This is a genomic window from Rossellomorea sp. SC111, assembly GCF_024733565.1.
Taxonomy (GTDB): Bacteria; Bacillota; Bacilli; order Bacillales; family Bacillaceae_B; genus Rossellomorea.
The window spans coordinates 230,685-281,802 of sequence record NZ_JANIOC010000006.1 but is presented as its reverse complement, the minus strand read 5'-3'; the positions used below and the strand labels follow the sequence as shown (position 1 = coordinate 281,802).

General features: G+C 41.9%; 45 protein-coding genes. 5 read left to right on the top strand and 40 right to left on the bottom strand.

Annotated elements, in window-relative coordinates; all coding sequences use genetic code 11:
• Positions 1-113 precede the first annotated feature (113 nt).
• The 7 genes from NQ095_RS10330 to yneA form a co-directional block, all read right to left on the bottom strand.
• The gene (locus NQ095_RS10330; protein WP_258263376.1) at positions 114-1,235 is read right to left on the bottom strand and encodes a CamS family sex pheromone protein; all 1,122 of its coding nucleotides are present in this window, start codon (positions 1,233-1,235) and stop codon (positions 114-116) included.
• A gap of 188 nt (positions 1,236-1,423) precedes the next feature.
• Positions 1,424-1,645 (bottom strand): YneF family protein, encoded by a 222-nt coding sequence (locus NQ095_RS10325; protein ID WP_034759902.1) that lies wholly within the window; start codon positions 1,643-1,645, stop codon positions 1,424-1,426.
• 84 nt (positions 1,646-1,729) lie between these two features.
• Entirely contained in the window at positions 1,730-2,167 is a 438-nt protein-coding gene (sirA, locus tag NQ095_RS10320) for a sporulation inhibitor of replication protein SirA (protein ID WP_258263375.1), read from the bottom strand.
• Positions 2,168-2,420: 253 nt separating this feature from the next.
• A complete protein-coding gene (gene tkt / locus NQ095_RS10315; protein ID WP_258263374.1) occupies positions 2,421-4,424 on the bottom strand; it encodes a transketolase in 2,004 nt (667 codons plus the stop codon).
• Between the two features lie 188 nt (positions 4,425-4,612).
• Entirely contained in the window at positions 4,613-4,846 is a 234-nt protein-coding gene (locus NQ095_RS10310; RefSeq protein WP_258263373.1) for a DUF896 domain-containing protein, read from the bottom strand.
• Positions 4,847-4,952: 106 nt separating this feature from the next.
• The gene (locus NQ095_RS10305) at positions 4,953-5,603 is read right to left on the bottom strand and encodes a YneB family resolvase-like protein (RefSeq protein WP_258263372.1); all 651 of its coding nucleotides are present in this window, start codon (positions 5,601-5,603) and stop codon (positions 4,953-4,955) included.
• 11 nt (positions 5,604-5,614) lie between these two features.
• Complete coding sequence (gene yneA / locus NQ095_RS10300; RefSeq protein WP_483880574.1) at positions 5,615-5,941, bottom strand: cell division suppressor protein YneA; 327 nt, start codon at positions 5,939-5,941, stop codon at positions 5,615-5,617.
• A gap of 153 nt (positions 5,942-6,094) precedes the next feature.
• On the opposite strand from yneA, the gene lexA reads away from it, so the two are divergent.
• Entirely contained in the window at positions 6,095-6,715 is a 621-nt protein-coding gene (gene lexA, locus NQ095_RS10295) for a transcriptional repressor LexA (protein ID WP_258263370.1), read from the top strand.
• Positions 6,716-6,913: 198 nt separating this feature from the next.
• On the opposite strand, the gene glnA is transcribed toward lexA, so the two are convergent.
• The 4 genes from glnA to hflX form a co-directional block, all read right to left on the bottom strand.
• Positions 6,914-8,248 carry a type I glutamate--ammonia ligase gene (gene glnA, locus NQ095_RS10290; RefSeq protein ID WP_258263369.1) on the bottom strand — a complete coding sequence of 445 codons (1,335 nt, stop codon included), beginning with the start codon at positions 8,246-8,248 and terminating at the stop codon, positions 6,914-6,916.
• 37 nt (positions 8,249-8,285) lie between these two features.
• The gene (locus tag NQ095_RS10285) at positions 8,286-8,702 is read right to left on the bottom strand and encodes a MerR family transcriptional regulator (RefSeq protein WP_258263368.1); all 417 of its coding nucleotides are present in this window, start codon (positions 8,700-8,702) and stop codon (positions 8,286-8,288) included.
• Positions 8,703-8,850: 148 nt separating this feature from the next.
• Entirely contained in the window at positions 8,851-10,119 is a 1,269-nt protein-coding gene (locus tag NQ095_RS10280; RefSeq protein ID WP_258263367.1) for a methionine gamma-lyase family protein, read from the bottom strand.
• 17 nt (positions 10,120-10,136) lie between these two features.
• A complete protein-coding gene (hflX, locus tag NQ095_RS10275) occupies positions 10,137-11,390 on the bottom strand; it encodes a GTPase HflX (protein WP_258263366.1) in 1,254 nt (417 codons plus the stop codon).
• Positions 11,391-11,593: 203 nt separating this feature from the next.
• On the opposite strand from hflX, the gene NQ095_RS10270 reads away from it, so the two are divergent.
• The gene (locus NQ095_RS10270) at positions 11,594-12,202 is read left to right on the top strand and encodes a trimeric intracellular cation channel family protein (RefSeq protein ID WP_258263365.1); all 609 of its coding nucleotides are present in this window, start codon (positions 11,594-11,596) and stop codon (positions 12,200-12,202) included.
• A gap of 51 nt (positions 12,203-12,253) precedes the next feature.
• Here the strand turns inward: NQ095_RS10270 and spoVK are convergent, their stop codons facing one another.
• From spoVK to NQ095_RS10235, 7 genes are all read right to left on the bottom strand, one after another.
• Positions 12,254-13,210: a stage V sporulation protein K gene (gene spoVK / locus NQ095_RS10265; RefSeq protein ID WP_258263364.1), complete on the bottom strand. Its 957-nt coding sequence runs from the start codon at positions 13,208-13,210 to the stop codon at positions 12,254-12,256.
• Positions 13,211-13,589: 379 nt separating this feature from the next.
• Positions 13,590-13,823, bottom strand: coding sequence for an RNA chaperone Hfq (gene hfq, locus NQ095_RS10260; RefSeq protein WP_079534150.1), 234 nt, complete (start codon positions 13,821-13,823; stop codon positions 13,590-13,592).
• 27 nt (positions 13,824-13,850) lie between these two features.
• The gene (miaA, locus tag NQ095_RS10255) at positions 13,851-14,810 is read right to left on the bottom strand and encodes a tRNA (adenosine(37)-N6)-dimethylallyltransferase MiaA (protein WP_309137630.1); all 960 of its coding nucleotides are present in this window, start codon (positions 14,808-14,810) and stop codon (positions 13,851-13,853) included.
• A 220-nt stretch (positions 14,811-15,030) separates the two neighbouring features.
• Complete coding sequence (locus NQ095_RS10250; protein WP_375162829.1) at positions 15,031-17,415, bottom strand: penicillin acylase family protein; 2,385 nt, start codon at positions 17,413-17,415, stop codon at positions 15,031-15,033.
• 126 nt (positions 17,416-17,541) lie between these two features.
• Entirely contained in the window at positions 17,542-18,102 is a 561-nt protein-coding gene (locus NQ095_RS10245; protein ID WP_258263363.1) for an MFS transporter, read from the bottom strand.
• Positions 18,099-19,541, bottom strand: a complete 1,443-nt coding sequence (locus NQ095_RS10240) for an FAD-binding oxidoreductase (protein ID WP_258263391.1) — start codon at positions 19,539-19,541, stop codon at positions 18,099-18,101. Before NQ095_RS10240 ends, NQ095_RS10245 begins: the two co-directional genes overlap by 4 nt.
• A gap of 130 nt (positions 19,542-19,671) precedes the next feature.
• Positions 19,672-20,709 (bottom strand): class I SAM-dependent methyltransferase, encoded by a 1,038-nt coding sequence (locus NQ095_RS10235; RefSeq protein WP_258263362.1) that lies wholly within the window; start codon positions 20,707-20,709, stop codon positions 19,672-19,674.
• 186 nt (positions 20,710-20,895) lie between these two features.
• Between NQ095_RS10235 and NQ095_RS10230 the strand changes: the two genes are divergently transcribed.
• Positions 20,896-21,342 carry a DUF4385 domain-containing protein gene (locus NQ095_RS10230; RefSeq protein WP_258263361.1) on the top strand — a complete coding sequence of 149 codons (447 nt, stop codon included), beginning with the start codon at positions 20,896-20,898 and terminating at the stop codon, positions 21,340-21,342.
• Positions 21,343-21,384: 42 nt separating this feature from the next.
• Here the strand turns inward: NQ095_RS10230 and mutL are convergent, their stop codons facing one another.
• The 4 genes from mutL to NQ095_RS10210 form a co-directional block, all read right to left on the bottom strand.
• Entirely contained in the window at positions 21,385-23,256 is a 1,872-nt protein-coding gene (gene mutL, locus NQ095_RS10225) for a DNA mismatch repair endonuclease MutL (protein ID WP_258263360.1), read from the bottom strand.
• A 12-nt stretch (positions 23,257-23,268) separates the two neighbouring features.
• On the bottom strand, positions 23,269-25,890 hold the full coding sequence (gene mutS / locus NQ095_RS10220; protein WP_258263359.1) for a DNA mismatch repair protein MutS: 2,622 nt from the start codon (positions 25,888-25,890) through the stop codon (positions 23,269-23,271).
• Between the two features lie 166 nt (positions 25,891-26,056).
• Entirely contained in the window at positions 26,057-26,659 is a 603-nt protein-coding gene (locus tag NQ095_RS10215) for a DedA family protein (protein WP_258263358.1), read from the bottom strand.
• A 133-nt stretch (positions 26,660-26,792) separates the two neighbouring features.
• Positions 26,793-27,611, bottom strand: coding sequence for a hypothetical protein (locus NQ095_RS10210; protein WP_258263357.1), 819 nt, complete (start codon positions 27,609-27,611; stop codon positions 26,793-26,795).
• Between the two features lie 130 nt (positions 27,612-27,741).
• Here NQ095_RS10210 and NQ095_RS10205 point away from each other — a divergent pair, with 130 nt between their 5' ends.
• Positions 27,742-28,668, top strand: a complete 927-nt coding sequence (locus NQ095_RS10205) for a VanW family protein (RefSeq protein WP_258263356.1) — start codon at positions 27,742-27,744, stop codon at positions 28,666-28,668.
• A 33-nt stretch (positions 28,669-28,701) separates the two neighbouring features.
• Here the strand turns inward: NQ095_RS10205 and NQ095_RS10200 are convergent, their stop codons facing one another.
• From NQ095_RS10200 to miaB, 16 genes are all read right to left on the bottom strand, one after another.
• Positions 28,702-30,057, bottom strand: coding sequence for an aspartate aminotransferase family protein (locus NQ095_RS10200; protein ID WP_258263355.1), 1,356 nt, complete (start codon positions 30,055-30,057; stop codon positions 28,702-28,704).
• Between the two features lie 21 nt (positions 30,058-30,078).
• Positions 30,079-31,545, bottom strand: coding sequence for a CoA-acylating methylmalonate-semialdehyde dehydrogenase (locus NQ095_RS10195; protein ID WP_258263354.1), 1,467 nt, complete (start codon positions 31,543-31,545; stop codon positions 30,079-30,081).
• Positions 31,546-31,690: 145 nt separating this feature from the next.
• Entirely contained in the window at positions 31,691-33,292 is a 1,602-nt protein-coding gene (locus tag NQ095_RS10190; RefSeq protein ID WP_258263353.1) for a PucR family transcriptional regulator, read from the bottom strand.
• Between the two features lie 59 nt (positions 33,293-33,351).
• Positions 33,352-33,546 (bottom strand): hypothetical protein, encoded by a 195-nt coding sequence (locus NQ095_RS10185; RefSeq protein WP_258263352.1) that lies wholly within the window; start codon positions 33,544-33,546, stop codon positions 33,352-33,354.
• 1 nt (position 33,547) lies between these two features.
• The gene (locus NQ095_RS10180) at positions 33,548-33,757 is read right to left on the bottom strand and encodes a hypothetical protein (protein ID WP_060673287.1); all 210 of its coding nucleotides are present in this window, start codon (positions 33,755-33,757) and stop codon (positions 33,548-33,550) included.
• 44 nt (positions 33,758-33,801) lie between these two features.
• Complete coding sequence (locus NQ095_RS10175) at positions 33,802-35,274, bottom strand: NCS1 family transporter (RefSeq protein ID WP_258263390.1); 1,473 nt, start codon at positions 35,272-35,274, stop codon at positions 33,802-33,804.
• Positions 35,275-35,415: 141 nt separating this feature from the next.
• A complete protein-coding gene (hydA, locus tag NQ095_RS10170) occupies positions 35,416-36,843 on the bottom strand; it encodes a dihydropyrimidinase (protein WP_258263351.1) in 1,428 nt (475 codons plus the stop codon).
• A 16-nt stretch (positions 36,844-36,859) separates the two neighbouring features.
• Positions 36,860-38,146 carry an NAD-dependent dihydropyrimidine dehydrogenase subunit PreA gene (preA, locus tag NQ095_RS10165; protein ID WP_258263350.1) on the bottom strand — a complete coding sequence of 429 codons (1,287 nt, stop codon included), beginning with the start codon at positions 38,144-38,146 and terminating at the stop codon, positions 36,860-36,862.
• Between the two features lie 24 nt (positions 38,147-38,170).
• Positions 38,171-39,526: an NAD(P)-dependent oxidoreductase gene (locus tag NQ095_RS10160; RefSeq protein ID WP_258263349.1), complete on the bottom strand. Its 1,356-nt coding sequence runs from the start codon at positions 39,524-39,526 to the stop codon at positions 38,171-38,173.
• 83 nt (positions 39,527-39,609) lie between these two features.
• A complete protein-coding gene (locus NQ095_RS10155) occupies positions 39,610-40,500 on the bottom strand; it encodes a nitrilase-related carbon-nitrogen hydrolase (RefSeq protein ID WP_258263348.1) in 891 nt (296 codons plus the stop codon).
• Between the two features lie 428 nt (positions 40,501-40,928).
• Complete coding sequence (locus NQ095_RS10150) at positions 40,929-42,383, bottom strand: carbon starvation CstA family protein (RefSeq protein ID WP_258263347.1); 1,455 nt, start codon at positions 42,381-42,383, stop codon at positions 40,929-40,931.
• Positions 42,384-42,607: 224 nt separating this feature from the next.
• Positions 42,608-43,126 (bottom strand): ankyrin repeat domain-containing protein, encoded by a 519-nt coding sequence (locus tag NQ095_RS10145; RefSeq protein WP_258263346.1) that lies wholly within the window; start codon positions 43,124-43,126, stop codon positions 42,608-42,610.
• A gap of 100 nt (positions 43,127-43,226) precedes the next feature.
• Positions 43,227-45,395 carry a DNA topoisomerase III gene (locus tag NQ095_RS10140; RefSeq protein WP_258263345.1) on the bottom strand — a complete coding sequence of 723 codons (2,169 nt, stop codon included), beginning with the start codon at positions 45,393-45,395 and terminating at the stop codon, positions 43,227-43,229.
• A 232-nt stretch (positions 45,396-45,627) separates the two neighbouring features.
• Positions 45,628-46,164, bottom strand: a complete 537-nt coding sequence (locus NQ095_RS10135; protein WP_258263344.1) for an outer spore coat protein CotE — start codon at positions 46,162-46,164, stop codon at positions 45,628-45,630.
• 257 nt (positions 46,165-46,421) lie between these two features.
• Positions 46,422-46,853 (bottom strand): YlbF/YmcA family competence regulator, encoded by a 432-nt coding sequence (locus NQ095_RS10130; RefSeq protein ID WP_258263343.1) that lies wholly within the window; start codon positions 46,851-46,853, stop codon positions 46,422-46,424.
• Position 46,854: 1 nt separating this feature from the next.
• The gene (miaB, locus tag NQ095_RS10125; RefSeq protein WP_258263342.1) at positions 46,855-48,420 is read right to left on the bottom strand and encodes a tRNA (N6-isopentenyl adenosine(37)-C2)-methylthiotransferase MiaB; all 1,566 of its coding nucleotides are present in this window, start codon (positions 48,418-48,420) and stop codon (positions 46,855-46,857) included.
• Positions 48,421-48,803: 383 nt separating this feature from the next.
• On the opposite strand from miaB, the gene NQ095_RS10120 reads away from it, so the two are divergent.
• A complete protein-coding gene (locus NQ095_RS10120) occupies positions 48,804-49,379 on the top strand; it encodes a CotY/CotZ family spore coat protein (protein WP_258263341.1) in 576 nt (191 codons plus the stop codon).
• Positions 49,380-49,423: 44 nt separating this feature from the next.
• Here the strand turns inward: NQ095_RS10120 and NQ095_RS10115 are convergent, their stop codons facing one another.
• Together NQ095_RS10115 and NQ095_RS10110 are read right to left on the bottom strand one after the other, a co-directional pair.
• On the bottom strand, positions 49,424-49,810 hold the full coding sequence (locus tag NQ095_RS10115) for a hypothetical protein (RefSeq protein ID WP_258263340.1): 387 nt from the start codon (positions 49,808-49,810) through the stop codon (positions 49,424-49,426).
• Positions 49,811-49,822: 12 nt separating this feature from the next.
• Positions 49,823-51,004 (bottom strand): ParM/StbA family protein, encoded by a 1,182-nt coding sequence (locus NQ095_RS10110; RefSeq protein WP_258263339.1) that lies wholly within the window; start codon positions 51,002-51,004, stop codon positions 49,823-49,825.
• Positions 51,005-51,118: the final 114 nt, after the last annotated feature.

The window sequence follows — 51,118 nt, the reverse complement described above, 5'->3', positions numbered from 1 at the left end:
TTTTTCTTATATGGACATGAAAAAACCCGAATATGGGGCACTTTTTTATCAGTGTCCTATATTCGGGTAGTAGTTCATTTTCATAAGAGAGGCTCTTTTGTATAGAATTATTTTTAATGAATTTGTACAAATGGCTCCTGATCCACTTCTTTTACGATGGTGGCTTTGAGGCCTTTAGGGGTTTTCACATAAAGATAAACCGGTGTATGAGGGAAGTAATCGACGATTTCAGGGCCAATCGCCTGTGCAAACCCTATTAATTCGGTTTCTTTCACCATGCCTGTATGTACATCGATGACCAACTTATTTAGCGTATCCTTTTTATATAATCCTTTACCCACAAATTCAATATCCTGATGAGAGAAATACTTTGACACATAATCTTCAAGATCACGGATTCGGTTGTATAAATCCCTGTCCTTTTCTTCTCCTTCATCGCTCGGGAAGTAATAATATTTGTCGGATACATCATCCCACTTTTTGATTTTCCTATCGTTCTCATCTAAATAGGTTGTGGAGATATAGTTACCTGAAACAACGCTGTTTAAAGGTTGCAGTTTGTAAATCGAAATCATTATAGGTACATTTTTCAATTCTTTGTTTGACCTAACACGACTTACGACGGTATCGGCAACTTCCCTTCCGTATTCTTCCATCATTTTCTTGTTGATGGTGGCTTCGTCAAAATGCATAAGCTTCTTATCATCTTCCACCCTGATATAATCAATGGAATTCATCGCAAGACCTAGGGAAATTCCCTTGATATTCCCTTCTGTGTCGACATAATTCTGCTCATGTATATAAGCAAGGTACATTGGGTTTTTCTTTTCCATCTCCATTTGTTGTTCCCATGACATATCATCTGTAATCTGTAATTCCGGATTAAGGCCAGCCTTATTAGATTTAGACTTCCTCCCTAACCATGAATTTAAATTCTTCAAGTACTGCCCCTCTTGATAGACATATTTTTCAGGGGAAAAATGTTCAGTGGATAATGACATAAGACCTGTCTCGATTTCATCCATATCACTGCGGTTGTTGATTGTCATTGTAATCAGTCCGCGATTCACCGATTTTTTTTCTTTATTAATTTTATAAGTTAAATATTCACGTGCATCACTTGCTGCACTATTTTGAATTTCAAGCGTTTCATCATCTATCACTTCCTGAGGCTTATTGCTGCATCCGGCAATAAGAATCAAAGTAGACAGAGAAACAATCATCCATTTTTTCATATGACTCCCTCCGGACTATATTTTATCATACATTACATTTCAATCTGCCTGATAATCTTTAAGTTTTTATGAATTCACGAAAATAATCCCATTATCCTAACAAATCTATTGAAATCTTCTATGCACTCCCTCACATCAGGATGCCCATACAATAGAAAAAGCACTCATCACCTGAGTGCTTCCATCTATTACTTCATGTTCTTGTTCATTGCATTCATCATTTGATTGATTTTCTTCTGGGATGGTTTTTGCCCCATTTGCATCATCATCATGCGTAACATTTGCTCGTTAATTGGTGGATTTTTCTTAAGATAGCTCATCATATATTTACGAGCAATGAAAAATCCTAGTGCAACTCCGGCAAGTAATGCCAGAACTCCTACTAGAATAAGTAATCCAGTCGTTCCCATATTCTTACTTCCTCCTTCATGTTGTCCTTTTAAAAGTGTACTAAACCCTGAAACATTATACAATATTTTGGTCGAAATTTCATATTAATATATAAACTTTCTTTGTTTTATCGGTTTTAACCAGCCAAAACGCTCATTAATGATATCCATTGCCAATAGCTGGCCCATATTTCTTCGTAAAATTTCAAAAAAGATATATTCAGATTCATCATGTCCCCAGGCATTCAAAGACATCGACTTTTCATTCAAAACGAGAGTCGCACCTGATTCTTCTCTTTCGATTGTCGCAACGGAGTTTACCCAGGCTGCCCCTTCAACCTTCGTGATTTCGTGCTGAAGGAGCCTTTGTGTAGGAAGGTATGGAATCGGTTTCGTAATGTAATCTACTTGTTTCGAGACAATATCGTGAAGATCACCTGTACTCGCTTCCCAATCAGAAAACAATTGATAGAACATTCTTTCACGACCGTAGTAATGCTGAACAAACAACTCTTCAATCCAATAGATTTGATAATTTCGCACCTTTACTCCCTCCTACCTTTCTTTCATATAGTATAAATCAACTAGAAGGGAGTCATTGTCATAAATTGTTGAAAATCTGCACTAGTTTTGTCGAACCTATTCCACCTCTTTTGAATGCTTAGGATGGAACTAAGTATATATACGGTATTTGTTCTATACCCAATCCATTCCACCTTTACTCCTATTGTACTCACCCAAAAGAAAAAGGCCAACTCCTTAGAGAGTGTAAGGAGCTGACCTTTTCCATTCATGATTATTGAAGTAAAGCTTTGATTCTCGATACTACATTTTCAGAAGTGAAGCCATATTCTTCCATGACTTTCGCTCCAGGTGCAGATGCACCATAACCATTGATCGCCAGGATGTCACCTTCATCGCCAACGTAGCGATCCCAGCCCATTGGAGATCCCATTTCGATTGCAAGGCGTTTTTTCACACTCTTAGGCAGAATGGATTCTTTGTACTCTTTTGATTGCTTTTCGAAACGATCCCAAGATGGCATGCTCACAACCGAAACACTGATGCCGTCTTTTTCAAGGGCATTCTGCGCTTCTACCGCAAGATGCACTTCAGAACCAGTTGCAATCAACAGGGCATCAGGCTGTTCTTTCCCTGAAGCTGATACAACATACGCCCCTTTGTTTACCCCATTATAGGCTTTATCAGCCGTACCTTTAAGCGTTGGAAGGTCCTGACGGGATAGTACCAGCATCGTTGGCTGATCTTTAGATTCTAACGATAACTTCCAAGCAGCAGCCACTTCGTTACCGTCACCAGGGCGAATGACCGACAGGTTCGGCATTGCACGAAGGGAAGCAAGCTGTTCTACAGGTTCATGGGTAGGTCCGTCTTCCCCCACAGCGATACTATCATGTGTGAATACATACGTCACAGGTAAGCCCATCAGAGCCGCCAAGCGGATAGCAGGTCTTAAATAGTCACTGAATACAAAGAATGTCCCACCGAATACATGAAGTCCTCCGTGTAGAGCCATACCATTCATGGCACCGCCCATACCGAATTCACGGACTCCGAACCAGATATTACGGCCTTCATAGGATTCAGGTGTGAAATCTTTCTCATCTTTAATCATCGTTTTGTTGGAACCTGCCAAGTCAGCAGAACCACCGATGAATGAAGGAAGATTTTTCGCAATGGCGTTCAACACTTCCCCTGAAGAAGCTCGGCTTGCTAATGCTTTTCCTTCTTCATATACCGGGATATCCTTATCCCATCCTTGCGGGAGTTCACCTTTGATTGCCGCTTCTAATTGAGTGGCTAATTCAGGATGTTCATCTTTGTATTTAATGAATTGGTTGGCCCAATCTTGTTCTTTCTCAGAACCAGCTTGTTGGATTTTTTCCTCGAAGCGGCTGTATACCTCATCAGGAACGTGGAAATCCTGATCGAATGTCCACTTGTAAGCTTCTTTTGTAAGCTTCATTTCATCCTCACCCAGAGGTGCACCATGAACAGCAGATTTACCTGATTTATTCGGAGCCCCATAACCAATGACTGTCTTTACTTCAATCATTGTCGGGCGGGATGTATCCCCTTGAGCTTCTTCAATCGCTTTGGATATTTCGTCAAGATCATTTCCATCTTCTACACGGATATACTGCCAACCGTATGATTGGAATCGTCCTTCAACACTCTCGGAGAAGGATTTATCCAAATCTCCGTCAAGTGAAATATCGTTGGAATCATAAAGAACAACAAGGCGTCCTAATTTTAGATGAGCGGCCAATGATGCAGCTTCGGAGGAAACACCTTCCATCAAATCCCCATCACCACAAATGGAGTATGTAAAGTGATCGACCATATTATATTGGTCTTTGTTGTATGTAGTGGCCAAATGTCTTTCAGCTAATGCCATACCAACTGCCATTGCAATCCCCTGTCCAAGTGGACCAGTTGTTGCTTCCACACCAGAAGTATGCTTATACTCTGGATGTCCTGGCGTCTTACTTCCCCATTGGCGGAAATTTTTAAGATCATCCATTGAAACATCGTAACCGGAAAGATGAAGTAGGCTGTACAACAGCATCGAACCATGTCCCGCAGATAAGACAAAACGGTCACGGTTGAACCATTCTGGATTTTTAGGGTTATGATTCATGAACCTTGTCCAAAGTGCGTATGCCATAGGAGCTGCCCCCATTGGCATTCCCGGGTGCCCGGAACCTGCTTTTTCAATCGCATCGATTGATAATGTGCGAATTGTATTAATTGCTAATTGATCTGTGTTATCAAACATATGTCAGACATCCTTCCTTTTAAAGTACCTTATTAATATTAATCTTCTTTGATAGTTTATACAACTATCTTGAATGATAACATGACTTTATGATCGTTGAAAATAAAAAACCTTCAAATTTCATAATGGAACGTTATCAACCAAAAAAACTTCCAGGACCTTTCAAAATGGCCCTGGAAGTTTTTTGATTAATGCATTTTTTTCTTTGTCTGTATATCTTGAATCTTTTTAGGTGTTACTTCATTTCCTTCCGGATCAAAGATTCTTGTATTTTCAATTGTACCTTTCATTGATTGACGGAACGTTTCAAGATATTCTTTCCTGAGTTTGGTCTGTTCTTTCGCTTCCTGTTCAGATAGTCCGCTATTTTTGGACTTTTTGGCAAGCTCGTTGATTCTATTCATTTTTGATTTTGAAAGCATCTATAAAAACTCCTTTATTGCATAGTTTGCAAACTCCAAAACATTACTAAAAGGCAGTGTATAACACTACCGTCATGTTACTAGATTAAAGGAGATAAAACAAGGATTAAGCATGATCAAGAGACGTCATATATTCTTTGAAGCGTCTATGTACAGTGGCTTTGGATACATCGTATCCAAAGCCCCTAAGAGTAGCTGCAATCTCAGCGAAGGTTAATTCATTTTTCCTTAAACGAACAATTTCCTCCACAGGCACTTCAATACGCTCCCTTCCATCCACATTTCCTTTATTCTTTAAATTTTTATGGGGCTGAAAGCCATTTTCTACAGCCCGTTTCATTCCCCGCTTAATTTTAAGGTTATGAAGTTTGCGTTGATATTCCTCCACCATACTGACAATGTTGATGACCATGGAATCGGACTCGGATAAGTGCAATTCTCCACTATGGGTCTGGCTTATGATTTTCACGTCCTCTTTTAACAAACAGTGAATAAGGGCGATCTTGGCATTTCCCCTTCCGATTCTTGTCTCGTCCTGAATCAGCACAGCATCAATTGATTTATCCCTGACCAGGTCCAGAAGTTCCAAAACACCCGGACGGTCCAATTCAAAGCCGCTCGCTTGATCCTTGATGACCGCATTTACTTCATAATGATGATCGTGTGCCAATTTAACGAGTTCTTCTTCCTGCCGTTCCAAAGATGTTTCCTGTGTATTTTTCTTGGTACTTACCCTGCAGTAAATGACTGCTTTCATCTTTTATCCCTCTATTCTTCGTTCATGACCAGTTCGAAATCTGATTGAGTTGACATTGTTGGATTCTCAATTGGTAACACAAGTGATTCACCAGGTTTGATGGCAAAAGAGTTCAAATCGTTCTCCTCACCCACCCAGGCGATAAACTCTTCCATTGTCATAGAATATTCTTCATTATACTGTTTGGCAATAGTCCAAAGAGTATCACCATCTTCCACTGTGATGCTTTGGTAAGAAGGTTGATTTGTCATATTGATCAAAAAATAGCATGCTGCTGAAAGGACTAAAACAAATAATATAATAATGTAAGAGAATCGATTCCAAATATGTGTTAACATAAAATTACCTCCATACGAATGTTTGTTCTGTTTTGTTATTTTATTGTAATACGAACACTCGTTTGGTGTCAACAAAATTCGAACTTATGTTTGTATCAATATGGGTGACATGCTATAATGGGAACATAAGATCTATAATAGAGGTGCGTGAACATGACAAAATTGTCGAAAAGACAGCAGGACATACTACAATATATTAAAGTTGCAGTCAGAGAAAAAGGATATCCCCCTTCCGTACGTGAAATCGGGGAAGCCGTCGGCCTTGCTTCCAGTTCCACCGTACACGGACATTTAGCGAGGCTGGAAAGTAAGGGTCTGATCCGTCGTGATCCGACTAAACCGAGAGCGATTGAAATTCTGGACCTTGAAGAAGATACGATTCCGCGACAACGTGTGGTTAACGTTCCTTTAATCGGTAAAGTAACAGCCGGTCAACCGATTACGGCTGTTGAAAATGTGGAAGAATTTTTCCCTTTGCCAGAGCGGATGGCCCCTTCGGATGAACAGGTGTTTATGCTTGAAATCATGGGTGACAGTATGATCGAAGCCGGCATTTTGGATGGGGATTTTGTCATTGTTCGCCAGCAGCAGACAGCGAATAACGGAGATATCGTCGTTGCCATGACTGATGAAGACGAAGCCACGGTAAAACGTTTCTTTAAAGAAAGGGATTATGTGCGTCTTCAGCCCGAGAACTCAACAATGGAACCTATCATTTTACGAAACGTCTCCATTCTAGGTAAAGTGGTTGGAGTGTATCGTCAAGTTCATTGATACTGGCATCCGATATTCCTCATAGAGCATACCGGGTACTATGATCAGTCACTAATCATTATAATGAAAAATAAGCCTGGGGTTGGAAACCGAAACATTCCATCCCCAGGCTTATTTGATTTTGTTGCCTCCCCCATTGTGGGTACAGCCTGAACTTAAATGAAAAAACCCTCAACACGTGTTGAGGGCTCCTGGTAATTAATACATTTGGATATACTGTTCTCTCTCCCAAGGATGTACTTGTGTACGGAACATATCCCACTCGATTTCTTTCGCTTCCACGAAATGTTCGAATATGTGTTCGCCAAGGGACTTAACAATTACTTCACTTGTTTTTAAGGTTTCAAGAGCTGCATATAATGTTGCAGGAAGATCCACGATACCCGCTTCTTCACGCTCTTTTTTATCCATTACATAGATGTTCCGGTCAATTGGCTTAGGAGCCGGAAGGTTATTCTTAATTCCATCTAAACCTGCCGCAAGTAATACAGCCATTGCAAGGTAAGGATTTGCCGCAGGGTCGACACTGCGAACTTCAACGCGTGTACTCAATCCACGGGATGCCGGGATACGGATTAACGGGCTCCGGTTACGCGCAGACCAGGCAACATAGCAAGGTGCTTCGTAACCTGGAACCAAGCGTTTATATGAATTTACAGTCGGGTTAGTAATCGCTGTAAATGCAGTGGCATGCTTGATGATACCAGCAAGGAATTGACGGGCAGTATCACTTAATTGCAAGTCACCTTTTTCATCAAAGAAAGAGTTCACTCCATTTTTGAATAGTGACATATTACAGTGCATGCCTGAACCATTTACACCGAATAATGGTTTCGGCATGAAGGTAGCGTGCAAACCGTGTTTACGGGCAATCGTTTTTACTACCAGTTTAAATGTCTGAATATCATCGCAAGCTCTTAATGCATTTGCATATTTGAAGTCGATCTCATGTTGACCAGGTGCTACCTCGTGGTGGGATGCTTCAATTTCAAAGCCCATCTCTTCAAGTTCCAGAGCGATATCACGACGACAGTTCTCCCCTAAATCAGTGGGAGCGAGGTCAAAATATCCACCGTTATCATTTAATTCTAACGTAGGTTCGCCATTCACATCTAATTTAAAGAGGAAGAATTCCGGCTCTGGCCCAAGATTGAAGTCAGTGAACCCAAGTTCCTCCATTTCCCCTAAAATACGTTTAAGGTTGTTACGAGGATCTCCCTCGAATGGAGTGCCGTCGGGATTGTAAATATCACAGATCAGACGGGCTACCTTTCCTTTTTCAGCTGTCCATGGGAAAACCAACCATGTGTCCAAATCAGGGAAAAGGTACATATCTGATTCTTCGATTCGGACAAATCCTTCAATTGAAGATCCGTCAAACATCATCTTGTTATCTAATGCTTTTTCAAGCTGACTTAGAGGGATTTCTACGTTCTTGATCGTCCCTAAAATGTCAGTGAATTGTAGTCGAATGAACTTAACTCCCTCTTCATTCGCTAATCTTAGAACATCTTCACGAGTATACTTTGCCATTTACGTATTTCCTCCTCAAGTTTTTTAAAGGTTTTATTTAATGAAAGAAGCGGGACATATCTCCTTGACGCAGAGAAGATCGATTGAACCGTCCAGAATGGATCAATTCATTTCGAAGTAACTTACGCAACTCGTCGTCAGATAGATCCTGTCTTGCTTTTTCTTCCTTTTCCTTACTTACGTCAGATACGACTTTGCTTTCATTATGACCGGACACTGAAAAAATCTTCTTAATCCCTGCCATGTTGATACCTTGATCTAACAGATCCTTTACTTCTAATAATTTATCAATGTCATTCAAGGAAAAGAGCCGGCGATTCCCCTCGGTCCGTGCCGGGTTTATCAGTTGATGCTCTTCGTAGTATCGAATCTGACGAGCCGTTAAGTCCGTGAGCTGCATGACAATACTAATTGGAAATAATGCCATCGTTCGACGAATTTCACTTCCGCTCATCTTGATTCCTCCTTTTGGTTTCCTTCTTGAGTTCATTATATGTAATGTTAGGAGATCTGTCAATCAAATGTTAGGTTTTCTTACATAAATAATCAAAAGAATGGGATAGTCCATTCTAGACTATCCAATTAGTACTTTAATATCCTTTTTATATAGTGATTAAACCTTTTTCAATCAAATTGTCCACAGCAGAGCAAACGGCGATTTTCACATGGGAATATGTCAACCCGCCTTGAACGTAAGCGATATAAGGTGGTCTTATAGGTCCATCCGCCGATAGTTCAATGCTCGCTCCCTGAATGAACGTCCCTGCAGCCATTATGACATCATCCTCATACCCGGGCATATAATTCGGATATGGCGTGAAATGAGAATTGATAGGCGAGGCGGATTGGATTGCCTGACAGAAAGCGATCATCTTTTCTCTGTCATCAAATTGTACCGATTGAATTAAATCCGTTCGCCTGGCTTGAGGTGAAGGATCCGTATTCATACCAATCTCGGTCAGCAGAGCCGAAGTGAAAACCGCTCCTTTTAATGATTGCGCCACCACGTGAGGAGCTAAAAAGAACCCTTGATACATTTCTTGAAGACTGTACAGAGACGCCCCTGCCTCCGCCCCGATCCCCGGCGAGGTCATACGGAAGGAACAGGCTTCTACATATTCTTTCTTTCCAACGATATAACCACCTGTTTTCGCAAGGCCACCCCCCGGATTTTTAATAAGGGAGCCTGCCATCAGGTCCGCACCGACGTGACATGGTTCTTGCACTTCGACAAATTCCCCATAGCAGTTGTCTACAAATACAACAATTCCAGGGTCAATCTCTTTAATGAAATCAATCATTTCCTTTATTTCTTCTATTGTAAATGATGGACGGCTGGCATAACCTTTTGATCGCTGTATGCCAATCATTTTTGTTTTGGTTGAGATGGTCCGTGCAACCTCTTCGAAATCGACTTTTCCAGCATCATCTAAATCAACGCTCTGATAGCCAATTTGGAAGTCTTTCAGTGAACCTGTCCCCTTTCCCCGGCTCCCTACAATTTCTTCTAATGTATCATAAGGTTTTCCTGTTATGTACACCAGTTCATCTCCCGGCCGGAGTATCCCGAACAAAGCGATGGAAATCGCATGGGTACCAGAAATGATCTGCGGCCGCACAAGCCCGGCTTCTCCTCCAAATACATCTGCGTAAATGCTTTCCAGGGTGTCCCTTCCCGCATCGTCATAGCCATAGCCAGTTGAGGGAATAAAGTGAGAATCACTTACCCGGTGCTTCTGAAATGATCTTAAAACGTTGAACTGGTTGCTTTCAGAGCGTTCATCTATTCTTTTGTGTATGTCTTTGATATCTGCTTCCACTTTCGTTACAAGTGATTGTAATGACGTTCCATTTACTAATTGTTCAAACATTTGGTGTTGTTCCCCTTCTACTTTCTGAATTTCTTGATGCTTCCTTCGATCGGATGGTCTTCAAGATGAAATCCGTTTATTTCATATACTTGACTCACTTCTCGGAATTCCAATTTTCTCAATATCGTTTCACTTTTTAATTGAGATAGTATCTTTCCTTCATTCACAGGAACAAATACATGGTACGGGATCATATGATTTTTCACGATTTCTTCTATTTTAATCAATAGCTTTCCTCTGTCCTCTTCGTTCAAGGCACTTATGAGGATACTCTCTGATTCACTGGCGGGTACAAATTCGGGATCCATCTGATCCCGTTTGTTATATACCGTTAATTGCTGCAGTCCATCCATCTCCAGATCCTTTAATAAGGACTCTACAGTCCTTTCATGTTGACTGTAATCAGGATTTGAACTATCCACGACATGAAGAAGAAGGTCTGCCTCCTTTACCTCTTCAAGAGTGGATCGAAATGCCGCAACCAGCGTTGTCGGTAAATCTTGAATGAACCCTACGGTATCTGTCAGTAACGTGGAATATCCACTGGGCAAAGGCATTTTCCTGGTCATCGGATCAAGAGTCGCAAATAATTGATTTTCTTCATACGAATCAGCCATTGAAATTCGATTGAACAATGTGGATTTTCCAGCGTTTGTGTAACCGACCAGGGCAATCTGGAATGTTTTGTTCCGCTTTCTTCTCCCGCGGTACCTTTTTCTATGATCAACTATGGTTTGTAATTGCTTCTTAATATCGTCAATCCTTTTATGGATGTGTCTCCGGTCACTTTCGAGTTTCGTTTCACCCGGCCCCCTGGTGCCTATCCCGCCACCCAGCCTTGAGAGGGAGGCCCCCTGACCGATAAGTCTCGGGAGCAAGTACTGAAGCTGGGCAAGTTCTACTTGTAATTTCCCTTCTCTCGAGCGGGCACGCTGTGCAAAGATGTCCAATATCAGTTGTGTGCGGTCAATCACCCTGCCGTTTAATTCCTTTGATAAGTTCCGGATCTGACTGGGGGATAGTTCATCATTAAAGATGATGATGTCCGGTTCAAACTGTTCTTCCAAGAGGACCAGTTCCTCCACTTTCCCCTTTCCAATATAAGTACTCGGATCTATTCTGTCACGTTTTTGAATGAGGGTGGCAGCAACTTGACCTTGAGCTGTTGCCGTCAGCTCCTCAAGTTCCATTAAACTATATTGAAAACGCAAGTCATCATCGTCAAGTTGACATCCTACCAGAATGATTTTTTCTCTATTTTCATTCTTCAATAAACAACCTACTTTCTTTCTCTTTCATTCTATTTCCCATCATATCAAATCCCCCTCGTAAACTCTATGTAAAAAGCAATGAAAAATGGTTGCAAATAAGCATATACGTGTTAAAATCAGTATGTTTGATTATGACATAACACTACTTCAAGATTCTACATAATGGCATGTAGCGTATTGTAATAGGGTGAGGAGGAATGTGTATGACGTGGGAAGTACTGAGTATCATCGGTACCATTGCTTTTGCTATTTCAGGAGCTATCATTGCCATGGAAGAGGAATATGATATCCTCGGTGTTTATATATTAGGAATTGTCACTGCATTCGGAGGGGGCGCTATAAGAAATTTACTGATTGGTGTACCCGTTTCCGCTTTATGGGAGCAGGGAATGCTGTTTCAGATCGCCCTTCTCTCCATAACAGCGGTCTTTCTTTTCCCCAATAATCTTTTGAGACATTGGAGGAAGTGGGGGAATTTCTTTGACGCAATCGGTCTATCGGCTTTTGCTATTCAAGGGGCGTTATATGCTTCCGAAATGAATCACCCCATCAGTGCAATCATCGTAGCTGCGGTTTTAACCGGAAGTGGCGGGGGAATCATACGTGACCTTCTGGCTGGTCGGAAACCGTTGGTCCTGCGTTCGGAGATTTATGCGGTTTGGGCAGTTCTGTGTGGAGCAGCAATCGGACTTGGTATCGTGAATTCAGCCTTCGAGTTATATTCACTATTCATCATCACCACCGCTTTAAGAGTACTCTCTTACCTTTATAAATGGAGGTTACCGAATAGAAGTCTACGGGCTCATGTTTAATAAAAAAATGCATTCAGAGTTGAATGCATTTTTTTATTGTCTTTTGAGTTACTAAGTATGGTGATCGGATGCCGTTTTAGTAAACACTAGGTCATTACTGCGGATGGTTAGGAGATCATGTCGATCATAACAATTTTCCAACAAGAGTCTCATCGCTTGGGCGCGTATTGACTTTTCAAGGACATTCCGAACATACCTTCCATTTGAGAATGCCATGGGGGATAATGTATTTTTCGCCACATGCAAATGTTCCCGGATCTTCCTTTCGGCATCATGACTCAATAGGTACTGTTTTTCTTCTAACATCCTTTTACCGATTTCCATCAATTGATCCACAGAATAATCAGGAAAGTGAAATACAAGGGGAAATCGTGATTGAAGACCCGGATTCAAGGTAAGGAAATGCTCCATTTCCCTTGAATAACCTGCCAGGATCAAGATAAAGTCGTGCTGCCTATCTTCCATATGCTTGACAAGGGTATCGATTGCTTCCTTACCAAAATCCTTTTCGCCGCCTCTACCCAATGAGTAAGCCTCATCGATGAACAATATCCCTCCGAGTGCTTTCTTCACTAAGTCCCTTGTTTTCTGAGCAGTATGACCAATATATTCCCCGACGAGATCTGCCCTCTCAGCCTCGATTAAATGTCCTTTTGAAAGGACATTCATCTTTAAGAACAATTTTCCGATGATTCTTGCCACCGTCGTTTTACCAGTTCCCGGATTCCCTTTGAACATCATATGAAGAGCTTGCTTTCCTGCCTTCAGGCCCAAGGCTTCCCGTTTTTTATTCACATATATCCATGCATAAATTTCTTTCACCATTTTTTTCATTTCTTCCATTCCGACAAGAGCTCCAAGTTCTTCTTCGATTTCTTTCAACGCTACATGCTCTTGAGGGAGAGACTGAGGAGTCGAATCCACCGTTTCCCGTACTGAACCCCTTTTTTGAGAATTCAATACAATGCTGATTTGACCATTATTTTTCATTCTCATTGGTTGATCCAAAGATTTCACCTCACCATTCTAAAGACAATATACGCATCTAGGATATAAGGGTGATAAACGCCTACATTTCCATCCGATTATTTTCGACAAATAAAAAGAATCCTGTCTATTCCTGCGCTTTCCCGAGAAATAAATAGAATTACGCTGAGAATGTTTTTTCATTTCGTACTCTCTATCCAGGCACTGTTAGATTTTCCTTATGCCGCTTTTAATTACTAATTCAGGGTCCATCTTATCTAAATGAAGATATAGAGTGATGAATAAAAATGCCTCTCATATCATCCTATTCACGAATAGTACATTTCATTAATTATTCTTACAGTCATCACATCCGTTCCAATATAAAAAGCTGCCACAAAGGGCAGCTTTCACATGATCATTAATTTTGTTCTTCAAAATTTATTTGAACATTTCGCTGTGGCGCGAATGTTGAGATGGCGTGTTTATATACCAGTTGCTGTTTGCCTTCCGTTTCAAACAAGACGGTAAAATTATCAAACCCCTTCACCTGCCCGCGAATCTGGAAACCATTTAAAAGGAATACCGTTACAAGTGATCCGTCTTTTCGCAATTGATTAAGGAATTGGTCTTGGATATTAATAGATTGTTTCATGGTTAGTCCTCCTCTTCTATCTCTACATTACTTATTCGACTTTAATTGAAGCTTTCCTGCAATAAATTCTGAAATCTCCTCAATATTTTTGCTGTGCAAACTTTCTTCAGTCATGTCGTACCAGGCAACTTCCATCTTATTTCGGAACCAGGTGAGCTGACGCTTGGCGTACCTTCTGGAGTTTTGTTTCAGGTTCTCTATTGCCGTTTCCAGGCTGACGTTTCCATCAAAATAGTCATAAAGCTCTTTATACCCGATCGCCTGAACAGACTGAACGTTTCTCACGCCTCCATCATATAACGCTTTCACTTCTTCTAAAAGTCCCTTTTTCATCATCAGGTCTACCCGGAGGTTGATTCTTTCGTAAAGCTTTTCCCGATCCAGGGTCAAACCAATCAAGGCTACATCATATTGAAGCTCATGGGTTTGGGAAGCTTGATACTCACTCATCGTCTTACCTGTACAATGGAAAATTTCCAAAGCACGGATCACACGACGCGTATTATTAGGATGAATATTCCTGGCAGAGTCGGGGTCGATCTTAACTAGACTACGATGAAGCCAAACAGACCCAAACTTTTCAAGTTCTGCTTCTAACTCAGCCCGAAAGTCTTCATCGCCTGGTGTTTCAGTGAATTGATAATCATACAGGACCGACTGAATATAAAGACCAGTCCCTCCAACTATCAGGGGAGTTTTTCCCCGTGAATGAATGTCGGATATTTTCTTCCTTACAAGCTTTTGAAACTCCGCCACTGAAAATGGTTCTTCAGGATTTTTAATGTCAATCAAGTGGTGAGGTACGCCATCCATCTCGTCAGTGGTGATTTTGGCGGTTCCAATGTCCATTTTTTTATAAATTTGCATGGAGTCACCACTAATGACTTCTCCATCAAATCGTTTAGCAAGGCTTATGCTTGTATTGGTTTTCCCTACAGCAGTGGGACCAATAACGACGATCACTTTCTCTTTCTCCATCCTTGTCATACGTTCACTGCTTTCTATGTAACTGATTCTTCACATATTATCGTACCATAATAATAGAGGGTTTGAAATCACATCTTGTCAGTATTTCCATTCATACCGGTCTTATTCATAAACAATCTATTCACTATGATGTGAGTGTACCCGTTTCATACTATAATAAAACTTTTTATAAAAAACATAATAAAACTGCTCAAAGGGAAACCCTTCAAGCAGTTTTGGTTTATTTCGATTGTAAAATCAATATTTCACCATCTGGATCCTCAAGTGAGGTTTTATGATACTCTCCCTTTACCCATGCGTCAATTTGATTCTGGTACCACTTACTTTTGTAATGACCCGCTTGTCCAGGGCCGACAATATGATACCCATTCGCCATATCTGATGTGTCTATGACGAATCTCCACGAGGCACCGTGGTTGACGATCCCTTCGTCATTATAACTTGCAGCTTCCACTGTGACCCTGCTCCCACCAACAGGTACAGGATCTTTGTCATTTAAAAATTTTTTTAAGATAGGGGAAGCGCTTGATAATGGATGTTCGAAGTAGACCCTATGGTACATTCCCCACTCCCAATCATCCATGGAAGGTCCATAGGTTTCCTCCAGCTCACTTAAAGCACTGGTAAGTGACGCAGTCAAAAACGATTCATATCCGCCCCGATCTGCAAACCATGGGGACTCTTCCCCTGTGTGCGCTTTCCGGATAAGTTCATCCACAACACTTTGACGGCCTTCGAAGAGCTTCATCATTTCATCTGGTACATCCTTTTGAAAAAGCCCTGTTGATATTTCGTTCATCCATTGATGAAAAATCAGGGGGGCAGCCAAATCTTTATCATCCGAATAATCCCATGATTTCAACATCTCAATGGCTTTCCTTTGATCACCATTCAATGAAACGGATTCTAGATCCTTAGTGAGGATAGGGACAAATTCACGTGCATGTAAATTCAATTGATCCATTTGCAATCCTTTCATATCAGAAATCGACAGATCACTTTTTCCTTCTAAGTATTCTGAAATTCTCATATATCGATACGGTTGTGCCCAGTGATGACTGATGTGATAAGGGTAATCATCTGTTACCACTTTATTATTCGCTGTTGCCACATAGCCTGATTCAGGATTGATCACTTTCGGGAGTTCGTTAAAAGGAATGAAGCCCTGCCAGTCATAATCAGGATCCCATCCTGGAACAGGCAGTAGCCCATCCCCTTTTTTCCTGATTGGAATCTTTCCATTTGCTTTATATGCAATCGTGCCATCTTTAGAAGCAAATACGAAATTCTGGGTAGGCACATGAAAGTCTTTCAGAGCTTCCTCGAATTCATTCCAATTCTTTGCTTTATTGATATTGATGATGGCAGAAAGTTCAAGACTTGGATCCAGTGCTGTCCAACGCATGGCCAGCACCTCCTCGGCAGCACTTTGATGAGCAAATTCCGAAATCACAGGACCATGCCTTGTTATTGTGACTTTATATGGAATGGTATCGCTGTCCTTCACTTTAATTGGTTCTTGTATGATGGTAGCCTTTTCCCAATTCCCGTCATACAAAAATAGATCGGGATCTTCTTCGTTTCGCTTCTCTACATACAAATCCTGTACGTCTGGCCCAGTGTTCGTCACACCCCAAGCAATCTGTTCATTATGACCAAGTATGATCCCGGGAATTCCGGCGAAGATCACCCCACTTACATTGATTTCAGGTGATTCGAGCTGCATTTGATACCATATGGAAGGCGTCCCCAGTGATAGATGTGGATCATCTGCCAGTAACGGTTTTCCACTTTTCGTTTTATCGCCGCTGACAACCCAGTTATTGCTTCCATTAAATTCAGGCGGTATGACTGCTGAAGCGAAAGACTGCTTTAAATCGACCTTTACCTCTCCAATATCTGAAAGAATGGTAGGGGCTTCATCCGGATAGGATGGAAACAAGTCATATGCCTTTTCCTTAGGTAGATTAGCCAATGCCCAATACCTGAAGGCCTGGCCCTGCCAATGTCCCCCCAAGTCAAAAGCCATGTATTTACCGATGGTCAAAGAATCAATGGGTGTCCATTTCTCAGGTTTGTAACCCAGTAGGGTGAATTCAATAGGAAGACTACCCCGGTCTTTTGCCTCTTCCATATACGCATTTACTCCCTCAGCATACCACTCGAGAAGCTGCTTTGCTTCATCCGGATAGGCTGTAAAGGATACCTCCGCCGCCCTCCTCAAACCAAATGTCCGGAAGAACTTGTCCCTATCCACCGCCTTGTCTCCGACGACTTCACTCAATCTTCCCGATGCCTGGCGCCTGCTTAGATCCATTTGGAACAAACGATCCTGGGCTTGAACATACCCTTGTGCCATATAGAGGTCTTTTTCATTTTGAGCCTGAATATGTGGTACGCCATCTTTATCTCTAATGATTTTAACTTCCTCTGATAAACCATCCAATGTAATGGTACCTGATGTAACGGGGAGAGACCTGTCGATGTAATAATTTGCAAAGATTAATAGCCCGAGCAGAATAAACAATATACTTCCTGCTGTCCAGATTGTTAGTTTAAGACGCTTATTCTTTTTATGCTTTTGAAGCTCAATTCCTCCATTCATTCCATTTCCCCCTGTGGTATATAAAGAATTTTCAGAAAAATAACCTTACCTCTATAATTAGCCCTTTAAGAGAGTAAATCCTTCTCTTGTGCAGGAGAATTTTATCATGAAGGTTTTGCTATGCATCTAGTCAACCGACATGGGAACAGCCCGTTTCAATTTAGACCCAAAAATGATGATGACGAGTCCACTAATGAAAAAGAAAAGTGAACATGCATAGAATAGAAAATGGATTGTGAAATATTCCAAGATGAACCCTGTCCCCATCACTGCAATGCTTGAAAATAGAGCGGTCCAAAAGTGATACTGTCCAATGCTCTTCCCTCTAGAAGCATGCTCTGTCATGTCACTGATCACCACTTTCTCTGACGTCTTTTGCAAAGCTCCTAACACACCAAGTAATACCTGAATCATATATACTTCTTGAATTGAACCTATTGAAGGGATGAACAGAAAGAGGAAGCTCATTCCTATACTGTAAACAATAAGAAGGATCTGACCACCAATTAAGTCAGACAGCCTACCTATGATTCGATGGCCGACCGCTGCGCTTAACGTGAACAATCCGTAAGCAAATCCAAAACTCGAAAAATCACTTCCGATATTTTGAATGAAAAGTAAATAAAATGGGAATGACACACTCGCAGCTACCATTGCAAAACTTTGAGACACAATTAACCATCTCATTTTCCATACACCTCATAAAATATATTCACAAACCGTTCATCTGGATCATACTGCCGCTTATTCTGAAAGAATTGTTCCGCATTTGGGTAAGCCTCGTGTAGTTGTTCGTCTGTGGGATATTGATAGTAAGGAAGATAATAGCTTCCCCCATGTTCAATGGTAATGTCGACCATACCACGGATGGTATCACCGGTCTGCTTTCTTTCCTCCTCACCGAGTCCCTGATTAATTAATAATACTAGTGCAAACATATCTTCTTTCGCATAGGATAATACTGCTTCTTTACTCTGATTCACATACCTCACCGTGATGTTCATAAGATTAATGTCCTCATCAGCCAAGTATACTCGTAAATCATCGATATACTCTTCATACTCATCAACTGGAACAAAATACTCTTGTAAAATATCTGTGTCGTTTTCACCTTTGTATTCTAAAAACTCCGATTCTGAACGCATCACATTATTTCGGGTTTCCAAATTACCATCACTTTTATCAAAGAATGATTTCTGCATATACCAAAAGAGATTTTTCCCCCAATCAAAATCCCTTGAAAGTCCGAGGGAGAATTTTGTTAAACCAGTAAATTCATCTTTTTTTAGAGTATTATAATCAATGTACTTCTCCTGATCGTCACTAACCCTGTAGTTGGTCACATACATATCCTGGAGAAATGTATCCGGAGCAGTTGACAATCGAGCTAAATGCATTTTTACGTTTTCATCTTTTAAAACGTTTTGATTAAAATAATCTTCATAGTCTTCAACGTTCAACTCTTCGGTTTCCAATGCCAAAAGCTCATCAGATGTAAGTTGTAATTCCACGTCCAAGATTACACCGAACAACCCATATCCCCCAATGACCAACGGAAAAAACTCTTCGTTTTCACTTCTTGAAACGGTGATGATCTCCCCATCAGGCTTTAAAAGACGGAACCAATTAACCGTTTCAATTAACGAGCCATTTCTTATATCCCTTCCATGGGCATTTACGGATAATGATCCGCCTACTGTGAATATATTTTGCGATTGCATCACTTTCACTGAAAGTCCATAAGGATTTATCGCTTTTTGTATATCATCCCAAGTAGCTCCACTCTGCACATGAATCGTTTTATTGGATGGATCCACACTAAGCACTTCGTTGAAACCCGTCATATCCAATACCATCCCATCTGGGTAGTAGGTATGCCCTCCTTGACTGTGTCTCTTACCCGCAATCGATACTCTGAGATTTTCTTCTCTTGCTTTAGAAAGCGCCTCTACTATACCTTTCTCTTGGCTACCTTTAACAAGTTTATCAATTTTTGTTGGCATTAATCGGCTTACATCCGTTATGATGTTTTTTGAGTCTCTTTCATTCAATCCCCACTGGAATATCAAAATATATGCTAATACAATAGGGACAATTAATACCCATGCTCTGAGCTTCCCCTTCACTAGTCCAATCAATCCATCTCCACCACCTTTACTCTTTTAGTGTAATTTTACACTAAAAAAAGGATTATTCAATATATATTTTTCAAAAATAAAAAGCCTTTGATTCAAAAAATCAAAAGCTTTTCGTCCCTTATCTTGCTTTCGCAATGATTCCATTATGAACTTTAATATAACCGTGCTGTAAAATATCCGCCCCATTCTCATATAAATAAAGACCCATCTGTTCGACAGTCATCAGTTCCCTGTACGTATGGTTCATCACATCTGCCATCACTTCGTAGTACACTTTGGATTTCAGCTGAGCCCTTGGTGTAGTAAGGACCATGTACCCGTTTGGCTTCAGGAATTTACGATGCCACTCTACCACTTCAGATTTGAATTCATCTGGAAAATGTTCTAATAGTCCAACACTCAATACTATGTCAAACTCTCTTCCGAAGGTTAAGTCCCTGATATCCGCAACGATGTATGTTGTCTTAAAGTCACCTTTATAATACGTTTTGAATCCACCAGTTGCAGGATTTGGCCCTAAAAATGGGTACGTTTCCGGAAATTCCTCATAACGGGTATCACGACAAAATGAGTCATAATCAACCATCACGATTTCACTGCCGGGATAAAGGGCTGAGAGCTGCATTGCTTCATATCCTTCAGCTGCCCCTAAAAATAAAATTTTCGGCTTAACGACATCAAGTCCGCTGAATAAGGCTCTCTTCCCTCTGGGATCCCACACACCATCCTGGATTCGATGCACATAATTCCATAGATGCAGCCTGAGGTGGTCCCCCAGTGCTTCCGTGGATTTTTTCACATTCAACTTCAAAGCATTTCTGACAATGCGACTTCTACTTTCCTTCGTTTCAGCAGGTATATCTTTCACAAACCATTCGTGGAAGGAGCGATTAAACATTTCCCATGAAGTATGGACGGGAAGTGATTTTCCATTTGCTTTTTCCCACTCCTTTTTTTCTTTAGCAAAGGACGTCACCTCATAAGGTCTTCCAACGTCCTTCCAAGTTAACGTTGACCAATCCCTTACACCCTTCAACTTTACAAACTTATTGTATTCTTTTTCAGAAAACTGCCTCTTATCCACTCGATGAGATGCTTCAAGATAAGTTTCTTCCCGAAAGGATTCATTATTTATAGATGTTTCAACCTCGATCATCCAAACCACTCCCCTCTTATAAAAGCGCTTACATTCTTCCTATATACATTAAAGAAAAGAAGTGAAAACCCTCTTTTTTCATAAAACCCAACCGGTTACCATAATATTATTATCGTAACATCAGGAACTTACCTCCGTTTATCCCTATGAGGATTATGGGTAAAAAGCAGTTAGGAGGTGAAGGACATGTCTTTTGATTATGAGCTTGATTTTGATTCCATTGATTTTCGAAAACACCCTGAAAAATACCGTGTAGGCCGCGGGGAACAAGGCGTTTTACTTGTAAAGCCCTACAAAAGCGAAATCCTTCCCCAGTGGCGTTTTAAAACACCGGATATTGCAGAAGAATCCTCAAATACCATTTATCACATGTTTCTTCAATATAAGGAGCAAAGTGATTTTGTGGGAATGGATATGGCAAGGAAATTCCTTCAGATGGGCTATACGAGGGCCAGAAGGTACGCCAATTATCCTGGTGGGAAGAAGTACAATAAGGATGGGGATATCAATGATCGAGAGATAGATGAAGAGAAAGCTGAATCAGCCGCCATTTTTGAAGCGAAATGGAAACTTGCGAGAGAAGATGATGACTATCTGAAAATGAAAAAGGAACATCAGAACAAATATGGATGAAGGGGGATGAACCTTTAAAAGGCTCATCCCCCATTCATTCCATTACATAATCCGTTTGAACATTTTTTCCATTTCATAAGTCGAATAATGAATGATAATCGGTCGCCCGTGGGGGCAGGTGAATGGATCGCTGGTTCTTCTTAATTCATCCAGGAGTGCCTGCATGTCCTCATTTCGCAAATGGTGATTTGCTTTAATGGATCCTTTGCAACTCATCATGATGGCTGCCTCTTCCCTCAACCTTTTAATGTCGACCTTATTCATCTTGATGATCTGCTCAATCATGTCTTCAATGGTTTGCTGCTCTTCCCCTTTAGGGAACCACTGTGGGTGGCTACGAACGATGAAACTGTTGTATCCGAAATCCTCAAGGAAAACCCCTACTTCTTCAAGGAGAGAGCGATATTCATTGATCTTGATATACTCATCCGTTGAAAATTCAAGGGTTAGGGGGACGAGGAGTTCCTGAAGCTCATTTGTGACCTCCCCTACTTTCTCTTTATAAAATTCATACTTGATCCGTTCCTGAGCTGCATGCTGATCAATGATATAGAGACCGCGTTCATTTTGCGCAAATATATACGTGCCATGCATTTGCCCGACAGGATAAAGTGTGGGAACCCGAGGTTTTTCCTTTTCATCATCGATGTCTCGAACAGGTTGTTCCCGGGTTTCCTCTTCCTCGATGGAGGTTCCATGAAGAGGTTCTTCATTAGAAACGATACTTGATGTTTCACTCGTATCAATGACAGGCGGTTGCGGCTCATACAGCTTCACCATCTCTTCTTTGGGAAGCAGCCTCTCCCGGACGTAGTCTCTGTTATCATGTTTAACTTCTTTTCTTTTCGCCGCGTGCTCGAGATTCATGTATGTCTGCTCAGATTTCTGCTGAGCCGGTTTTGGCGGGGTGGATCCTGATGGAATTAGTTCCTTTCCTTTAAACACCATCTTGATTCCTTCCGTCACCAACGCATTGAGCTCTGCTTCCTTACTGATGCGGACCTCCATCTTAGACGGATGCACATTCACATCCACCAGGATCGGATCCATCTCGATACTGAGAAGCACGATGGGATGGCGTCCGATGGGAAGAAGTGTGTGATATCCTTCCCCGATCGCTTTCGCCAAAGCATAGTTCTTAATGAATCTACCATTAATCATCGTCGAAATGTAATTCCTCGATGCCCGGGTGATCTCTGGAAGGGATATATATCCCTTTACTTTAAAATCCAGGGACTCTACTTCGATCGGCACCATTTTCTTCGCTATCCCGACTCCATAAATGGCGGCAAGAACCTGCTGGACATCACCATTCCCATTCGTGTGCAAAAGCGATTTGCCGTTATGGAGAAGCTTGATGGAGACAAAAGGATGAGCAAGGGCGATCCGGTTTACTACATCCGTTATATTCCCGAGCTCCGTATGAATGGTCTTCATGTATTTTAAACGTGCAGGTGTATTGAAGAATAGTTGTGAAACTGTGATATCTGTTCCTTTTCTGGACGACGTGCTTTCAATCGAATGTACTTCTCCGCCTTGGAGTTCAATGCTCGTACCCGGACCTTCACCCGTACTCGTTTTTAACATGAAATGAGAAACGGAAGCGATACTCGGAAGAGCTTCTCCCCTGAATCCCAACGTCCGGATGCGGAATAGGTCGTTTTCATCTTTGATCTTACTCGTTGCATGCCGTTTAAAGGCTGTATGGACATCTTCCTTCTCAATTCCGTCGCCATTATCGATGATGCGTATCGATTGTAAACCTGCTTCCTCGATATGGATTTCTATGACGCTCCCACCGGCATCGATGCTGTTTTCAAGGAGTTCCTTCACCACAGAAGCCGGTCGTTCCACCACTTCCCCTGCCGCGATTTTATTAGAAAGGGACTCATCAAGCTGAAATATCTTCATCACAGTTCCACCTCCTTAATGCTTTAACTTTTTTTGGATTCCGTATAGTGTATTCATAGCATCTAATGGCGTCATTTCAAGGATATCCAATTTTTTCAATTCCTCTATACATTTCTTTTCTTTGGTATTCAACGTTGCTTTCTTTTCCGATTTCTCTGCGCCAAAGAAGGACAGCTGGGCCAATTCATCTTCATGTGTTTCCTGCTTTACTACTGATGATTCCTTTGAAGCGGCTACTTCGCTTAAAGAAGAAGGCTCTTCCTTCCGTTCAAGCTCCAGAAGAATTTCATTCGCTCTTTGAATTAAGGCTTGGGGCAGTTCGGCGAGTTCAGCAACATGTATTCCATAGCTTTTATCTGCCGCACCCTCTTTGATTTTATGAAGGAAAACAAGTTTTCCGTTTTGCTCCATCGCACTGACATGAACATTTTTCACTTTTGGCAACTCTTCTTCAAGAACCGTCAATTCATGATAGTGAGTAGAGAAAAGGGTTTTCGCCCCGATATGTTCATGAATGTATTCAATGATCGCTTGTGCCAGTGCCATCCCATCATAAGTGGACGTGCCCCGTCCAATTTCATCGAACAGTATCAGGCTTTGTTGAGTGGCGTGAATGATCGCATTCTTCGCCTCAAGCATTTCTACCATGAATGTGCTTTGTCCGGAGATCAGGTCATCCGCTGCTCCAATGCGGGTGAATACTTGATCGAATACAGGAAGGTTTGCCTCGCTTGCAGGCACATAACATCCGATTTGGGCCAAGATGCTCGTTAGCGCCACCTGTCTCATATAAGTACTTTTACCAGACATATTGGGACCGGTAATGAGAAAGACTTCCCGTTCCTCATCCATATAGCAATCATTCGGAACATACTCCTGTGCGCCCATCACCTTTTCGACAACGGGATGCCTTCCATCTTTCAAGACGATTTTTCTCTCATCATTGAACAAAGGACGTGTGTAATGACGTTTCTCACTGACGGTGGCAAAGCACTGCAGAACGTCCAGTTCACTGACGAGTTTCGCCAATTTTTGCAGGCGGGGGATAAATTCCTTGACCCTTTCACGTATCCCCAGGAACAATTCATATTCTAAATCCACACTCTTTTCATCCGCCTGGAGGATAAGGGATTCTTTCTCTTTTAATTCTGGCGTGATAAACCGTTCAGCATTTGTTAAAGTCTGCTTCCGTTCATAACGTCCTTCTTCCAAGTGCTGCAGATTCGCTCTCGTTACTTCGATGTAGTAACCAAATACACGGTTAAAGCCCACTTTAAGAGACCTGATTCCAGTCCGTTCCCTTTCGTCCCGTTCAAGCTTCGCAATCCATGACTTACCATTTTTGCTTGCGTCACGATATTGATCCAGTTCGGTATGATACCCATCCTGAATCAGGCTTCCTTCTTTTATAGATAATGGAGGATTTTCTATCAATGCTTTTTCAAGAAGGTCTGTCAACTCTTCACATGGGTCGAGCCTGGCGATAAGCTCATCGGTTGCATCACTCTCCAATGTTTGGATCAATTGCTTTAATACAGGAACTTGTTGAAGGGACTTTTTCAACTGGATCAGATCACGACCATTTACATTCCCAAAGGCGACGCGACCTGCCAGCCTCTCGAGATCATACACTTCTTTCAGGAGGTCTCTCAGGTCCTGCCTTTCAAAGAAACGTTCCAATAGTACTTCTACCACTGTCTGACGCCTTTCGATTTCCTGTTTATGAATGAGTGGACGATCGATCCACTGCTTTAAAAGCCTTGCTCCCATCGCTGTCATCGTTTCATCCAAAAGCCAAAGGAGCGACCCTTTTTTCCCTTTGGAACGTATGGTCTCTGTCAATTCCAGATTACGCTTCGAATAATAATCCATTTTCATAAATTGGTGAAGCTGATACGTCTCCACGATTTGCAGATGATCCAAACTCCTTTTCTGTGTCCGGAATAAATAATGAAACAGGAGGGAAGAAGCTTTTATAAGTTTCTCTTGCTTCAGACGTTCCATCAGATGAGTGAAGGCATGTCCAAGACTTGAGTCCTCCTCATACGATAAAGTAACATCTGTTCTTTCTTTGATCCTTCCCTGAACCTCATCAGAAAGATCAGGGTGAATGACCACTTCTTTCGCCCCAATGGTGGATAATTCATTCATCAATGCCTGCAGTCCATCCGAAACGACCGTCACCTTGGTTTCCCCGGTCGTCAGATCGCTATAGGCGAGGCCAAACGTATCATCATCAAAATCGGTTACTGAAGCAATATAGTTATTTTCTTTGTCATTCAGACCTTTCCCATCCATAACCGTACCGGGTGTAATGAGCTGGACGACTTCCCTCTTCACGACCCCCTTGGCTTGCTTTGGATCTTCCGTCTGTTCGCATATCGCTACTTTATAACCTTTATCGATGAGTTGCTCTATGTAATTAGGAGCAGAATGATAAGGTACACCGCACATGGGAATTCGTTCCTTTCCTCCCCCATCACGGCTTGTTAAGGTAATTTCAAGTTCCTGGGACGCTTTGACGGCATCATCAAAAAACATTTCATAAAAATCGCCTAAACGAAAAAATAAAAAGGCATCCTGGTATTCTGCCTTTACTTGTAAGTATTGTTTTATCATTGGAGTATATTGTGTCATGGTTTCATTCAAACCTTTCCAAGTAAATCTGCTATTCTCGACTATTCATTATATCATACGGATCAGGGTTGAAGCATGTAGTAGAATGAGGAAGCACATTTGAAAATGGACTTTTTTCTTCAAAAAAAATCCGCTTCCTATATTCAGGAGCGAACTTTCACCTTATCTATTCTGCCTGCTTGGCGATGCTTGATTCATCGTGCAAACAATTGGACTTTGCTTTTGGTTTATACATGAATTTATATAACAGATAACCGACAATGAGCACTGCCCCTCCGATGAGAAGATAGGTCTGAATCTGACTCATCATGGATTGAACAGATTTCAAATTACCATTTTTCCCGACTATTAACATCGTGAGGGTAATCGGAAATATTCCTATGAAGGTTAAACCTCCAAATTTCCATTTATTCACTTTACTGATACCTGCAACATATGAGACATAATTACCGATGCCGAGGGGTCTCGTAATCGCTATACTCCACAAACCACATTTCCTGAACCACTTTTGCCCCTTTTCAATTTTCTTCGAGCTGGTTTTCTCCTTGATCTTATCCTTCAGCTTGTATCCGATACCATATGGGATGAAACTAAAAATGGTATAGATTATGCTGCTTGTGAGGGCTAATATCAAAAGCTTTAGCGGGGAGGGATCAAGTACGTATCCATAAGCCAGCGTCACAAGGGCGCCTGGAAAAGGCAACGAGGACGCTTCAATGGCATTTCCAGCGAATAACCCCCACATTCCTAATTCCTTAATTAATTTCATGACAAACTCCAACATCGGTCTTTCCCTCCACAATTCATTTATATACCCTTTTCCCTATTTTGTTTATTGAAAACGCATGTTAAGGATAAGATTTCATCCACTGGAGGGAATTAATGCTAACTTAGAGGGTCCATTAATGAATTTCGTCTATGAGTGTCCGGCCGTCTATCCTCCACTGATTTTCCAATGAATCCCTGTGTAAATAAAATTCAACATTCCCTTCGTCTTGAGAATGATCGGATCGGGTCCATTTCACCCTGAATTGTAATTTCATCGCCACTAGAGAAGGCAAATCCTCTACAGGGATGATCGATCTTTTGGTGATCTCCATATGATTCACCGAAGCAAGTGTCTTTTTTAATGAACGATTGTTTCCGCTCATTATTTGTGAAAGGAGTCTCTCATCGTGTTGATTAATGGCAATCTCCAGCACATTGATCAATTCGTTTGGATCTATATGGTATAAAAACCTGTCCAGTTCACCACCTGCTTTCAATATCATGACTTTATGGGCTAAGTCTGGAGTGGGGGTCTTATGTGTCGTGCTTCCGTAGAAATGGACACAGAAATGGCCTGGAAAATTATTTTGGAGTGCTCCGGCACCATGGGGCATTCCATTCATGGAGGCAGAGATGAGCTGGTCATGAACCATTACCAGAATGGCACGACGATCCCAACTCCACTTTCCTCCGTATATGGTTTTCATTATTTTCGTGTCTTTTTCTGTGACCGGCTGCACATCCGCATGCTTACTTCCTGCCCTTCTCTGCACGTTGAAGGATAACCCTGTATCTACATCAATAATCGTAAAATAAGAATGGTTTGGAATGATTCCCTTTACTTGTTCCCATGGAAGAATCTCAACTTGAAAACTCGGTATGGCATCAGCCGTTTTTGCTCCAAAGACTAGGAGCATTGAAAGGACGATTGTGAATCTTATCATAACAAGCATGTACGAAACCTCATTTTTTCCTTAGTTTTGGTCCCACTGTTGCCGGTTCATTCACGCAATTTTTGGAAGCAGCATTCAAACATGAAATAGCTCTCTTATACGGATACTACCAAGGAAAGGGAGGATTCATATGCTTTTGATTAAACTGTCTGCGATAGGTCTGTTGGTATTTCCGGCAATGGGAAGTCACGATCACCTACATATCCAATCCCCAAATCACACACAAATTTCAGTTGAACGTCACTACCTTGAATCACCATTATTGGATGAACCATTAATGAATGAGAAGCACTATGAGGATTTTGTTTCTCATGTTCAAAATATAGTCTATACCCCTCCTCATAATGCCTATATTAATGAACATAACCAGATAGTCCCCGAAGTGGCAGGATATATGCTCCATGAAAGGAAATTCCGTAATCTGGTCGATGGTTTTTTATTCTCAAAGGGATCGGGCTTGATCGAACCTCCTTTATTGACGTTATATCCAAAGGTGGATAGTGAAATTCTCGCTCACATACGAACGCAAAAAATCGGGCAGTATGTAACGTTCTTTAATAACCATAATGAAGAGCGAACGCAAAATATTACCCTCGCAACCAAAAAAATCAACAATGCGGTGGTGTTTCCAGGTGAGGTGTTCTCTTTTAATGGAGTGGTCGGAAAAAGAACGAAAGAAAAGGGTTATAAAAAAGCTCCCGTCATTGTAAGAGGGGAACTTTCAGAGGATATCGGCGGTGGTATCTGCCAGGTATCATCGACCTTATATAATGCGGTAGATCAAGCGGGCGTAACAATATTGGAAAGGTATCATCACTCGAAACGGGTTCCATATGTCCCTAAGGGCAGGGATGCAACCGTAAGCTGGTACGGTCCCGATTTCACCTTTAAAAACGCTTATAATCAGCCAATACTCATTCGGGCAAAAATTATAGGTGGACAAGTGATCATAACCGTCCATTCATCAGATCTTATCAATGTACAAAAAAGAAAGGTCCCCAGTGCTTCCCATAAATTACCGCAGGAAAAACAAGTTGATCATTCCATACAAAATTAAAGGCATCTGCACTTGCAGACGCCTTTAATCAGGTTATTTAAGGTGTTGAATCCCTTCAATGACAGTCGATATCAGCCGTTCCAGATCTTCTTCTTCGATGTTTAACGGAGGTGATATGGTCAGGACGTTATTGAACCCTGCCACCGTAGCACCATTTTTTCCGATGATGACTCCGTTCTGCTTACAATATCCTATGACTGAGTTTACTTTATCCAGCTCCAATGGCTCCTTGGTATCCTTATGCGTCACCATCTCAATTCCGATCAATAATCCCTTTCCTCTGACATCCCCTACATTGGGGTGATCCTGGAGGTGATTTTTCAAGGAATTTAACGTTTTTTCCCCCAGGTCTTTTGACCTGTCAAAGAGTCTCTCTTTTTCCATGATTTCAATGTTCTTCAAAGCCAGGGCACAAGCTGCAGGATTTCCTCCGAATGTATTAATATGACGAAAATAATCATATTCTTCAGATCCTTTAAAAGCTTCATAGATCTCTCGTTTTACAGCTGTGGCGGATAATGGGAGATAAGCACTGGTTATCCCCTTGGCCATTGTGATAATATCAGGTTTCACATCATAATTCATAAAGCCGAATGCCTTTCCGGTCCGCCCAAAACCACAAATCACTTCATCTACTATTAAGAGAGCCCCATGCTTCACACACACTTCTTTGGCAGCCTTCATATAACCATCCTGCGGCATGAGGATTCCTCCGCCAGTAATAATTGGTTCCATGATCAGTGCAGCGACTGTTTCACTTAGTTCCCATGTCATGGCCTGATCAATTGCCTTCACTCCCGGCAGGTCATGGGGATCTCCCCCCTTCAATTCATCGCGGTATGCGTCCGGAGGAGCAACATGGTGAAATCCAGGCGCCAATGGTTCATACTTAAATTTCCGCTGAGCCTGCCCTGTAGCAGCCAGTGCCCCCATAGAATTACCGTGATACCCTCTATACCGTGAAAAAATTTTATATCTTCCGTGCTCACCGTTTTGTTGATGATACTGGCGGGCGATTTTAAAGGCCGTTTCATTCGCTTCAGATCCACTATTAGAGAAGAAAATCACATAGTCATCACCAAGTAATTGATTTAACTTCTCTGCAAGTTCAATGGCTGGCTGATGACTCTGGGTAAGAGGAAAGTAAGCCATTTTCTTCAGCTGCTCGTAAGCCGCTTCCGCTAACTCCTGTCGTCCATATCCAACGTTTACACACCATAATCCTGCCATACCATCAAGATACTTCTGTCCATCCTGATCAGTTATCCACGACCCGTGAGATTCTGTCACAACCATCGTTCCCCCGGGATTATATGGTTTCATGGAGTGCCAAATGAGTTTCTCGTCCTGCGTTAACCATACATCTTGAGAGTGACCAGCTTTTACCATGAAGATTCCCCCTAACCCTGATTAAAAATCAAATCGAGAAGTGATCATTTTCTTCCTAGTATAGAAATTTACTCCGTCTTTACCATTTACATGCATATCTCCATAGAAAGAATCCTTCCACCCTGAAAATGGGAAGAATGCCATAGTTGCCGGAACCCCCACATTAATTCCCAGCATCCCTGCGTCTGCTTCCTCCCTGAACTGTCTTACGGCACGGGCGTCTTTCGTATAAATGGTTGCACCGTTACCGTATCTTGACTGGCGGATGTAATCCAGTCCCTGGTCCAGATCTTCTGCTCTTAAAAGACTGAGAATAGGTGCAAACATCTCTTCTTTCGCGATCGTCATTTCCGGAGTCACATGGTCAAAGATCGTCGCCCCCAAGAAGTTCCCTTCCTTAAAATCTTCCATTTCTTTACGGCCGTCCCTAATGAGTGACGCTCCTTCTTGTATGCCTTTTTCAATATAACCGAGGGTCTTCTCCCGGTTTTCCTTTCGAATGACCGGAGTTAGCAGCACTTCCTCATCCATCCCATTGCCTATACATAATTCGTCTGCTTTTTTACTTAAAGCCTTCACAAACTCTTCATTGTCCCCGACCACCACTACTGCACTGCATGCCATGCATCTCTGTCCTGCACTGCCAAATGCTGAACTGATGATATGTTCAGCCGCTTTATTGAAATCCGCATCAGGCATGACGATGTGATGGTTTTTTGCTCCCGATAGCGCCTGGACCCTTTTTCCTTGTGTGGCAGCCTGTTGATATACATATTTCGCAACCGGCTGGGAACCGACAAATGAGATGGCAGCAATGTCTTTATTCTCGAGTAAGCCATTCACTACATCATGGGCGCCGTGTACCAAGTTGAGGACCCCGTCGGGCATACCCGCCTCTGTTAACAACTCTGCAAGTCGATTGGCTAAGATCGGGGTTCTTTCAGACGGCTTCAATACGAAAGTATTTCCACATGCGATGGCAAGGGGGAACATCCATAACGGGACCATCATTGGGAAGTTAAATGGAGTGATCCCCCCTACAACTCCGAGTGGATAGCGGAACATTTCGGAGTCGATATCTTCCGCTATCCCACTGAGTGTCTCTCCCATCATGAGTGTGGGTGCACCGCATGCAAATTCAACACATTCTAATCCACGCTGTACTTCCCCATACGCTTCTTTAAATGATTTTCCATTTTCCTGCACCACAAGTCTGGCCAGATCATCGTGATTGTCTGAAAGCAAAGTATGATATTTATAGAGAATTCGCGCACGTTTTGGTACCGGGGTCTTTTTCCACGTTTCTGAGGCAAGCTTCGCAGCTTTGACTGCCATCGCCACATCTTCTTTAGTTGATATCGGCACCCTTGCAATCTCTTCATTTGTGGCAGGATTTAAGACTTCCAATGTTTGTGAGCTGAGGGAGTCCACCCACTTACCACCAATATAATTTTTCAATACATCTACATCTTTTTTTATTACAGTCATATTCAGTTCCTCCTTATTTCTTTTTTCGATAAGATTTTCCAAAGAAGTTCAGAACTTTCTGTATACTGGATACTTTCATTATGAAAGAAAACGCGTATACATTCATTAGACATTGTGTAACATAACCAGGGGTTCCCGCTGGACATTAATGTATCTTGGTCTTCTTCATTAAGCTTTCAGGCTGTAAATACTCATGAGCGGCCAATAGAAATTCGATTGCCACCCGTTTATCCGAGCTCATGAAATCCTCACCCAGCAAAACTTCTATTTTCTTCAGTCGATGATAGAGCGTTTGCCTCACGATAAATAACTTTTTTGAGGTTTCTTGTTTTGACCCCTGACAAGCCAGGAAAACTTTAAGTGTCTTCATTAAATTCCCATCATGCTCCCGGTCATAATCTATTAATGGCGAAAGAAAATCTTCAATCATTTCCCACATGTTCACATTCTCATTTACAATAGAGATCAATCTGAATAAATGAAGGTCATCGAAGAAATAATAGTGGTCTTTACCTGCGTCTTTTGTTCGAAATGCAAGGGTATCTTTTGCAGTTTCATAGCTTTTATGGATATCCATCATTTCGACTTGATATTTACCTGTGGCAAATACCGAATGTGACGCCTTTCCAAAAAATCCTGACCTTCCTATCTTTTCATATGCTTTTATCAATCTACCCTTCCAATTACCTGTATTTCTGGTATCTAGGAGTATGAAGATTAAATCAGAATCAATCCTTTCAGGCACCACTTTGAATCCACATTGCTCAAATATACTTTTGGTTACAAGGTTAAAGAAGGTTAGATCAAGCATTTCTTTCTCAACCAGTGTATTCGTCTTGCAAATACATACGACACCACCATGGATCGATATGTTTAGTTCATCCATAAACGTGGCGAGTCTGTCGTATGATTGATCTCCTTTTAACCAAGACATGATCCACTTTGATTCTTCCAGGCGTTTTTGTTCATCAAAATACAGTTCCCTCATCAAATATTGAGCAAGGGCAGTGGACGTCCGGTCAAGGATTAACAGCTCGTATTCACTAAACGGCTGATTGTACCGGTAGATGCACAGCTCTGCATACTCCTGATCAAACAGAATGACTTTCGTCGAAGCAATATGATGATCCTTACTGTCTTTATGTTTATAGTAGTTTTGTAGGAAAAGCTCTTCTTCCGAGGAACACATTAAGGGATGAACCTTTACATCTTGTTCTTTCAACTGAAAAAGTACCGGAACATTTAATTCTTTATGTAACACTTGAAGAATATCCCTGCATTGTTTAACTGAAAGCAGCAATTTATTCAGGTTCTGAGCATAGAAATCAAGTTTCTTGATCATCTCATATTGCTGATTGATTATAACTGCGTGTATATCCTGAGTGATACTGACAAAGGGAACTTCCCTTTCAAAAACAATAATGGGGAAATCATATTCGTCCGCCCATTCCAGGACGGCTGCTGGTATGGTAGAGATATTTGTATCAAGTTCGATACAAAGTGCTGCAGCTTCACAGGCTCCCAACTGATGTATGAGTGAAAGGAAACTGCCTTCCTCCTTCAGGGCAAGACCAGTCGAAAGAATCAATTCGTTCCCATTAAGAAGATTTTTAATGGAAGTGACTTCGACAATGTGGACCCATTTTACTTGTCTAGAGAGACCTCTGTGCCCAGCCATCACCTTAGCATGTTCAAAGTACTTTCTTTCCAGGATATCTTTCACTGAAAAATAGTAGTGACTTTTCATCCTTCTCTCCTTTTATTTGGCGTAGTAAATGGAGAAAAAGGATTGGCAGAACCAATCCTTCAATCCGCTTCAGTATGGGGGATTGCAAACTGTATCTCCTCACCCCACCACTTCACTAATTGTTCTTCAGTCAAGTGAATCGAAGACAAGACAGATAATACCCAATGAATTAATTCATCCGTCGTTTGCATATTTTCAGGGCAGAACTTCAAATCTTTATCTTCTGACAGATTACTCATTCCGCTTAGACCCATTTCAAGGGTGGGTATGAAATAAAAGATTTGAAAAATACTTTCGCGCATTCGCCGTTTTCACATGCAAAGTGGCGCTTCTTTTATTTTCTGTATGTTTAAAAACAACAAAAGCTCCACTGAGATTTTCGGTGACTTTTTCTATTTTAAAGCCCTTTTGCAGGAGAAAATCAATCTTATCTCTTTCACTTAAGAACTCTTGATAATCGGACATTTCAACACCCCCTCATTACCATACTTTAAACCACTGTAGTCTATTCAAGAAAAGCTTGTGCCCGTTGGGGATTTTTCGATAACGTTTTCTTCTGATTCTTCAATGATCCAATCACGGCCTACCGACATGCCCAGATATTTCTCATCACTGGGATCGGAAATCTCCGCCTGCTCATACTTTTTGAACCACCAATATTTGGCCAATACGTAATAGCAGAGGGCTCCTATACCAAATCCAACCAAAAACGAAAAGTTAGGAACGAAATATGACGCGACTGCCCCAAGGATCCATGAGATGAAGCCTGCAAGATTGACTCCTTTCATATAGCTGAATTGGCCCCTGTCTTCATATAATGCGGGTACATTGACCCGGCGTTTTCTTATAAAATAGTAATCCGATATCAATATTCCTACGATTGCGGATAAAATCCCCCCTACAAACAGAAGAACGGGAATGATGATATCGAAAAGATTCCATGGCTGGACGATCGTCCCCACGACCCCGGCTGTTAATACACCTGCCCAAAAAGGAAACTTTGGCCCCCCAACATTTGAAAAAATGGTGGCTGCAGGTACTATATTGGCCGCAATATTCGTAGACCATTGTGCCAGGACGATCATCAGGAGTAGGATTCCTAAAACAAATCCGCTTGCTGCCTCCTGCAGAGCAACTACAGGATCATAATTCAGTACGGCTATATACGAAATACCACCGATTAATACCATAAATGCTTGAGTTATCGGCAAGGCTATAAGATTACCAATGAGAGCACTCCGGTTTCTCTTGAACCAATTCCTTTCATTGCTTGGAGCCTTCATGAAGCGTGAAATGGAAGGTATATCTGCTGAAAGCGTTGCCCAAAATCCCATATTACTAAAAATCACAACAAGGAAAGCAGTAAATGTTGCTGCCCCTGTCACCGGACTTTCAACCCAGCTCCAAATATCTCTTCCCTGGGAAGCTGCGGAGTCGGATAATGACGAATACATCCAGACTGAGATGAGAATGATGACTGGGGCGGCAAGGTCCGCAAAACGTTCTACAGCTTTGATCCCAAGCGCCGTATTCACCAATTGAAGAATAGCAAAAATCATGAAACAAACAAACCAATTATCAAAACCTGATAATATATTTAGAATTCCGTTCATCGCTGTAGCACCGAAGTATGTGTTAATCCCAAACCACATGGAAGCAGCCAGTCCACGAACAACGGATGGAATATGCGTCCCGATCGTTCCGAAGGGTGCCCTCATGTATACTGGGAAGGATAAACCATGCTCGATCCCTATATCGCCCGTTAAGGTAATAAATAACCCAATTGCAAGGGAGCCTATGATCGTGGCTAAAACAACGAGGGGTAATGGTAACGATACGACACCGGCCCCACCGATTGCGAATGTTGCAAGTACGACTACCATCCCCACCCACATAAAGGAATAGCCAATCTTTGTAACTTTCCTTTCACTTTCTTTGATCGGTAATAAATCTGGAGACTTTAAGTAACTTCTTTTCAACATGAACACCCCGTTTTGTTTGCTTCGAATGGCATTACCAATCTTTTCACAAGAGAGGCGAGCGGGCGCAAAGTCTGACATTCTCTACACCCGGCTCGCGAGGAGTCGTTCTACCATTAAGATGGATGATTTTCTAAAAAGGTATCAGCTCTTAGAAGATTGAAGTGCTGCACTCTCTTCAATTTCCAGCAGGTTACCGTATCTCGCTCGCTTAATATACTTTCCTGCACCCTGTTTCCCTGCAAACTTTTTATCTTTGATGACATATTCACCCCTGGATAATACAGAAACCGGTTCGCCTTTAATCTTCATGCCTTCAAACGGATTATAATCTGCTGCCATATGATGGGTCGCAGCAGAAATGACTCTTTCTGCCTCCGGATCAAAGATAACGATATCTGCATCCGATCCAACGGCCACGGTTCCTTTCTGAGGATACAACCCAAACAATTTTGCACTTCTAGTCGACATGATATCCACGAACTGATTCAAGCTTATGCGCCCTTTTACAACCCCTTCTGAGAATAATATGGATACACGGTCCTCAATGATCGGTCCGCCATTTGGAATTTTAGTGAAATCTTCTTTCCCAAGATCTTTCTGCCCCTGGAAATCAAAAGAACATTGATCAGATCCCAATGTTTGAAGCTGGCCGCTTTTCAATGCATTCCATAGAACGTCCTGATGCCACTTTTCCCTTAGTGGAGGCGACCATACGTATTTCGCCCCTTCAAAGTTGGGACGTTCTAAATAAGTTTGATCAAGCACCAGATACTGTGGACATGTTTCCCCCCATACATTCAACCCTTTACTCCTCGCCGCTGAAATCTGTTCCACGGCCTCCGAACATGAAACATGTACAACATATAATTGTGAATCCGCTAATCCCGTTAGTTTAGCTGCTCTGCCAGTTGCTTCCCCTTCAAGTTCAGGAGGTCTCGTCAAAGCATGGTAAATCGGTTCCGTTTTCCCTTCTTTTAATGCCTTCTCGGTTAAGTATTCAATGACATCCCCATTCTCTGCATGAACCATGACGAGAGCCCCAAGTTCCCTTGCAGCAACCAATGTTCTAAATAGAGTTTCATCATCTGCCTGAAATACATTTTTATACGCCATAAACACTTTGAAAGATGTGATGCCCTCCTCCTGTATGACTTCAGGCAGCTGAGAGAGTACCTCTTGATTGATCTCCCCGATCATCAAATGGAAGCTGTAATCGATAACGGCTTTATCCTTTGACTTCGAATGCCATGTATCGATGGCACTTTGAAGTGGTTCTCCTTTATTCGTTAAACAGAAATCTATTAGGGTCGTTGTCCCACCGAATGCAGCTGCTATCGTTCCGGTTTCAAAGTCATCCTTTGAAACTGTTCCACCGAATGGCATTTCCAGATGTGTATGCGGATCGACTCCACCGGGAAAAATGAATTTCCCGCTTGCATCAATCACTTCAGTGTCTCCTGGATCAAATCCTTTTCCAATCGCTGCAATCTTCCCGTCTTGTATCAGGATATCTGCTTTATACGTATCGGTTGCTGTTACAATCGTTCCATTTTGAATGATTTTATCCATTACGGTACCTCCTGGGTTATTTTACTGCATTTACTTTAGAGCCCGACAAGTTACTCATGACTGCTTGACGTTCGTTCCAGGTCATCGGCATCTGACCACTCGGAACTTCAATCATGTCAATGGCACCATCAACCGGACAGACAATCGAGCAAAGATTACATCCGACACAATCTTCTTCCCGCACCTTTAGGTAGCTATTTCCATCAGGATCCTTCAGCATATCAATACACTGATGAGAGGTATCTTCACATGCAATGTGGCACTTATTACAATTGATACACACGTCATTATTGATCTTGGCCACTACACTATAATTCAGATCCAGATTACCCCAATCGGAAAATTTCGGCACAGACTTACCAACGATTCCCTGAACGGTTGATATTCCTTTATCATCTAAATAATTATTCAATCCATCAAGCATATCCTCGACGATCCTGAAACCGTGGTGCATCGCTGCCGTGCATACTTGCACTCCGGAAGCACCCATGAGCATAAACTCAACGGCGTCCTGCCAGTTGGAAACTCCACCCATACCTGAAATCGGAACATTGATCCTCGGGTTTCTGGCACACTCTGCCACCATGTTCAATGAAATGGGTTTCACTGCGGGTCCGCAATATCCACCGTGAGCTCCCTTACCGGCCACATGAGGAATTGTGTTCCATGAATCCAGATCCACTCCGGCAAGGCTATTGATGGTGTTGATCATGCTGACAGCATCCGCTCCGCCTCGAACGGCTGCTTCGGCTGTCACGGTTATATCCGTTATATTGGGTGTGAGTTTTACAATTACCGGTGTCCTGGCCACTTCCTTTACCCAGTGAGTTTGTTTCTCGACCAGCTCTGGCACTTGACCGGAGGCAGATCCCATCCCCCTTTCAGCCATCCCATGGGGACAGCCGAAATTCAGTTCCAAGCCATCAACGCCTACATCCTCAACTTTTTTGACGATTTCATGCCACTTTTCCTGCTTCGGCTCCACCATTAATGAAGCAATGATGGCGTGATTCGGGAATCTCTTCTTGGTTTCATATATTTCTTTTAAATTCACTTCCAGTGGACGATCCGTAATCAGTTCGATATTATTGAATCCCGCTACCCTCTGACCATTAAAGCTGACTGCTGCGAAACGGGATGAAACATTTATAATAGGTTCACCCAACGTTTTCCAAACTGCACCTCCCCACCCAGCCTCGAAAGCCCTTTGAACCTGATACCCTGAGTTCGTTGGTGGCGCTGATGCTAACCAAAATGGATTGGGTGATTTGATCCCCGCTAAATCTATGCTTAAATTCGCCATGGAATTCCCCCCTCGTAAACAATTTTAATTCACTTTTATTGTTGAACATATCTCATGTAAATGGTATGCTGCCTGCTTCCCTTGCTCTGCTGCCGTAACGACCATCGCTTCCCCTATACCTTTACCGAATACGATGTCCCCACAGGCAAAAATCGAGGGATTCGACGTTTGAAAAGTCCCGGGATCAACCTTCACCACTCCTTCAGAGTGCTCCAACCCGAATTGTTCAATTAGTGTAAGATGGCGGGTCTGTCCAATGGCTTTAATGACGACGTCAACGGGCAAAATGAATTCGGATCCGTTAACCGGAATGGGGCGTCTTCTTCCATCTGAGCCTTGTTCGCCAAGCTCCATCCTGATGCATTCAATCCCTGTAACCTCTCCTTTTTCATTTCCGATAATTCTTTGAGGAGCCGTCAACCAGCGGAATTCCACACCATCCTGCTTAGCAAATTCGTATTCAAAATCATAAGCTGTCATTTCTTCTTTTGTACGCCGGTATAAGATCTTAACATTCTCTGCTCCCAGACGAATGGGGCAAGTGGCTCCATCTATGGCTGTATTTCCTGCACCGATCACCACTACTTTTTTACCGATGTACTCGTGATTCAACTTGCCACTTTTGGTTTTTTTCACAAACTCAATGGCATCATGCACACCTATCAGATCTTCTCCATCAATCCTCAAGTCCGGGACACTGGACATTCCTGCAGCCAGGATGACAAAATCATGTTTCATTGCAATTTCCCCGGCAGATATATCCCGGCCTACTTTCACATTTGTCCGGATCTCTACATTCATTTTCTTTACCTGTTCCACTTCCCAATAAGAAATGCTTTGGGGAAGGCGGAACGAAACGATGCCATACGTATTTAAGCCCCCCGCTTCTTTTTCAGCCTCATAGATCGTTACATCATAACCAAAGCGCGCGAGTTCCCTTGCTGCCGAAAGCCCCGCCGGTCCCCCTCCAATGATGCCGACTTTCTTTCCGTTTGGCTCTCCCGCTTCAAAGAGCACAGTGTCATTATGTCTAGCCCAATCTGTTGCATACCGTTGAAGATCCCCGATCATAATGGGTTTAGTTGAAGAATTCAGTACACATGCTCCTTCACATAGCTCCTCTGTCGGGCAGACCCTTGAGCAGCTAGCCCCAACGGGATTTGCAGACATGATTGTCTTAGCAGATCCCTTTAAATTGCCTGATGCAATCTTTTTAATAAATGATGGTATATCGATGCCTGTTGGACAAGCTTGAATGCATGGTGCATCATAGCAATACAAACATCGATTTGCTTCCTCCAATGCCTCCCTACCAGTTAACCCCTTTTGGGTTTCCTGAAAATTCTTCTCAAGATTGAGTAATGAAAGTGTGTTGGACAAACTGACTTCCCCCTCTTCATTTCCGATTAATGAATCAAAGATTTGAGCACTCCTTAGGAATATAAACACCGGTTCCAGCTTGGTTAAGGAAGTAAAGCAGTCATATCGTTATACGTCTCGGGTCTCCGGTCACGATAAAACTGCCATGTATCCCTCACTTCCCTTAATAACTTTTTATTCATCTCCCCGATGATCACCTCATCCTGATTCCTGCTCCCAATCGAAACAAAGCTGCCCCTTGGATCGACCAGATAGGACTGGCCATAGAATTCACCCATATTCCAGGGACCTTCATACCCTACACGATTGATGGCTCCCAAATAGTACCCATTTGCCACTGCATGAGCAGGCTGTTCAAGTTTCCATAAGTATTCGGAAAGCCCCGCTACGGTCGCTGACGGATTAAAGACAATTTCTGCCCCCTTCAATCCTAATAAGCGTGCTCCTTCAGGGAAATGCCTGTCGTAACAAATATAGACCCCTACCTTGGCATAAGCCGTATCAAATACCGGATACCCAAGATTTCCCGGTTTGAAATAATATTTCTCCCAGAACCCGTATCCTTCCTCCCCGACCCCCACGTGGGGAATATGCTGTTTTCGATATTTACCCAAGTAAGATCCATCTGCGTCGATGACAGCTGCCGTATTATAGTAGGTTGCTATTCCTTCCTGCTCATAGATCGGTAGAACGATGACCACACCCAGTTCTTTGGCAAGATCCTGGAATTGTTTTGTAGTCGGACCATTCGGGATTTCTTCTGCAGAGTCATACCATTTAGGATTCTGCTCTGAGCAAAAGTACGGCCCGTAGAATATCTCCTGCAAGCATATGATTTGAGCCCCTTTTTTCGCTGCGTCTCTCACTAGTTCCACATGCTTTTTGATTGCATTCTCCTTATGGACATCCACCGTTTCATTCCCATCCACCTCATGAGAAGCCTGAATGAGGCCGATTGTAACCAAGTCTGACATTTCAATTCCCCCATTTCGCTAAGATTTTGATAAAATAGTAAGCGCTTACATTGCTTTTTGCTTCATATGTAAACACATACTAGAGTTCACTGATGTCTGAATAAATTCTGAATTTTAAGTATTTTCGCTTAATTTTAACCCGTACCAAAATAGATTGCATTATACATTGTGTAACACGAACTACCTTCATCACTTGTCATTATGTATTGAAATCAATTCATTAAGCCATCCTGTCCGTTTCTCATAAGGTATCATACGTACCACGCGAAATTTGTAGAATAATTTGTCCAAATCTTATAAAAATTCAGTTTTTAATCGACAAAGTTCACAATCCTTCATTTCTCTAATTTTTTTTGCAAAAAAGAAGCTACACGTTTTTAAATATGCACAAAAAAACAGCCTCCTCAAATGAAAAGGCTGTTCCTCGATTAACGGTATGAATTTACTGATTTCATTTCAAGTGACTGCTGTTTTTCTGGTTTGTACTTTAATACCTGTCCAATAAACCAGATCAATACGGCAAGCCAGATGATTGTTCCAAGGACCATCGAAACTGAATAAGAAAGTCCGAATCCTTCCGGTGCGTAGAAAATATACGAACTTACCACTCCTGTCATAAACAGTGCGGGAAGACTGCAAATCCAGTGGAATCTTGCTTTCTGCAATAAATAGATGGAAGCGGTCCATAGCATGACAGTCGCTACTACTTGATTCGACCAACCCACATACCTCCAAAGAAAGGCATAATCGATCTGAGTCAGCAGGAAAGTAGGTACTGCAACGGGGATGACGAGTAATCCGGGAAGCCATTTCCCCTGTATTTCTTTCTTCCGAAAATCGCTCAGTAAATCTGCGAGCATCATACGTGAGGATCTGAGGGCGGTATCCCCTGTCGTCACTGGTAGAATGATGACACCAAGGACTGCAAGTATCCCGCCGAGAGTCCCAAGGGTCGTTTTGCTTATTTCATTGACTACCCCTGCAGGTCCTCCTGAAGCCAATGCTTCTTGTAGACCGCCTGTTCCATTGAAGAATGCCATACCAGCAGCAGCCCAGATAAGTGCTATGATACCTTCAGCTACCATCGCCCCATAAAATACTTTCCGACCTTCACTTTCCCGTTTAAGGGTCCTTGCCAAGATCGGACTTTGAGTGGAATGGAAGCCCGAAATTGCTCCGCATGACACCGTGACCATTAAGAGCGGCCATAATGGCAGTTCGCCTGGATGCAAGTTCTCAAATGTTAAATTAGGTACCGGATGTTCAAAGAAGAATAATCCGATTCCGATCGCTACCGCCATAAATATAAGTATCGCCCCAAAAATGGGATAAATTCTACCGATGATTTTATTGACCGGTAAAACTGTTGCAATCAGAAAATATGTAAAGATAATAACCAGAGAGGTCATAAAGTTAAGCGGTGTCACCTCTGCCATTAGTTGCGCCGGACCCGATGTAAAGGCAGCCGCTACAAGGACCATTAACACGATGGATAAAATGTTCATGACGGACTGAACGGGTTTCCCTAAATATTTCCCTACGATTGTCGGGAACTGTGCCCCATTATGTCTCAGAGAGAGCATCCCGGAAAAATAATCATGTACTGCTCCAGCGAACAATGTTCCTATCACAATCCACAAAAAGGCCACAGGACCATATAAAGCACCCAGTATCGCCCCGAAGATCGGACCCAATCCCGCAATGTTCAAGAGTTGTACCAGACTTGCTTTCCACCAGCTCATCGGCATATAATCCAAGCCGTCTTTTTTAGCATATGCAGGTGTGATAGTGGAATCATCGACTCCGAAAATCTTTTCAACCACCTTTGAATAAAAGAAATAACCAACTACCAGAATACAGATGGATGCAAGAAATGTGAGCATCACGATGTCCTCCCTTCTCCAATTGAAATTAACGTTTATTCTAATACGAAAAACGACAAATAACAACAGAATTTTCTAAAAATATTATTTTTTCAGAATATATCAGGAGGAATGTTTTTATATAAAACCCTTCAAACCAACAATGAAAACGCGTACAATCCTTCTAAAAATTTTTCCAATATAAAGAATACGCATCCCCATTAGGGAATGCGCCTCATCTGACACTATATCTTCGTTTTCTCAAATTTCTCATGAGCCCTCAAGAAATCTTTATTATTTCTTTCAGTAGCGATCTCCAATGGAGATTGGATATCTTCTGATTGGATGACTCGACCGTTTCCAAAAGCCAGGAGCAAAGAGACAATTTCTGAGCTTCCATCGAAAGCAGCAATATGTAAAGGTGTATGCCCTGATGAATCGCTTTGATTTACATTCGCTCCCTGATTCAGCAGAAACTCCACTAATTCTTTCGATGCTTTTCCGGCGATTCCGGCATGTAGAGCTGTGTTGGAAGGAATGTAGGGTACCTTTGAATTGGAAACGGAATTGATATCTGCACCAAAATTCAGAAGGAGCTCCACGATTTCCTTTTGATCAAAGTGCGACGCCACCCCGAGTGCGGTTAAACCTTGTTCATTCTCTGCATTACAAAGATTTGTATCATTTCGTAACGTTTGTTCCACTACCGCTTTATCGCCCGTTTCGATTGCCTCAAAAAACTCTTCAATTGTAAAGGATGTCATTGATCCCACCTCGTTTTTTCATAATTACAAATATTCTATCAATATATTATGATAAAAGATAGGGATGATTGCCAAAATAGGCACTCATCCCCAGGAAAGGCTACTGATCCAATTTCAACTTAGCCAATGCATCAGCTAATGCTGTATTGACAGGCTCTTCCTTCTGTTGTGTGTTTAAGTATTTATTGACATCCCTTTTTGTGGCTTTACTATTCTTTTCTTTTTTTCTCCTTTCATTGAATGTCGATAATTTTTCTCTATGACCACAAACACAGGTGAACGTCTGCCCTTCCCCTTCTCCTCTTAAGTCCAGGCGTTTATGGCAATTCGGACATCGGGCATTCGTTTTCTTACTGATATTTTTCCGGTGACCACATTCCCTGTCTTGGCATACCAGTTTCTTTCCATGCTTATTATTAATTTCTAACATTAAATTCCCACAGTCCGGACACTTTGTACCTGTCAGGTTATCATGGGTGAATTTTTTGGTTGAATTTTTGATTTCACTGACGGACTTTTTCGTATAATCCTTGATTTCTTTCAGAAAATCCTGCTTCTTCAAGGATCCATTGGCGATTTTTTCAAGCTTTTGCTCCCACACCGCTGTCAAAGTAGGTGACCTTAGCTCCTGAGGAGCAAGTTCCAATAGTTGCTTCCCTTTTGAAGTCATATGAATATCTTTCCCTTTTGACTCTATTACCCCTGAATTAAAGAGTTTTTCAATAATATCTGCTCTTGTTGCGACAGTCCCGAGCCCCCCTGCCTCATGAATCGTAGCGAGCAGGTCTTTATTGTTTTCTTTCATGAACTTCTTAGGGTTTTCCATGGCGGATAACAATGTCCCCTCATTAAATCTGCCTGGAGGATTCGTTTGTCCCTCCGTTTCTTTCATTGAGAGGAGCGGATAGGCAGCCCCTTCTTCCATTTTGGAAAGGAGTTGGTCTGCATCGGTGTTGTGATCATAGAGTTCTTTCCATCCGGACTCTACAATCCGCTTTCCTTTTGTTTGAAACGTTTCCGACCCGATTGTAGCTTCTACAGTCGTTTGTTCGTATTGATATGGCGGAAGGAAAACGGCTAAGAAACGCTTGACGATTAAATCATATATTTTTCTTTCCCTGTCTTGTAGCTTCTGAAGGAAAGGTGTTTCCTCCGTCGGGATAATCGCATGATGATCTGTCACCTTTTGATCATCTACATAGGCTTTTGACAATTGCACAGCGCCCTGTAGCGCTCTGTGCGCCATCAGACGGTAAGGCTGAACGTTCACCGCTTTCAATCTGTCCTTAAGTGTTGAAACCATATCACTTGATAAATGTTTACTATCTGTTCTCGGGTACGTCACTAACTTATGCTGCTCATACAATTTCTGCATGATGGAAAGCGTTTCTTTAGCAGAAAACCCAAAGATTTTATGGGCATCTCTTTGTAATTCAGTTAAATCATAAAGAGAAGGTGCATAATTTTTCTTCAATGTTTTCTTTACTGATTGAATGACGATTTCCTTCCTGCCTTTTAATGACTCCATGATTGAGGTGATTTCTTCTTTGGAAAACGTTCTCGAGTCATTGGATTTCCTGTTGGACCACAAAAAGGTACCTCTATCCGTTACAGTTTGTATCCCGTAGAAAGATTGTGGGGTGAAATTCTTTATTTCTTCCTCACGCTGGGCAATGATACTTATCGTCGGTGTTTGGACACGTCCGCAAGACAATTGGGCATTGTGCTTGGTCGTCAGCGCTCTGGTTGCGTTCATCCCGACATACCAATCGGCAACGGAGCGTGCCTCGGCGGCAGCATATAAATTTTCGTAGCCTTTCGCATCCTTGAGCCCTTTGAATCCATCCTTTATGGCTTTGTCGGTGACAGATGAAATCCATAAACGTTTTAACGGCTTATTCACCCTGGCTTTTTCGATGATCCAACGGGCGACAAGCTCCCCTTCACGACCGGCATCGGTGGCAATGACGATCTCTTTTACATCAGGGCGGTTCATTTGCGCTTTGACCGTGTTGAATTGTTTTCCCGTTTTCTTGATGACAACAAGATTAAGGGAGGATGGGAGCATGGGCAGGTCTTCAAGCTTCCAAGATTTATATCGATCATCATAGCTTTCAGGCTCGGCCAGTGTCACCAGATGACCAAGGGCCCATGTGACGACAAAATCGTTTCCCTCCAAATATCCATTTCCATTTTTCGTACACTGAAGTACTCGGGCAATATCTCTACCGACAGAAGGTTTTTCTGCCAGGACCAAAATCTTTTTCATATAAAAAATCCTTTCATTACCGGCTGTATGTTTTATTTCTTTTTTATTTTAACATACAATAAAAGAGTCAGCGTATGTGATTCACGGTAAGGAAAAAACCAATCACCGGGACTTAGTGATTGGTTTCACACATAAAAAAAGAGCATCTGGCCAGATGCCCGGTATTCTAATCCATACCCCTCTTGCCATTTGCAAGAAAAAAACTAGGAAGAGGCCGTCTTCCTAGTAAATATTATTCTTCGTCGCCTTCTAAGAAGTCTGGATCTAACTCTTCAAATTCTTCATCATCCAAGTCGCAATCCCAGTCTTCATCGTCACAACCTTCAGGATTCACTAGGACACATACTTTCGTTTCTCCGATAACTTCCACCAGGAATTCACGTTCGACGTGAACGATGATCTTGTTACCGTTCGGTGAAATGACCGCTTCGCAGCAATTAGGCTGTTGCAGTACTCTGGCACATACTTCAATGTCATCTAAGCAGTCTGGATCACGGTATTTTAATTTGATGCAATCTGTATATTCTACTCTCTCGGTTACAACGGATGTCTTCGTGTTGTCACTGTGGGAGTACCATACGTTGATTTCATAATAACCGTGAACTTCGACCTTCTTTCCGACTTTGTGTGCTTCATACTGATGGTTAATGATCCAGCAGCCTAAAATGCTCGATGGATTATGCGGTGGGCAAATCGTATGATGAGACTGTGTAAATTTACGTCCCTTCGCTACGACCGCTTTAGTGATAATCTCTCTATATTCTGCCATTCGAGCGAACCTCCTCATTCATTTTCAATTCATCTTATGCGACTATCTAGGTGTTTGTGCGAGTAAATTTTATTACATAATGGGATTGTTGCTTAGATAATGTATTGTATGCGAATCCCAATTGAATGTGCCGGAATGCGCAATACGTGAATGGTGAAAAAACAAACAAAAAAACGATCTATACAAGAAAGGAATTTCCCTTACCTGTATAGATCGTTATGAACTGAAATCATCCAGCATTTAATATAATCCCTGAATCAGGAACAACTGCCAGGGGCTGAGTTTTTCACGTGTGATCCTGTTTCCCCACGGAGTATGTCTCCCCCGGTCGTTTCGATAATATGATCAGTCACATTATTTGAAATTACAGAAGCCACGATTTGCAGTAAATCATTCACATCCGTTTGAGATTCCTTGAATTGTTGAACAACCGGAATTTCATCGATTTCCTTTTCAAGGTTTTCAATTTTTGCCTCCACCATTTTCAAGGCTTCGATTTTACCATAGTGTTGGAAGTTAACCGCTTGTTTTTGTAAGCTCTTGATACTGGCGATCATTTCACGGACTTTTTGATTTTCGTGGATCTGGGCTTCCGCCCGCTTAAAGAAATCCACTTCTTCCGTTTCAGCAATCATTGTTGCCAGCTCTTCTGCACGCTTCATAATATCGTCTTTTGTATACTTTGCCATATTATTTCACCTCTACCGCTTCTTGAAATTCTGTTCCGATTTGACCTTCTCCTACCATTTCCCCGTCCAATGACCAGGACTTGGCATCTGTGATCTTTACTTGCACTATTTTCCCAATGGCTGTTTTAGGAGCCTTGAAGTTTACGAGCTTACTGCGTCTTGTGTAGCCTGCAAGGATGTCAGGATTTTTCTTGCTTTCCCCATCCACAAGCACCTCAACGATTTGACCTGTATATTTCTTCATCGCTTCAGCAGAATACTCTTTCACAACTGCATTCAACCTTTGAAGACGTTCTTTCTTCACTTCCATCGGCACGTTGTCACTCATCTTCGCCGCAGGGGTACCTTCCCGGGGAGAGTAGATGTAAGTGTATGCCGATTCAAAGCCCACTTCCTTATATAATGAAAGGGTTTCTTCAAATTGCTCATTGGTTTCATTTGGGTAACCAACGATAATATCCGTCGTAAGCGCCACGTCCGGCATGGCTTTTTTAATTTTACCAACCAATTCCAAGAATTGTTCCCTGGTATACTTACGTGCCATGATTTTCAGAACATCTGTCGAACCTGATTGAACAGGTAAATGAATGTGCTCCACCAGATTTCCTTTCTTGGCAAGCACTTCGATTAAATGATCATCGAAATCTCTTGGATGACTGGTAGTGAACCGGATACGTGGAATATCCACCTTACGAAGATCATCCATTAAGTCTCCTAACCCATACTGAAGGTCTTCAATATCCTTACCATATGCGTTGACGTTTTGCCCAAGGAGAGTGATTTCCTGATATCCCTGTGCAGCCAGATGGCGGACTTCCTGAATGATTTCTTCAGGGCGGCGGCTTCTTTCTTTCCCCCGTGTATACGGCACGATACAGTATGTACAGAACTTATCACAACCGTACATGATATTGACCCATGCCTTGATATTGCCACGGCGGACCTTCGGAAGGTTCTCAATGACGTCCCCTTCTTTCGACCAGACCTCAACGACCATCGCCTTAGACATATAAGCATCAGATAATATTTGAGGAAGACGATGAATATTATGCGTTCCAAATATCATGTCCACCTGTTGATAGGTTTTCAGGATCTTGTTGACAACCGATTCTTCCTGGGACATACATCCGCAAACTCCAATTAATAGATCAGGCTTTTCCCGCTTCAAATGTTTTAGATGTCCTAACTCGCCGAACACCTTATTCTCCGCATTTTCACGGATGGCACATGTATTCAATAGTATGACATCTGCGTCATCTGTCGAGTAAGTCGCTTCATAGCCGAGTGCCATGAAGATCCCTGCCATGACTTCTGTATCGTGTTCATTCATTTGGCAACCATATGTCCGGATATAAAATTTCTTGCCTTCACCAAGACCCCTATATCGATCGCTGATGGTAAAGTCATTATGATATTGGATTTCTTCCTTCCCACGCTTTTTGGCATCTTTTAATGATGGTGGGATATAGACACTTTCAAAGTACTTGCTGTAATCCTTATCAGATTTTTGGTCTGCTGGAGATACAGACTTCGATTGTTGTCCATGTTTCCGCTGTTCTTCGTTCATGAATAATCCCCTTTCTACCTCTATAACCAAACCGTTTTCTTCTATATATAAAGCCGGCCGAATTAACAGGATATACATTGTTGCACATTACTATAGTATAAAGGTTTTCAACCCTACATACAATAGAGTCGCTTAAGTGTTGAAAAATGTTTCATTCCTATATTAGCTAGCAAATCTACTATACGATGATTGTATCATTACGCATATATTCTCCTTTTGGCTACACACAGAAACACATTCATCTATACACAGATCGCTATACAATGATCAAATACCTTTTATGTACATGAAATCTATTTTATCGTTTTAGGCTAGAGGCTCAATCGAATACTCCCTTCTGAACGTATGATAATTAGTAGTAAATTGTAAAGGAGTGTTAAATAATGAGTTATAGTCAAAAATCAACTGCCCAGGACACCTATTTCCATGAAGAGTATCAGAAACACAAATGCCAGGATTCCCGTTCCAGGCATTATAGCCATTGTATCCAAGATGTTTTAGAAGCAATCCTTGATGCTCAGAAGAAAGTAAAAAAAGACCATGGTTGTGATACTTCGTGTAAAAAGTCCATTGAAGATTTACTTTGTGAAAAAAAGAGACCCAAAAAGAATACCATCCCTTTTATCTTATATTGTGGATGCGAGCCATTTAAGGGCACTGGTGTTACCACCTATCATTGTCATTCAAAAAAGAATAAAAACTTTAAGTGCATTGAGACCTACGTCTTTAAGTTAATAGATCTTGATCATAAATGTGCGACTCTTGAATTATTAACATTTAAATCCGACCACCATAAGGGCGATTCCCACCATCCTCAAGAAAGTAAATGCGCACTCTCTTCACCTTGTAAACAGATCGACCATAAAAGTGTGGACGACTTGATGGGAACCGGAATTTGTATAACTGTAGACTTGTCTTGTTTCTGTGCTATTACATGCCTTCCTGCCGTTCATTTATAAGTACATCCGAATTAAAAAAGGTGAACGAAAGTCGTTCACCTTTTTCATCCTCCAAAAGCTTCAAGCAAATCGTCAATTTCTTTCATTCCAACGGAAGTATGATCCAGTTCTTTTGGACTTTTGATCGTGCATTCGTTCAAGCTCTTGGAGGAATCATTTCCATTTGGAAGCAGCAATCTCTTTAATTCCAATAGTTCATCTAATATGGCAGATTCTGATTGTCTATTAACTTGAACCGGTTTAGAGTGGTGCAGGTAATCATGCAGTGCAGAAAAAACAAGATGATTCAACGTATTGTTTTTGGCATGATAGGCGACTTGCTCTTGAACCTTTGAAGTGATGGCTTTTGTTTCCCCTGTTTTAACATTTACGAAGCTCTCGGGGATTGTTAAAATCGTATCCTGAAAGTAATCAGCATATTTCTTAGACATACCTATCTCCCTTTAGCTTTTAGTATATTCAATATGCGCAGGATTCTTTTTTAATTGATTCAATTTTGCAAGGATCATTAATCCTGACACATTTAATTTTTCCATATTTGGCGGGAAGAATAATTCAATAGGGCGTCCTCTTTCTGCCCATTTCACGGCCGCTTCTCTAATATGGGATTCGGCTATTTTTGCGGCGCCACCTACTGCAATGTATTTGACCGCTCCTTTGATTTCATTGGAACTATTTCTTACCCGGTCGAAATGTTCCAGGTATTTAATGGCCAGTGATTTCAACTGAGGAATGATATATTTACTTATATCCTTTTTCACACCGGCGAATGGTTCTACATACCACTCGGATTGACCTGCGACCAGTTTCTCCTCGAGCTCAGACCTTGAGTCGAACTTGTATAACTCATACTTACTTACTTTTTGTATGATATGATCTAAAAACTGGTTTATCCCGAAAGGCTCACCCTCGATGGAGGCCACTGGCTTATTGTTTTTGATTCCTACAAAATCCACTGAATCCCCTCCCAAGTCACCGATTAGGATTCCTTTGACAGAGTCCTGTAAAAGAGCCTCGTCTTTAACTCCCAATGTCTCATCATCCCGTGTTAACGCCAGGTACGCACAGGCTCCTTCGGCCCCGATAATGACATCTTTAATATGGAGCCTTACGATTATTTCTTTAGGAGCAATCATTCCTGGAACTTTGTGAAGATATACTGTATGAGTCCCGATCAGACGGCTTTTCAACGTATCTTTTCGCTCTTTATACTGAGTGGTCGGAAGAGAGACCGCCAATTGATCGATTTCAAAGGATACATCTGTATCAGAATGATTGTTCATTACAGCATGATGGGCCAACATTCCGAATAATAGAGTGTAAGTTCGATCTTCATCTACTTTCTGATTATTAAAGGATGTTAAACTCACATTACGCTGTCTCGCTGCTGCTTTACCAATATAAAAGATATCTCTTTTCTCGTGCAACGCTGAACTGTTCACTTCCACAATCAAATTATCCTGTAATAAAACGTCTTCATCGTCATATGGTTTCTCATAAAATTCTTCATCAAATAAAGCAATTGCATTTGGCATGAAATATTCCGTGATTTCACCTTTTGTTGAAACAATTGCTTTATAAAAGCTGTTCCCCAAGTCCAAAGCTGCATAATTATGCCTATCCATTATATCCTCCTCCTTCCTTAAAGCTTATGCCGGGATAGAAAACATCTGTGCACGTACCCAGACATAAATTTTTCAGGACAATATCGTAAAAAAGGAAGTGAGTTATTTCTACTA

Excerpts from the sequence above, each read along its gene's own strand:
- NQ095_RS10330 (WP_258263376.1), bottom strand. The coding sequence starts at position 1,235 with ATGAAAAAATGGATGATTGTTTCTCTGTCTACTTTGATTCTTATTGCC.
- NQ095_RS10325 (WP_034759902.1), bottom strand. The coding sequence starts at position 1,645 with ATGGGAACGACTGGATTACTTATTCTAGTAGGAGTTCTGGCATTACTT.
- tkt (WP_258263374.1), bottom strand. The coding sequence starts at position 4,424 with ATGTTTGATAACACAGATCAATTAGCAATTAATACAATTCGCACATTA.
- NQ095_RS10310 (WP_258263373.1), bottom strand. The coding sequence starts at position 4,846 with ATGCTTTCAAAATCAAAAATGAATAGAATCAACGAGCTTGCCAAAAAG.
- NQ095_RS10305 (WP_258263372.1), bottom strand. The coding sequence starts at position 5,603 with ATGAAAGCAGTCATTTACTGCAGGGTAAGTACCAAGAAAAATACACAG.
- yneA (WP_483880574.1), bottom strand. The coding sequence starts at position 5,941 with ATGTTAACACATATTTGGAATCGATTCTCTTACATTATTATATTATTT.
- lexA (WP_258263370.1), top strand. The coding sequence starts at position 6,095 with ATGACAAAATTGTCGAAAAGACAGCAGGACATACTACAATATATTAAA.
- glnA (WP_258263369.1), bottom strand. The coding sequence starts at position 8,248 with ATGGCAAAGTATACTCGTGAAGATGTTCTAAGATTAGCGAATGAAGAG.
- NQ095_RS10285 (WP_258263368.1), bottom strand. The coding sequence starts at position 8,702 with ATGAGCGGAAGTGAAATTCGTCGAACGATGGCATTATTTCCAATTAGT.
- NQ095_RS10280 (WP_258263367.1), bottom strand. The coding sequence starts at position 10,119 with ATGTTTGAACAATTAGTAAATGGAACGTCATTACAATCACTTGTAACG.
- NQ095_RS10270 (WP_258263365.1), top strand. The coding sequence starts at position 11,594 with ATGACGTGGGAAGTACTGAGTATCATCGGTACCATTGCTTTTGCTATT.
- hfq (WP_079534150.1), bottom strand. The coding sequence starts at position 13,823 with ATGAAACAATCTATTAATATCCAAGACCAATTCCTTAATCAATTGCGA.
- miaA (WP_309137630.1), bottom strand. The coding sequence starts at position 14,810 with ATGACAAGGATGGAGAAAGAGAAAGTGATCGTCGTTATTGGTCCCACT.
- NQ095_RS10250 (WP_375162829.1), bottom strand. The coding sequence starts at position 17,415 with ATGAATGGAGGAATTGAGCTTCAAAAGCATAAAAAGAATAAGCGTCTT.
- NQ095_RS10245 (WP_258263363.1), bottom strand. The coding sequence starts at position 18,102 with ATGAGATGGTTAATTGTGTCTCAAAGTTTTGCAATGGTAGCTGCGAGT.
- NQ095_RS10235 (WP_258263362.1), bottom strand. The coding sequence starts at position 20,709 with ATGATCGAGGTTGAAACATCTATAAATAATGAATCCTTTCGGGAAGAA.
- NQ095_RS10230 (WP_258263361.1), top strand. The coding sequence starts at position 20,896 with ATGTCTTTTGATTATGAGCTTGATTTTGATTCCATTGATTTTCGAAAA.
- mutS (WP_258263359.1), bottom strand. The coding sequence starts at position 25,890 with ATGACACAATATACTCCAATGATAAAACAATACTTACAAGTAAAGGCA.
- NQ095_RS10215 (WP_258263358.1), bottom strand. The coding sequence starts at position 26,659 with ATGAAATTAATTAAGGAATTAGGAATGTGGGGGTTATTCGCTGGAAAT.
- NQ095_RS10210 (WP_258263357.1), bottom strand. The coding sequence starts at position 27,611 with ATGCTTGTTATGATAAGATTCACAATCGTCCTTTCAATGCTCCTAGTC.
- NQ095_RS10205 (WP_258263356.1), top strand. The coding sequence starts at position 27,742 with ATGCTTTTGATTAAACTGTCTGCGATAGGTCTGTTGGTATTTCCGGCA.
- NQ095_RS10200 (WP_258263355.1), bottom strand. The coding sequence starts at position 30,057 with ATGGTAAAAGCTGGTCACTCTCAAGATGTATGGTTAACGCAGGACGAG.
- NQ095_RS10195 (WP_258263354.1), bottom strand. The coding sequence starts at position 31,545 with ATGACTGTAATAAAAAAAGATGTAGATGTATTGAAAAATTATATTGGT.
- NQ095_RS10190 (WP_258263353.1), bottom strand. The coding sequence starts at position 33,292 with ATGAAAAGTCACTACTATTTTTCAGTGAAAGATATCCTGGAAAGAAAG.
- NQ095_RS10185 (WP_258263352.1), bottom strand. The coding sequence starts at position 33,546 with ATGGGTCTAAGCGGAATGAGTAATCTGTCAGAAGATAAAGATTTGAAG.
- NQ095_RS10180 (WP_060673287.1), bottom strand. The coding sequence starts at position 33,757 with ATGTCCGATTATCAAGAGTTCTTAAGTGAAAGAGATAAGATTGATTTT.
- NQ095_RS10175 (WP_258263390.1), bottom strand. The coding sequence starts at position 35,274 with ATGTTGAAAAGAAGTTACTTAAAGTCTCCAGATTTATTACCGATCAAA.
- hydA (WP_258263351.1), bottom strand. The coding sequence starts at position 36,843 with ATGGATAAAATCATTCAAAATGGAACGATTGTAACAGCAACCGATACG.
- preA (WP_258263350.1), bottom strand. The coding sequence starts at position 38,146 with ATGGCGAATTTAAGCATAGATTTAGCGGGGATCAAATCACCCAATCCA.
- NQ095_RS10155 (WP_258263348.1), bottom strand. The coding sequence starts at position 40,500 with ATGTCAGACTTGGTTACAATCGGCCTCATTCAGGCTTCTCATGAGGTG.
- NQ095_RS10150 (WP_258263347.1), bottom strand. The coding sequence starts at position 42,383 with ATGCTCACATTTCTTGCATCCATCTGTATTCTGGTAGTTGGTTATTTC.
- NQ095_RS10145 (WP_258263346.1), bottom strand. The coding sequence starts at position 43,126 with ATGACATCCTTTACAATTGAAGAGTTTTTTGAGGCAATCGAAACGGGC.
- NQ095_RS10140 (WP_258263345.1), bottom strand. The coding sequence starts at position 45,395 with ATGAAAAAGATTTTGGTCCTGGCAGAAAAACCTTCTGTCGGTAGAGAT.
- NQ095_RS10135 (WP_258263344.1), bottom strand. The coding sequence starts at position 46,164 with ATGGCAGAATATAGAGAGATTATCACTAAAGCGGTCGTAGCGAAGGGA.
- NQ095_RS10130 (WP_258263343.1), bottom strand. The coding sequence starts at position 46,853 with ATGGCAAAGTATACAAAAGACGATATTATGAAGCGTGCAGAAGAGCTG.
- miaB (WP_258263342.1), bottom strand. The coding sequence starts at position 48,420 with ATGAACGAAGAACAGCGGAAACATGGACAACAATCGAAGTCTGTATCT.
- NQ095_RS10120 (WP_258263341.1), top strand. The coding sequence starts at position 48,804 with ATGAGTTATAGTCAAAAATCAACTGCCCAGGACACCTATTTCCATGAA.
- NQ095_RS10115 (WP_258263340.1), bottom strand. The coding sequence starts at position 49,810 with ATGTCTAAGAAATATGCTGATTACTTTCAGGATACGATTTTAACAATC.
- NQ095_RS10110 (WP_258263339.1), bottom strand. The coding sequence starts at position 51,004 with ATGGATAGGCATAATTATGCAGCTTTGGACTTGGGGAACAGCTTTTAT.